This is a genomic window from Anabaena sp. WA102 (assembly GCF_001277295.1).
GTDB classification, from domain to species: domain Bacteria; phylum Cyanobacteriota; class Cyanobacteriia; order Cyanobacteriales; family Nostocaceae; genus Dolichospermum; species Dolichospermum heterosporum.
In genome coordinates this window covers 1,268,773-1,326,443 of sequence record NZ_CP011456.1, presented here as the reverse complement: position 1 = coordinate 1,326,443, position 57,671 = coordinate 1,268,773, and the positions used below count along the sequence as shown (strand labels likewise).

Annotated in this window: 52 protein-coding genes, 1 tRNA gene and 2 pseudogenes (2 of these 55 only partly in view); 33 read left to right on the top strand and 22 right to left on the bottom strand. The window is 39.3% G+C overall.

Features of this window, described 5'->3' with window-relative positions:
* Both AA650_RS05590 and cobQ read left to right on the top strand, forming a co-directional pair.
* Positions 1-222, top strand: the 3' portion of a protein-coding gene (locus tag AA650_RS05590) for an Npun_F0494 family protein (protein ID WP_053538297.1). 183 nt of this gene lie to the left of the window's left edge; 222 of the gene's 405 nt are visible here — the last part of the coding sequence; its start codon lies off the left edge, out of view; its stop codon occupies positions 220-222.
* A 185-nt stretch (positions 223-407) separates the two neighbouring features.
* Positions 408-1,880, top strand: coding sequence for a cobyric acid synthase CobQ (gene cobQ / locus AA650_RS05585; protein ID WP_053538296.1), 1,473 nt, complete (start codon positions 408-410; stop codon positions 1,878-1,880).
* Between the two features lie 847 nt (positions 1,881-2,727).
* Here the strand turns inward: cobQ and ftsH2 are convergent.
* Both ftsH2 and AA650_RS29055 read right to left on the bottom strand, forming a co-directional pair.
* Entirely contained in the window at positions 2,728-4,614 is a 1,887-nt protein-coding gene (ftsH2, locus tag AA650_RS05580; RefSeq protein WP_053538295.1) for an ATP-dependent zinc metalloprotease FtsH2, read from the bottom strand.
* A gap of 168 nt (positions 4,615-4,782) precedes the next feature.
* On the bottom strand, positions 4,783-4,914 hold the full coding sequence (locus tag AA650_RS29055) for a hypothetical protein (RefSeq protein WP_257720894.1): 132 nt from the start codon (positions 4,912-4,914) through the stop codon (positions 4,783-4,785).
* A 167-nt stretch (positions 4,915-5,081) separates the two neighbouring features.
* Between AA650_RS29055 and AA650_RS05575 the strand changes: the two genes are divergently transcribed.
* Both AA650_RS05575 and AA650_RS29275 read left to right on the top strand, forming a co-directional pair.
* Positions 5,082-5,333 carry a type II toxin-antitoxin system HicB family antitoxin gene (locus AA650_RS05575; protein WP_053541199.1) on the top strand — a complete coding sequence of 84 codons (252 nt, stop codon included), beginning with the start codon at positions 5,082-5,084 and terminating at the stop codon, positions 5,331-5,333.
* Positions 5,334-5,378: 45 nt separating this feature from the next.
* Positions 5,379-5,477: a hypothetical protein gene (locus AA650_RS29275; protein WP_335337447.1), complete on the top strand. Its 99-nt coding sequence runs from the start codon at positions 5,379-5,381 to the stop codon at positions 5,475-5,477.
* 701 nt (positions 5,478-6,178) lie between these two features.
* Here the strand turns inward: AA650_RS29275 and AA650_RS05570 are convergent.
* The 6 genes from AA650_RS05570 to AA650_RS05540 all read right to left on the bottom strand — a co-directional run bounded on the left by AA650_RS05570 (position 6,179) and on the right by AA650_RS05540 (position 13,451).
* Positions 6,179-6,661, bottom strand: a complete 483-nt coding sequence (locus tag AA650_RS05570) for a hypothetical protein (protein ID WP_027401894.1) — start codon at positions 6,659-6,661, stop codon at positions 6,179-6,181.
* Positions 6,662-6,791: 130 nt separating this feature from the next.
* The gene (gene gltX, locus AA650_RS05565) at positions 6,792-8,234 is read right to left on the bottom strand and encodes a glutamate--tRNA ligase (protein ID WP_053538294.1); all 1,443 of its coding nucleotides are present in this window, start codon (positions 8,232-8,234) and stop codon (positions 6,792-6,794) included.
* A 211-nt stretch (positions 8,235-8,445) separates the two neighbouring features.
* Positions 8,446-8,519 (bottom strand) — tRNA-Asp (locus AA650_RS05560).
* A gap of 686 nt (positions 8,520-9,205) precedes the next feature.
* Positions 9,206-10,678 carry a serine/threonine protein kinase gene (locus AA650_RS05550; RefSeq protein WP_053538292.1) on the bottom strand — a complete coding sequence of 491 codons (1,473 nt, stop codon included), beginning with the start codon at positions 10,676-10,678 and terminating at the stop codon, positions 9,206-9,208.
* Positions 10,679-10,765: 87 nt separating this feature from the next.
* On the bottom strand, positions 10,766-11,947 hold the full coding sequence (locus tag AA650_RS05545) for an esterase-like activity of phytase family protein (RefSeq protein WP_053538291.1): 1,182 nt from the start codon (positions 11,945-11,947) through the stop codon (positions 10,766-10,768).
* A gap of 61 nt (positions 11,948-12,008) precedes the next feature.
* Positions 12,009-13,451, bottom strand: a complete 1,443-nt coding sequence (locus tag AA650_RS05540) for a TM0106 family RecB-like putative nuclease (protein WP_053538290.1) — start codon at positions 13,449-13,451, stop codon at positions 12,009-12,011.
* Positions 13,452-14,072: 621 nt separating this feature from the next.
* Here AA650_RS05540 and acsF point away from each other — a divergent pair.
* Positions 14,073-15,149, top strand: a complete 1,077-nt coding sequence (gene acsF, locus AA650_RS05535; protein WP_053538289.1) for a magnesium-protoporphyrin IX monomethyl ester (oxidative) cyclase — start codon at positions 14,073-14,075, stop codon at positions 15,147-15,149.
* A 173-nt stretch (positions 15,150-15,322) separates the two neighbouring features.
* Positions 15,323-16,708 carry a hypothetical protein gene (locus tag AA650_RS05530; RefSeq protein WP_053538288.1) on the top strand — a complete coding sequence of 462 codons (1,386 nt, stop codon included), beginning with the start codon at positions 15,323-15,325 and terminating at the stop codon, positions 16,706-16,708.
* A 53-nt stretch (positions 16,709-16,761) separates the two neighbouring features.
* On the opposite strand, the gene AA650_RS05525 is transcribed toward AA650_RS05530, so the two are convergent.
* Positions 16,762-17,340: a TIGR04376 family protein gene (locus tag AA650_RS05525; RefSeq protein WP_053538287.1), complete on the bottom strand. Its 579-nt coding sequence runs from the start codon at positions 17,338-17,340 to the stop codon at positions 16,762-16,764.
* Positions 17,341-17,587: 247 nt separating this feature from the next.
* A complete protein-coding gene (locus tag AA650_RS05520) occupies positions 17,588-18,424 on the bottom strand; it encodes a D-alanyl-D-alanine carboxypeptidase family protein (RefSeq protein WP_053538286.1) in 837 nt (278 codons plus the stop codon).
* Between the two features lie 110 nt (positions 18,425-18,534).
* On the opposite strand from AA650_RS05520, the gene AA650_RS05515 reads away from it, so the two are divergent.
* The gene (locus AA650_RS05515) at positions 18,535-19,368 is read left to right on the top strand and encodes a carbohydrate ABC transporter permease (protein WP_053538285.1); all 834 of its coding nucleotides are present in this window, start codon (positions 18,535-18,537) and stop codon (positions 19,366-19,368) included.
* A 397-nt stretch (positions 19,369-19,765) separates the two neighbouring features.
* A complete protein-coding gene (locus AA650_RS05505) occupies positions 19,766-21,094 on the top strand; it encodes a lipid-A-disaccharide synthase-related protein (RefSeq protein WP_053538284.1) in 1,329 nt (442 codons plus the stop codon).
* 254 nt (positions 21,095-21,348) lie between these two features.
* On the opposite strand, the gene AA650_RS05500 is transcribed toward AA650_RS05505, so the two are convergent.
* Positions 21,349-22,071: a response regulator gene (locus AA650_RS05500; protein WP_027401882.1), complete on the bottom strand. Its 723-nt coding sequence runs from the start codon at positions 22,069-22,071 to the stop codon at positions 21,349-21,351.
* Positions 22,072-22,732: 661 nt separating this feature from the next.
* On the opposite strand from AA650_RS05500, the gene AA650_RS27630 reads away from it, so the two are divergent.
* Genes AA650_RS27630 through AA650_RS05490 form a run of 3 tightly spaced genes read left to right on the top strand, consistent with a single transcriptional unit; the run spans position 22,733 to position 25,319 of the window.
* Positions 22,733-22,909 (top strand): hypothetical protein, encoded by a 177-nt coding sequence (locus tag AA650_RS27630; protein ID WP_199924389.1) that lies wholly within the window; start codon positions 22,733-22,735, stop codon positions 22,907-22,909.
* Positions 22,872-24,179, top strand: coding sequence for an ATP-binding response regulator (locus AA650_RS05495; protein WP_053538283.1), 1,308 nt, complete (start codon positions 22,872-22,874; stop codon positions 24,177-24,179). The genes AA650_RS27630 and AA650_RS05495 overlap by 38 nt, the downstream gene beginning before the upstream one ends.
* An 18-nt stretch (positions 24,180-24,197) precedes the next feature.
* Complete coding sequence (locus tag AA650_RS05490) at positions 24,198-25,319, top strand: hybrid sensor histidine kinase/response regulator (RefSeq protein WP_053538282.1); 1,122 nt, start codon at positions 24,198-24,200, stop codon at positions 25,317-25,319.
* Between the two features lie 3 nt (positions 25,320-25,322).
* Here AA650_RS05490 and AA650_RS05485 read toward each other — a convergent pair whose 3' ends face one another.
* Together AA650_RS05485 and AA650_RS05480 are read right to left on the bottom strand one after the other, a co-directional pair.
* Positions 25,323-25,790 carry a response regulator gene (locus AA650_RS05485; protein ID WP_053538281.1) on the bottom strand — a complete coding sequence of 156 codons (468 nt, stop codon included), beginning with the start codon at positions 25,788-25,790 and terminating at the stop codon, positions 25,323-25,325.
* 956 nt (positions 25,791-26,746) lie between these two features.
* Complete coding sequence (locus tag AA650_RS05480) at positions 26,747-27,172, bottom strand: hypothetical protein (RefSeq protein ID WP_199924388.1); 426 nt, start codon at positions 27,170-27,172, stop codon at positions 26,747-26,749.
* A 241-nt stretch (positions 27,173-27,413) separates the two neighbouring features.
* Between AA650_RS05480 and fbp the strand changes: the two genes are divergently transcribed.
* From fbp to opcA, 3 genes are all read left to right on the top strand, one after another.
* The gene (gene fbp / locus AA650_RS05475; RefSeq protein WP_053538279.1) at positions 27,414-28,451 is read left to right on the top strand and encodes a class 1 fructose-bisphosphatase; all 1,038 of its coding nucleotides are present in this window, start codon (positions 27,414-27,416) and stop codon (positions 28,449-28,451) included.
* 321 nt (positions 28,452-28,772) lie between these two features.
* Complete coding sequence (zwf, locus tag AA650_RS05470) at positions 28,773-30,302, top strand: glucose-6-phosphate dehydrogenase (protein WP_053538278.1); 1,530 nt, start codon at positions 28,773-28,775, stop codon at positions 30,300-30,302.
* Positions 30,303-30,404: 102 nt separating this feature from the next.
* Complete coding sequence (opcA, locus tag AA650_RS05465; RefSeq protein ID WP_053538277.1) at positions 30,405-31,778, top strand: glucose-6-phosphate dehydrogenase assembly protein OpcA; 1,374 nt, start codon at positions 30,405-30,407, stop codon at positions 31,776-31,778.
* A gap of 132 nt (positions 31,779-31,910) precedes the next feature.
* On the opposite strand, the gene AA650_RS05460 is transcribed toward opcA, so the two are convergent.
* A complete protein-coding gene (locus tag AA650_RS05460; RefSeq protein ID WP_027401875.1) occupies positions 31,911-32,285 on the bottom strand; it encodes a hypothetical protein in 375 nt (124 codons plus the stop codon).
* Positions 32,286-32,937: 652 nt separating this feature from the next.
* Between AA650_RS05460 and AA650_RS05455 the strand changes: the two genes are divergently transcribed.
* The 7 genes and pseudogenes from AA650_RS05455 (at position 32,938) to AA650_RS05425 (ending at position 38,130) form a co-directional block, all read left to right on the top strand.
* On the top strand, positions 32,938-34,155 hold the full coding sequence (locus AA650_RS05455) for a type IV pilus twitching motility protein PilT (protein WP_053538276.1): 1,218 nt from the start codon (positions 32,938-32,940) through the stop codon (positions 34,153-34,155).
* Between the two features lie 48 nt (positions 34,156-34,203).
* Positions 34,204-34,974 carry a circadian clock KaiB family protein gene (locus tag AA650_RS05450; RefSeq protein ID WP_053541198.1) on the top strand — a complete coding sequence of 257 codons (771 nt, stop codon included), beginning with the start codon at positions 34,204-34,206 and terminating at the stop codon, positions 34,972-34,974.
* A 72-nt stretch (positions 34,975-35,046) separates the two neighbouring features.
* Complete coding sequence (locus tag AA650_RS05445) at positions 35,047-35,265, top strand: type II toxin-antitoxin system HicB family antitoxin (RefSeq protein WP_039199611.1); 219 nt, start codon at positions 35,047-35,049, stop codon at positions 35,263-35,265.
* A gap of 2 nt (positions 35,266-35,267) precedes the next feature.
* Positions 35,268-35,456: a type II toxin-antitoxin system HicA family toxin gene (locus tag AA650_RS05440; RefSeq protein WP_053538275.1), complete on the top strand. Its 189-nt coding sequence runs from the start codon at positions 35,268-35,270 to the stop codon at positions 35,454-35,456.
* Positions 35,457-35,636: 180 nt separating this feature from the next.
* Positions 35,637-36,389 carry an MBL fold metallo-hydrolase gene (locus AA650_RS05435; protein WP_053538274.1) on the top strand — a complete coding sequence of 251 codons (753 nt, stop codon included), beginning with the start codon at positions 35,637-35,639 and terminating at the stop codon, positions 36,387-36,389.
* A 99-nt stretch (positions 36,390-36,488) separates the two neighbouring features.
* Positions 36,489-37,801 (top strand): annotated as a pseudogene (locus AA650_RS05430) (ABC transporter substrate-binding protein).
* Between the two features lie 32 nt (positions 37,802-37,833).
* Positions 37,834-38,130 (top strand): hypothetical protein, encoded by a 297-nt coding sequence (locus AA650_RS05425; protein WP_053538273.1) that lies wholly within the window; start codon positions 37,834-37,836, stop codon positions 38,128-38,130.
* 33 nt (positions 38,131-38,163) lie between these two features.
* Here AA650_RS05425 and AA650_RS05420 read toward each other — a convergent pair whose 3' ends face one another.
* Entirely contained in the window at positions 38,164-38,892 is a 729-nt protein-coding gene (locus AA650_RS05420) for a hypothetical protein (protein ID WP_053538272.1), read from the bottom strand.
* 315 nt (positions 38,893-39,207) lie between these two features.
* Positions 39,208-40,794 carry a helix-turn-helix domain-containing protein gene (locus AA650_RS05415; RefSeq protein WP_053538271.1) on the bottom strand — a complete coding sequence of 529 codons (1,587 nt, stop codon included), beginning with the start codon at positions 40,792-40,794 and terminating at the stop codon, positions 39,208-39,210.
* 901 nt (positions 40,795-41,695) lie between these two features.
* Here AA650_RS05415 and fdxB point away from each other — a divergent pair.
* The 4 genes from fdxB (at position 41,696) to AA650_RS05395 (ending at position 45,906) form a co-directional block, all read left to right on the top strand.
* The gene (fdxB, locus tag AA650_RS05410; RefSeq protein ID WP_039200275.1) at positions 41,696-41,989 is read left to right on the top strand and encodes a ferredoxin III, nif-specific; all 294 of its coding nucleotides are present in this window, start codon (positions 41,696-41,698) and stop codon (positions 41,987-41,989) included.
* 570 nt (positions 41,990-42,559) lie between these two features.
* The gene (gene coxB, locus AA650_RS05405; protein ID WP_053541197.1) at positions 42,560-43,495 is read left to right on the top strand and encodes a cytochrome c oxidase subunit II; all 936 of its coding nucleotides are present in this window, start codon (positions 42,560-42,562) and stop codon (positions 43,493-43,495) included.
* A 49-nt stretch (positions 43,496-43,544) separates the two neighbouring features.
* Positions 43,545-45,209: a cytochrome c oxidase subunit I gene (gene ctaD / locus AA650_RS05400; RefSeq protein WP_053538270.1), complete on the top strand. Its 1,665-nt coding sequence runs from the start codon at positions 43,545-43,547 to the stop codon at positions 45,207-45,209.
* A gap of 100 nt (positions 45,210-45,309) precedes the next feature.
* Positions 45,310-45,906, top strand: coding sequence for a cytochrome c oxidase subunit 3 (locus tag AA650_RS05395; RefSeq protein WP_015078454.1), 597 nt, complete (start codon positions 45,310-45,312; stop codon positions 45,904-45,906).
* A 118-nt stretch (positions 45,907-46,024) separates the two neighbouring features.
* Here AA650_RS05395 and AA650_RS05390 read toward each other — a convergent pair whose 3' ends face one another.
* Positions 46,025-46,591 (bottom strand): Uma2 family endonuclease, encoded by a 567-nt coding sequence (locus AA650_RS05390; RefSeq protein WP_053538269.1) that lies wholly within the window; start codon positions 46,589-46,591, stop codon positions 46,025-46,027.
* A 343-nt stretch (positions 46,592-46,934) separates the two neighbouring features.
* On the opposite strand from AA650_RS05390, the gene AA650_RS27625 reads away from it, so the two are divergent.
* Both AA650_RS27625 and AA650_RS05385 read left to right on the top strand, forming a co-directional pair.
* On the top strand, positions 46,935-47,084 hold the full coding sequence (locus AA650_RS27625; RefSeq protein WP_168637211.1) for a DUF4276 family protein: 150 nt from the start codon (positions 46,935-46,937) through the stop codon (positions 47,082-47,084).
* 11 nt (positions 47,085-47,095) lie between these two features.
* The gene (locus AA650_RS05385; protein WP_053538268.1) at positions 47,096-47,467 is read left to right on the top strand and encodes a hypothetical protein; all 372 of its coding nucleotides are present in this window, start codon (positions 47,096-47,098) and stop codon (positions 47,465-47,467) included.
* Positions 47,468-47,825: 358 nt separating this feature from the next.
* Here the strand turns inward: AA650_RS05385 and AA650_RS05380 are convergent, their stop codons facing one another.
* The 3 genes from AA650_RS05380 to AA650_RS05370 all read right to left on the bottom strand — a co-directional run bounded on the left by AA650_RS05380 (position 47,826) and on the right by AA650_RS05370 (position 52,758).
* Positions 47,826-49,514 carry an IS1634 family transposase gene (locus AA650_RS05380; RefSeq protein WP_081424154.1) on the bottom strand — a complete coding sequence of 563 codons (1,689 nt, stop codon included), beginning with the start codon at positions 49,512-49,514 and terminating at the stop codon, positions 47,826-47,828.
* A gap of 662 nt (positions 49,515-50,176) precedes the next feature.
* Complete coding sequence (locus AA650_RS05375) at positions 50,177-51,475, bottom strand: amino acid permease (protein ID WP_053538267.1); 1,299 nt, start codon at positions 51,473-51,475, stop codon at positions 50,177-50,179.
* Positions 51,476-51,555: 80 nt separating this feature from the next.
* Positions 51,556-52,758 carry an AAA family ATPase gene (locus AA650_RS05370; RefSeq protein ID WP_053538266.1) on the bottom strand — a complete coding sequence of 401 codons (1,203 nt, stop codon included), beginning with the start codon at positions 52,756-52,758 and terminating at the stop codon, positions 51,556-51,558.
* Positions 52,759-53,496: 738 nt separating this feature from the next.
* Here AA650_RS05370 and cruG point away from each other — a divergent pair.
* From cruG to AA650_RS05340, 6 genes and pseudogenes are all read left to right on the top strand, one after another.
* Positions 53,497-54,666, top strand: coding sequence for a 2'-O-glycosyltransferase CruG (gene cruG, locus AA650_RS05365; protein ID WP_442853952.1), 1,170 nt, complete (start codon positions 53,497-53,499; stop codon positions 54,664-54,666).
* A gap of 776 nt (positions 54,667-55,442) precedes the next feature.
* The gene (locus AA650_RS05355; protein ID WP_053538263.1) at positions 55,443-55,700 is read left to right on the top strand and encodes a hypothetical protein; all 258 of its coding nucleotides are present in this window, start codon (positions 55,443-55,445) and stop codon (positions 55,698-55,700) included.
* Between the two features lie 9 nt (positions 55,701-55,709).
* Entirely contained in the window at positions 55,710-55,946 is a 237-nt protein-coding gene (locus tag AA650_RS29270; protein ID WP_325064637.1) for an HNH endonuclease, read from the top strand.
* Positions 55,947-55,949: 3 nt separating this feature from the next.
* Positions 55,950-56,153, top strand: coding sequence for a hypothetical protein (locus AA650_RS29265; RefSeq protein ID WP_325064638.1), 204 nt, complete (start codon positions 55,950-55,952; stop codon positions 56,151-56,153).
* A gap of 111 nt (positions 56,154-56,264) precedes the next feature.
* A pseudogene (locus AA650_RS05345) lies at positions 56,265-56,477 on the top strand (glycosyltransferase family 2 protein); the annotation flags it as partial.
* Positions 56,478-56,569: 92 nt separating this feature from the next.
* Positions 56,570-56,785, top strand: a complete 216-nt coding sequence (locus AA650_RS05340; RefSeq protein WP_027401856.1) for an NAD(P)H-quinone oxidoreductase subunit O — start codon at positions 56,570-56,572, stop codon at positions 56,783-56,785.
* Between the two features lie 104 nt (positions 56,786-56,889).
* Here AA650_RS05340 and AA650_RS05335 read toward each other — a convergent pair whose 3' ends face one another.
* Entirely contained in the window at positions 56,890-57,180 is a 291-nt protein-coding gene (locus AA650_RS05335) for a hypothetical protein (protein ID WP_053538261.1), read from the bottom strand.
* An 11-nt stretch (positions 57,181-57,191) separates the two neighbouring features.
* Positions 57,192-57,671, bottom strand: partial view of a hypothetical protein gene (locus tag AA650_RS05330; RefSeq protein ID WP_039204234.1) — the 3' portion only. 6 nt of this gene lie beyond the right edge of the window; only the last 480 of its 486 coding nucleotides appear in the window; the start codon falls outside the window, past its right edge; its stop codon occupies positions 57,192-57,194.

Sequence of the window (57,671 nt, the reverse complement as noted above, 5' to 3'; positions counted from 1 at the left end):
CAACCCTTGTCAGAATTGACCTGTGAAAATGCTTTAGCCTGGTTAATTGATGTAGGAGTATTGCGGCGAGAAGTTGATGGACAGGGCATTACAGACAGTTTTCGCCTAACTCCCTTGGGTCATCAATTGATTGTCAAGTTAAAAGATCAGAAATTTCGTAATCCTTCCCTGAGCGATCGCTACAATGATTTTATGACTCGTTGGTTACGTTTACCCTTTTGAAATACACCTCGTTCCTAGTCTCCGGCTAGGAATGCCAATGTTGAGGCTCTGCCTCATGTGTCTCTCATGTTAATAGTCACAAAACCGCCCTGACCCTTCCTCCTCTAAGAAAGAAACATAGAAAAAAATAACAATTTATTTACAGATGCACTACTGAATCTCAACATACTAAAATATAGTTAAAAATGAAATCAATCATGGTAGTGGGAACAACATCCCACGCAGGGAAATCACTCATAACCACAGCTATTTGTCGGATTCTTTCCCGGCGCGGGTTGCGAGTATCTCCCTTTAAAGGTCAAAATATGGCTTTAAACGCCTATGTTACCGCCAGTGGTGGCGAAATAGGCTATGCTCAAGCAGTGCAAGCTTGGGCAGCGGGAATAGCCCCCCTAGTAGAAATGAACCCAATTTTACTAAAACCTCAAGGGGATATGACATCCCAAATTATCCTCAAAGGTAAAGCCATAGGTAAAGTCAGCGCCACAGATTATTACGAACAATATTTTGAGATTGGTTGGCAAACCATCAAAGAATGTCTACAATACCTATCTACAGAGTTTGATGCCCTCGTTTGTGAAGGTGCTGGTAGTCCCGCCGAAATTAATCTCAAACACAAAGACCTCACGAATATGCGGGTGGCAAAACACTTGAATGCACCCACACTTTTAGTAGTTGATATTGATAGAGGCGGAGCATTTGCTCATGTTATTGGCACATTAGAACTATTAGATCCAGACGAACGCGCCTTAATTAAAGGAGTTGTCATTAACAAATTTCGAGGACAGCGCTCAATTCTCGAACCCGGAATTAAATGGTTAGAAGAACGCACAGGGATACCTGTTGTCGGCGTGATTCCCTATTTAGAACAGGTTTTCCCAGCGGAAGACTCCCTAGATTTACTAGAACGCAAACCCGCAAAAGCTAATTCTGAACTAAATATTGCGGTGATTCGTTTACCCAGAATTGCCAATTTCACAGATTTTGACCCCTTGGAATCAGAACCATCAGTCACAGTCAAATATTTACATCCTAAGCAAAGTTTAGGACATCCAGATGCAGTAATTATCCCAGGAACAAAAACCACCATTGCCGATTTAATTACCTTGCAAAAAAGCGGTATGGCGGAAGCAATTCAAAACTATGCAGCTTCTGGTGGCACGGTTTTAGGCATTTGTGGCGGGTTTCAAATGTTGGGACAATCTATAGCTGATCCAGAAGGCATGGAAGGGCAAGTTGGTAAATATCCAGGGTTAAGTTTATTACCCATGAAAACAGTAATTACTGGACAAAAAACTGCCCGTCAGCGTCAAGTTACCTCCAATTATCCCCAAGCGGGTTTACCTGTGACTGGGTTTGAAATTCACCAAGGGCGCTCGCGCATAGAAAACCCAGCAGATCAAAAATCCTGTCAGCCTCTATTTGATGATGCTAATTTAGGGTTAGTAGATAGTTGTCAATCAGTTTGGGGAACTTATCTACATGGAATTTTCGATAATGGTCCTTGGCGACGGGCTTGGGTAAATCGTCTCCGGCAACAACGGGGTTTGAAATCTTTACCCACAGGTGTAGCTAACTACAAAGAACAGCGGGAGCAAATGTTAGATTCTTTAGCTACTCAAATTGAAGAGCATTTAGACTTAACACCGTTTATATAGATTAAGATGTTTTTCATTTCATCGAATTTGAGTTAAATCAATAAAAAGTTAAATTACCCCCCTTCTATTTTTATAAATGGGGGGTAATTTTTGATTCGTACTTAATTAAGTTTGGCAACGGGGGATTTAAAACCCTAAACTTTGTTAAAGTCTCAGTTACATATATGTCACATACGTGACTCTAAGGATGTGTCATAAAAAGATTATTTATAACTGAAAGATCACGGTTGTGTTTATAAATAACACATCCTAGCATTATATACATATTTAACCTGTTTGGATAAGAATTTGTAAAGGTTTAGCATTGCTCAACAGTGTCAAATACCTTCAAGCCAGGGAATTAATTCCCTGTCTAATAGCTCAAGTCGGTTGAAACCGACTATTTTGGCAGTATTTATTCTATAAATAGGATAATTTTTGATTTTGATTTAATCACAGTGCGTTTCAACGCACTTTAGCTATTAGACCGGAACTTCAGTTCCGGGCGGGTGTGAAAGCTAACTAGACTTCAGCCAGGGAATAAATTCCCTGTTTAAAAGCTAAACTCGGTTAAAACCGACTACTTTGGCATAAATAGGATAATTTTTGATTTTGAGTTAACTAGAGTGCGTTTTAACGCACTTTAGCTTTGAGACCGGAACTTCAGTTCCGGGCGGGAATGTTGCAGCCAAACAAATAAGCTATCCCTAAGTTGACACGAAAAAAAGAGATTTATGGTATTGACAAACAATTTTAGAAATGTTATCATGCAGTAGACGAGGAAGAACTATCTTGCAATTATCCAATTATAAAACTACAAGATCCCCGACTTCTTCAAGAAGTCGGGGATTTGATTCCAAATTAAACCTTACAGCATGGGAACAAACTGAGACTTATCAGGGACTTCCGCGTACTCAGCCACAATTTGCCGAAGTTCGTCACCATTAATGGTTTCTTTCTCAATCAACAAATCAACCAAACGGTCGGCGAGACTACGATGATCACGCATGATCTTCTTAGCGTTGGTATAGCATTCTTCCACAATCATTCTGACTTGACCATCAATGCGACAAGCGATCGCTTCAGAATACTCAGAACGGGTTGTCCAGTCACGACCGAGGAACACTTCACCCTGTTGGCTTTCCAAAGATAAAGGACCTAAATCAGACATCCCAAATCGAGTTACCATTTGTCGTGCCATTCCTGACAACTGCTGTAGATCTCCACCCGCACCGGTGGTGACTTCCGCTGATCCAAAAACTACCTCTTCAGCAGCCCGACCACCCAAAGCCCCGGTAATTCTGGCTTTTAGCTGAGAACGGCTAATTAGACCTTGTTCCTCATTAGGTGTAAACCAAGTTAAACCCTGAGCTTGTCCTCTGGGAATCAGAGTCACTTTTTGCACGGGGTCATGGTCTTTGAGTAAAGTTCCGACCAAAGCATGGCCGATTTCATGGTAAGCAATCAGACGCTTACTCTTGCTGTCTATCAAGGGAGTACCTTCCATACCAGCAACTACCCGATCAACAGCATCATCAATTTCTAGTAAAGTGATGCCTTCTTTGCGTCTTCTCGCTGTGAGAATCGCCGCTTCGTTGAGGAGGTTAGCTAAATCTGCACCGGTAAATCCAGGAGTCCGCCGAGCGATCGCTTCTAAAGATACGCTAGAGTCTAACTTCTTATTTCTAGCATGAACTTGTAATACTTCCAAACGACCTTTAATGTCTGGTGCATCTACAGTTACTTGTCTATCAAAACGACCAGGACGCAACAAAGCAGCATCTAGGACATCAGGACGGTTAGTAGCAGCAATAATAATAATGCCAGTATTGCCTTCAAACCCATCCATTTCTGTTAATAATTGGTTGAGGGTTTGTTCCCGTTCATCATTCCCACCACCAATACCTGCACCCCGTTGACGACCCACAGCGTCAATTTCATCAATAAAGATGATACAGGGAGCATTATCTTTGGCTTTTTTAAACAAGTCACGGACACGGGAAGCACCCACACCCACAAACATTTCCACAAATTCCGAACCGGAGATAGAGAAGAAAGGTACACCAGCTTCACCAGCGATCGCTTTTGCCAGTAAAGTTTTACCAGTTCCTGGAGGTCCAACCAATAGTACACCCTTGGGAATGCGAGCGCCCACAGCAGTAAATTTCTCAGGTTGTTTGAGGAAAGTAACAACTTCTTGTAATTCTTCCTTCGCTTCTTCAATTCCCGCTACATCGTCAAACTTCACCCCTGTTTTCGCTTCCATTTGGAAACGAGCGCGGGATTTACCGAAATTCATCGCTTGTCCAGGACCACCGGGAAGATTATTAGAGCGCCGGAACAAAAAGAACAAGCCAGTAATCAATAAAACTGGGAAAACTAAATTACCCAAAAGTCCCCAGATTGCCCCATCATTTCGCATCGGATGAGCATCAAAACTAACTTGCTTCTCCCGCAGCTTTTGGATTAATTCCGGGGCATTCACTGGCAAATCTACCCGCCAGCGTTGGGTGCGGTTTTCGATGTCTTGGTCATTAGCTTCAATAATTGCTGTTCTACCACCATCGTATAGGTCTACATTGGTGACACGATCTGCATCCAAATATTCCAAAAAGCGCCCATAGGTCATGCGGGTACTGGCAGCGTTTTTACCTGTCTCCGCAGGAGCGCCTGCAAAAGCGCCTTGCCAGAAGAAAAAGCCGATTACCAAAGCCAACACTGACCAGAGTGCTACGACTCTCCAAGAGAATTTCATCTTTAATTTGCCTCTAGATACTAATATGACTGCTTTTGTAACGGATGTTCATAAATCCATTTTGTAATTTGAGCCATAAAACGTCGGTTTGCTTATGGCCGATTCATGAAGTTTGTCTAGAATCTTAATTAAATTTAACCTAATTCTCATACTAATACCAATTAAAAATTAAAAATTAAAAGTTAAATATTCCCAAAATCTGACACAGTAAGGATTTGGGGCTAATTTATATTTTGCTATCCCTAATACTAATTTTATGCCGGACTGCACAGGATCACCAAATTCATTTATATTATTCATGTTTCAAAGCTCAATACAACGGAGGGGTTACGGAAAATGAACCACGGAGAAACGAAGAAGCGAAGGTAAGAGTTTTAGAGAGATTTTTCGTGCTGGGTGATAGTGTCATCGCTGATCTTGTAACTAATCATCGTTTAAAATCTAGTAGACTTCTTGTGAAAATTGTTATGAAAGCAGAGTTAACAGCCATCATTGAGAGAGCAACGGAAGGAGGATACTGGGCAATTTGTCCAGAAATTTCTGGTGCTAATGGTCAAGGTGAAACCATTGAGGAAGCGAAAGAAAACTTGAAACTTGCTATTCAATTGATTATTGAAGATCCTATGGCAGATATCCGCAGGGGAATCACAGAAGATGCGATAGAAGAGACTATATTTAATTCCATGAAACGTAAAGAATTAGAAAAAAAGTTAAGATAAGCAGGTTGTTACCTAAAACGAGAAGGTGGTTCTCATTCTTTATGGATTAATCCTCAAACAGGTGTCATTGAGGCTTTACCAAGACATATAGAAATTAAGGAATTTTTAGCCCAGAAAATTCTTAAAAACTTAAATGCCGAATAAGTAGGTGAACACAATAAAACCAATCTGTGTGAAGAAAAGTAAAATCGCCCAAAACCTCTTCACTCTGTTCAACCTTCTTCCATGATTGGATTAGGTTGGTTAGCTTATGTACGGATTGATTACACCTTGATTTTTTGGATCAACAACAATTTTTACCAAATGCCATCAGAAAGTTTAAGGGGAAGAATTTCGGTTCTATCTGCCATAATTAATTTTTCCGGTTAATTTTTGTGTAACGGGTTTTCTTGTCACAAGGTGGACTGAGCATAACACGCAAGACATAAACGCATGATATCATGGCTGTGCGCCCCCTCAAATCCCATAGGCGATCGCCCTCATGATTAGTATAATCCCCCACTCACAACAAACTCAACTGCTTTCCCACATTACCTTGAGGTTCAATAACCGAAAGTAACTCATTTCGTTTTTTAGCGATTAACTCCAAATAATACTGAACCCCACTCGTTACGTATCCTTGCGGAAGCGAACCCCATATTTAAGCATAATGCTGGGATACAGACTGGAAACATCAATTTTGGCAATGTGTTTGTGAAAACCTGATACTGAAATTACCAATTTTTAACGCCAACCTACTTAGACATCTCCGAAAAATATTGTAGAGCCGAGAATCCCTACCCAAGTCACGTCTCTACAAGGGTTTCAAGTCACACACATTTAATTCTCACAAGATGTCTAATGATTTACTTGCCTTCCGTAATTTTCAATGTATAAGGTAGGGATTCATCTTCCTTGTAAGAACCAATCCAAATTTGATAAGTACCCGGTAGCCATTCCCCAACAATACCGGGGTTTTTACCGTTAAAGTCATCATTGCACCAAGTTCCACCAGGTCCTTTAATAATCATGGTGGTGTCCGCCGGACTTTCGACTACTAATTTCAGATAGTCAAATTTACTGGTAAGTTTCAAGGTATGGTCTGGTACTTCATCCATAAATCCTTGACAAGGGCCAGTTGGTGGTGTTTCTGCTTTTCCTGCTATTTTGCTTCCTTGTACTGAACCACCACTCATTCCCCTTACTGTCAAGGGGTCTGGAGAAAATGGATGTTGAATAGTCACATCTCCAAAAATCGGCGCGGCTGTTTGAGCATGAGCCACTGGAATAAATCCGGCTGTAACCCAGAGTACAACTATGATTCCTGTAGGAAAAGCTGTTTTTGACATTGCAATTATAGAAGAGTGCTAAATACCTTTGAAGACATGAATTTACGGTCTCAAGTTCCTTTAGATAAAAGACTTGAGTACCGCCGGGAGAATTTAAAATTCCAGAAAATTCTGACCCAATACCCGGAAATTAATTATTGCTAATTGCTTGATTTAAGCGGGATTTATCTAAACCAATCTGATTAAGTAGTAACCAAGACTGAATTAAATCTGGTCCATGTACATCCCCAGTTAATGCGGCTCTGAGCGATCGCATCACTAAGCCTTTTTTCACCTTTTCTGATTTCACAACCTGCTTAATAATATCCTGGGCGACATCAGCAGTTAACTCTGGTTGACTTTCTAAAGCTGCAATAATTACTTGTAGCACAGTCTTCACCCCTGCTTGCTGTAATTGTTGACTGCCTTCCTCAGTCAATTCTACCCCCTCAGTAAAAAATACCTTGGTCATGTCCACAGCATCCACCAACCGAGTCAAACTAGCAGCAATTAACCCCACTAGCTGCTCTAACCAAGTCCGTTCTCTCCCACCATTAAATTGAAACCCAGCTTTTGACCAGAAGGGAATAACTAAATCTGTCAGCTTATCAACTGGCATATTATGGAGATATTGGCTATTTAACCAATCCAACTTATCCCAGTCAAATTTAGCACCAGCTTTATTTACCCGCTCAAAGCCAAAATCCTTAGCTGCTGATTCTAAATCGAATATTTCTTGAGTAGAATCCGCTGGCGACCAGCCCAGCAAAGTCATATAATTAACTAAACCTTCCGCAGTAAAGCCCATTTCCTGAAAGTCACAAATGGAAGTTACTCCATCCCGCTTCGATAATTTGCGCCCTTCTTGATTCAAAATCAAAGGTGTATGAGCAAATTCGGGAATCTTCGCCCCCAAAGCTTCATACAACAAAATCTGTTTAGCAGTATTGGCGATATGGTCTTCACCACGAATGACATGAGTAATCTGCATATCAATGTCATCCACAACCACCACAAAATTATATAGTGGTTGACCAGTACCATCACTAGCAGCGCGAGCAATCACCATATCACCACCCAAATCGCTACCCCGCCAACTCATTTTCCCCCGGACTAAATCATTCCAGACAATTTCTCGGCTATCATCTATTTGGAAACGAATCACGGAAGAACGCCCTTGAGCTTCAAACTCAGCCCGTTGTTCTGGGGTGAGGTGACGGTGACGGTTATCATAGCGGGGTGCTTCCCCTCTGGCTTTTTGCCCTTCTCTCAAAGCATCTAATTCCTCAGATGTGGTGTAGCAGCGGTAAGCTAATCCTTGGTCTAGTAATTTTTGCACCGCTTCCTTGTAAAGATGTAGGCGTTGAGATTGAAAAAATGGACCTTCATCCCAATTCAATCCTAGCCAGCGTAGTCCATCCAGAATATTATCTGTGTATTCTGGACGCGATCGCTCTAAATCAGTATCTTCGATTCTTAAAATAAACTTGCCATCATGGTGACGAGCAAACAAATAATTAAATACAGCCGTTCTCGCTGTACCAATATGTAGATTTCCGGTAGGACTCGGAGCTATGCGAACTCTGACAGTCACAGTTAATTCTCTCTTTTACAAATCATGATTACACATACTGAAATTAGAGCCTATGGGTTTCCCTTATCAACTCTTTATCTCATATTCAGTATTTTAGAGACTTCCAAGAAATAAATTATCCTAAGAAACGAACCACAGAGGCACAGAGTACACAGAGAGAGAATTTCTGCATCAGTTTTGGGACATTTTTTTATTTGGAAGTCTCTTAGAACGGGACTGACGGGGCTCGAACCCGCAACTTCCGCCGTGACAGGGCGGTGCTCTAACCAATTGAACTACAGTCCCTTGCGTTTTGCTTAACTTGCACTCTCACTATTATGCCCAGTCTTTTTATATTTGTCAAGTAGTTTGAGAAAAGATTTTTTTTAGAGGCAATTAGAGAATTCCACAAAAAGAAATGCCCAATGTCATTCTGTTCACGCAGCGTGTCAGAGGCATTACAAAACGAAGTGTAGTGAAGAATCTCTTGAGATGCTTCGTTTCCCTATGGCTAACGCCACGCTCCGCGAACGCTACACTCAGCATGGCAAAACAGGATCATTTATTTTGTGGCTTACTCTAAGGGACTTCCAATTAAAAAAATATCCAAAAATTTCTTGTGGTGCGGGCATCTTGCCCGCTAATCATCAAGGACGGGCAGGATGCCCATCCCACAAAATTGGGTAATTTATTTTTTGGTGTTCCCTAAGAGACTTCCCATTAAAAAAATATCCCAAAATTTCTTGTGGTGGGGGCTGAAAAGCCCGCTAATAATACAAAGTTCAAAGGCTCTCCCCGTTGCGGGGAGAGGTTTACCAGAGGGGTTTCATATTTGGTTAAACTATGAACCGTTTTCAGTATATTTATACGTAATGGGACAGAATTAATTACACAATTGATTTTTCTGTTCCCAGTTAAGAGTTAAGAGTTCCCTCTCTCAACGAGTGAATTTAATTTTGTCCGACTACTTACAGTGCCTAAATTCTACAAGTTCATGATTTTAACTGCTTTAGTATCTCTAATTTTATATATTCATATTGCTGCTTTAACAAGCTTTTGCTAGTTCCGAATTCCGTAGAAGCTTTCATGCTCTGACTTTGTTGCACCCAATTCTTCAGATTTTGTGTTTGTAAGGGAGAAATACTAATACTGAACATATTAGTACAGCAATGTGAAGGTTCTAAGGTAAAGAAAAGTAAGGAATAGGACTCATTTTCCGCCAATGACCACACCAATTTGAGATTTTGGGAATTTTGCATATCTAAGTAACATGGTAGCCACTTAGGGGTAAGGTCATGGTCGTAAAGTAGTGTTATCCATAACAACATCGGATGGGGATGTGTAATAAAAATAAATCGAGTGTAGCGTGTAGTATAGGCATAATTTTGAATTTCTAATTCTGGTAACATTATCCATAAAGAAGCTGTAGATACTTTTTTTTCACTAATGAGTTGAGGAAAAACAATTTTTTGAGTTGGCTTATTTTGAGGCCAAGTAAATTGTTGATCAAGTATGATTTTGGTTTGAGATAATTCAGAATTTCCCAAACCTGAATTTAAAGATGCTTGCTCCAAGGATTGTTCTATTTTATCCAGACCCTGGAGAATTTCCGTCATATTTTGGGGACGTTGACCTGGCTTTTTAGCTAAACAACTAATAATTAAATCATCGAGTTGCTGTGGAACTTGGAGACTGGGTTTTATATCTGATATATGTTTTGGTGATTCAAATAAATGTACTTGATACCAAGCCCCAAATCCTTCCGCTGCTGGTTGCCAAGGTTTTTGCCCTGTCAACATTTCAAACATGACTACACCTAAACTATAAATATCAGAACGACTATCTATATCTCCACCGTCTAATTGTTCAGGAGAACAGTATGCTAAAGTTCCATAACATTTTTCATTGGTGATCATTGATTCTGTACTATTAAGAAATTTGGCGATGCCAAAATCCAATATTTTAACTAATTTACCTAAGATGGGATCTGGAGTAACAATAATATTAGCTGGTTTAATATCTCTATGAACTAATGGCTGAATTTTTCCATCAATATTGACACCTTGATGAGCGCACTTTAAGCCTAAACAAATTTGCCGAGTTAGATTGAGAAACATGGGGATAGACAGAGGAATTAATTCCTTCAAACTTTGTCCAGATAAATATTCCATGACATAATATGGGTTGCCATTAGTAGTTACACCATAATCATAAGCATGAACAATATGAACACTTTTTTGGCTTAAAGCCGCACTGAGAAGAGCTTCACGGTTAAAGCTTTCCTGTCTTTGAGTATCAATAACAGTTTGAGATAAAAACTTAATGGCTACTGGTGTTCCTCCCAGCAGCATATCTTCTGCTAGAAATACCTCACCCATGCCACCTCTTTCAATTAATGTTTTAATTTGATAACGGTTGGCTACCAACTCCTGATTTTGTGGAGGCAGGTATGGACTATTATTCACGTTAATAACCTCTACAGTCACTGAGAAGCCCACACTCACCCGTTCGCGCAAGCGTGCCGCAAGGCATAGGGGAGTGTGTGGAGTATGTCACAAGTTAGGTATTCTAAAGCGGCGTAATAATTTGGTTAGTGGAGACTCAATTTTCAGCTTAAAGGCTAAAATTTGGGTTTGTTGTAGTCCATTAAAATTATTATCGCTGATTAAAATTAGTGATGGTTGCCCGTCGGGGAGTTTTGCACCTAAGGTTAATCCCTCAATATTATCTAATGATACATCTAAAGTTCGTAAATCTAAGAGGAGTTTTTTTGCTGCTGGCTGGATTTTATCAGGGTCAATTTCGGTAATGTTGTCTAAGCTATGGATGTCTGTGGCCTTATTTAGGGAAACCTGAAACAGAGAAACTGTAAATCCCAAACCTGTGAAACTTCTTTCTATACTGAGAAAGTTTCCTGCATTATCGATCGCTACTAAATCAGGTAAGCCACTGGCAAATTTACCTGTAGGATTAAACAAGGGTGTCACTGGTTGTGTTTGGTAGAGAAATTCCTGTTCTGGCTGTTTGGTTAAGAGGTTATATTGCAAAATGCGGCAAGATGTGCCAACACCTGATTGGGCTGCTGTACCATCTTGAATTAAGGCGTTTTCAGTGGCTGTAAATAGAAGTTTTTGATTCGGTGTAATGGTGAGACTTTCAAAGGCTAAGTTGTTGCGAATGCCTTTTTGCTTTTGAGAATCTGGCAGAAATTTATCCAGTATGGGTAAGGTATTAATTATTTTTCCAGAAGCTAGTGCAAACTCTTTAATAAAGGGATTGATGAGTCTGTCTACATCACCTTCTGAGGAAACAAATATGGTATCTTTATTAGTGAGGGCAACTCCTTCTGTATCAGTAGTATTGAGGAGGAATGGTTGATTATTATTATCTAATAAGTTCGTTACACCTACGGGAACAACTCCATTATTATTTAGTTTACCTTTACTCAGATCAATTGTTAAAGTATAAAAACGAGGTGGTGCTTCTTGCCCTCTGTCATCAGATATTGCGTAGTACAAGTTATTTTTGGCATCATAAGTAATTCCCGATAAACCGCCAACTTCGGTTTTTTGGAAAGTTAAACCTGTGGGTAAGGTAGCTTGACCAATAAATTCTATGCTGTTGATGATGAAAGAAGCGGAAGCGAAATTATTAACCAGAAAACTAATCAGAATTAGTGAAGTTGCCAAGATAAGAATCAGGAATGGTTTCCGAAATTTTGGAAGATGCAACATAGAATAATAGTAGGGGCGCAGGGCCTGCGCCCAGTTAGAAATTAGGAAGAAGAAAGAAGTTTTATGTACTTGTGAAAAAACTGACTAGCCAATCTTTGACAGTACGGGTGGCGCGACAGTCATCTTCGTTGTAGTCTTGGATGATTGTTAATAAAGTGCGATCGCCTGTTTCTAACCACTTATCATACCAGTAAATACATTTAGCACCATTGGCTTCTTGTTCACGCCATTCAAACCCCAGCCAACGGGCAATAGTTTTTAACGCATAACTATCTATTGGTAAAGCCACACTTTGAATTAATTGTTCATAAATATCAACAAACCGATTCAGGAGAGGATGAATTTGAGCATGAGGTGTGCGGTACAGTTTTCCCAGGCGTTTGACTGTATCCACTTCATAAGCACAAAAATGATAAATTGGTGCTTGGGGATATTGATTCACTAAATTTAAAAATTGTTGCCAAATTAGAGGTTCTTGTTCTGGTTGTTCCGCCAAAAAAGCATAAAACTGTTCAGTATTAGCAACTCTATCCACAACTAAAACACCTAAAAGATAATTTAAATTTAAATCTGGCTGGGCTTCAATATCAAAATAAAGTTCAATCGGGGCTGTAAAAGTCAGATATTCTAAAGAAAAGGAATCAGCCAGAATCAAGGGTTGTTTGGTGAATACAGATTGGGCTTGGACAACTAATTTAGCTGCCACATTACCATCAAATCCTGTTAAGTTTTCTAAGGTGCTAGGATGGGTCTGTGCCAGTGCTTCTAAAGTAGTGATGTCCAAATTTTGCAGTTGAGTGTAGCGAATCGGTGTTACACCTGGCAACAGAGACAGATGTTCTTGAGATCTCGCTTTCGCATAACAATAATTATACCAGGGACAAAGATTACATTTCTGCCGAGAAATAAAAATTTCCGGTGCTTCCACCGACTCAATAACTTGAATATATTCCTCTAAAATATCCAGCATTTGTGGTGTCCATTTGTCCAAATCCACCACATAAGTTTTATCTTTATCTCGCAATATCAGCCCAGCCTGACTCAGAATCACATCCTGAACCATAGCTAAAACTTGGGCGTGAAAAGCAATAACTACCTGATATTCTTGCTTAGGACGCTTACCCAATTCAATATTAACCGGGACATAGTTCCAATTTCCAAAACGGGATTTCCCTGGCTGTTTCACAAGCAAATCTGGGCGACTCAGCAAAGTATATTTTTCATAATAGGTAGTTAATATTACACCACGACGAATATAACTCACTCCTTGCTGCATCAGTGCTAGAGTTGATGCTGCTCCTGCTTGCCAATCACTCGCAACATAATCCGGTTCGGAATAACTTAACTTTCTGACTATCCGCTGATGATGAAGGCTTTTGTCCTTCTGCACCTTCAGCATTAACTCATTGGGAATCTCTCGCTGAAGATAATCACCATGAACATCTAAAAAAGGTCGTCGCTGACAGCGTTGAAATTGTAGTAAAAGTTGAGCATTGATTAACATCCTTTTAAGCTAACAATAATTCAGAAATTACAGGACAGTTAAGAATTGCATTGTTCAGCCAAATAGTGTAAGTAGGTTGGCGTTGAAAATTGTCGTTATAGCAAGGCAATAGGCAATAGGCAAGAGTAAAGAAGTTTTCAGCGATTTTACGTTTCTTTACACAGTTTGGTTTTATTGCGTTCACCTACTTAGTTCTGGTTTTTCATGAGTGATTATCACCAACACATTATGTCCCACCGGAGTAACCAGCACAGAAGGTTCGACATTTTAGTATAAAACATCACTGTTGGCGATATTTTTCAACACCATATTACCAGCCCAATTAATAATGTCTTGTATTTTCCCAGCTTACATGATTTTCCTCGGTTTTGGCTAATTTAACCTTCCGCGCCTCAAAGGCGGCATTAAAACCATCATCCTTATTGCCATAGAAATAAAGTGTAAATCGTTTTTTGTGGATTTTTGCAACTCTTAATCATTTATCTGCTCATTTCTGGGCTAGATATTGCTACACTGAATTTCATACAAAATCATAATTGTTGTCCCTTGCACCTTGTGAGAGCATAAGGATCAGCTTTCTGGTGTCATCAAGAAAAGAAAGATAAAAGAGCAAATCAAAACATGGTAGACTCCCTCAAAAAACCAAGCTCTGACGAAATTCGTTCTGGAGTTAAGTCCCCGGCGAAAGAAACCCTTTTAACACCAAGGTTTTACACAACCGATTTCGATGAAATGGCGCAGATGGATCTTTCCGTCAATGAAGAGGAATTAGAAGCTATTATTGCAGAATTCCGCATTGACTACAACCGCCATCACTTTGTTCGGGATGCTCAGTTTGAAAAATCTTGGGACTCTATTGACGGAGAAACTCGCAAATTGTTCGTTGAATTTCTCGAACGTTCTTGCACAGCAGAATTTTCCGGCTTCTTGCTATACAAAGAACTCGGCCGTCGCCTAAAGGATAAAAGCCCCCTTTTAGCTGAAGGCTTTAACCTGATGTCACGGGATGAAGCCCGTCATGCTGGGTTCTTGAACAAAGCTATGTCAGACTTTAATCTTTCTTTAGATTTAGGATTTTTGACTAAGAGCCGTAGTTATACGTTCTTTAAGCCCAAATTCATATTCTACGCGACCTATCTTTCTGAAAAGATTGGTTATTGGCGTTATATCACCATTTATCGTCATTTAGAAGCCCATCCTGAAGATCAAATTTATCCAATTTTCAACTTTTTTGAGAACTGGTGTCAGGATGAAAACCGTCACGGTGATTTCTTTGATGCGGTTATGAGAGCGCAGCCACAAATGTTGAATGACTGGAGAGCTAAACTATGGAGTCGCTTCTTCCTGTTGTCAGTGTTTGCAACTATGTATCTCAATGATATTCAACGCAAAGATTTCTATGCTTCCTTGGGCTTGGATGCGCGTGATTATGATATTCATGTAATCAAGAAGACTAATGAAACCGCTGGTAGAGTCTTCCCAGTTATTTTGGATGTTGAAAACCCAGCGTTTTATCAGCGTTTAGATGTTTGCGTCAAGAATAACGAAAAATTGGCAGCAATTTCTAGCTCTAATACTCCTAAATTCCTGCAATTCTTCCAAAAATTCCCAATCTATTTGTCTCATGGTTGGCAGTTATTACAATTATATCTGATGAAGCCTATTGATGCGGCTTCTGCTCACGGACAAGCTCGTTAATTTGAGTTTATTTTTTGAGGAGGTGGTTTTGTCTTGGACAAAACCACCTTTTTTTATCATTGATTTTTGAAAGTAGGTGCAAACCCCCCGTTGTTGCCCAAGAATCAGGGTAGGCACGGGGGCGCTACCCCTACATCAAATCCAAATCTTTTATATAATAAGTTTTACTTATCATGCACAAAAATTTTAGATATCAATTACCGTTTCTGCTGACATTTTGTTTATTTACTAATTTATTACCTGCGGTGGGTGCGGTTGTCTGTCCAACGGATGTTAAAGAATTAAAAGTAGCTGGGTATTATGATAGGGATGGTAGTAACGGACGTAGCGGTAGAGATGGACGCAGTGGGACAAGCCAGATAATAAACGCTGATGGTTCGGCGGTTAATCTTGACTTATCTGGAAAAGATGGTGAAGATGGCGAGGATGGTGAACCGGGTTTTCGTCCTAGTTGTCGGAATTATCAGGAAGAAGGACGAGATAATGTTAATGCCCCCAATGGTGGTGATGGTGGTAGCGGTGGTTCTGGTGGCAATGGTGGTCAGGGTGGCGATCTGACGGTCTATTATACGAATTTGGCAGATTTAAGGAAAATTGCCGTTCGGGCTGTTGGTGGCGAAGGTGGACGGGGTGGAAGAGGTGCTAGAGGTGCGGTGGGTTGTTCCTGTCGTCAACGACGTTGGGAGAGGGAAAGTTGTACAGGAAGATCTGGTACTCTCAATCGTCAATGTACTCAAAAGGTTTATCGGTGTTACGATGGACGCGATGGCAGTGATGGTAGAGATGGGCGTGATGGTAAACCGGGCAGGTTAGGAATTTTAAGTATAGTTAATGGCAAAGAAGTTTTAGCAGATGATAAACCAACTGCGGAAATTGCGGTTTCTCAATTGGCAAATCAACAATTTAATCTTTCTAAAAATAAGTGGCAAATTCGTCAAGGGGCAAAGTCTTTACTTGCCATTGGTTCTGTAATTGCTGATGAATATCGAGAGTTTGAACGGCGGTTAGATGGAACTTTTAAATTAGTTTGGTCAGAAAAACAGGATATTAATAATTTTGCCAATCAATCTGTAAAACTCTCTTTAAATTATAATCAAGAAATAGATATTGCTTTTCCTGAAAATCTCTGGGTTGATGGTACTGCTAAAACTACGGGAGGTTTGACGGAGTACACTGTAAATCATGCTATTTTTCAGGAAGATGTGATTAGGTTAGCTGTGGCTGAATTTGCTAATTCGGGACAAAATCTCAGTTTCAGAATAGTTGATTTAGCTGGTAAATCTGATGTGATTAATACTCGGTTTAAAGTGAAATATCGAGCGCGAGATAATTTTGATGATGCTTTTAATCCTCAAATTTTATATGAAGGGGAAGTTCCTGCTGAGTTAGTAAGTCGTAGTTATAATAATTTTACTCTGGCTTTAGGTAAGTTAAAAATTCCTAGTCAAGCTTTAAATCCAGGTGTAAAGGTTGATGTTGAAGTTGTGGCAATTCGTTCTTTAGGTGGACGTTCTATACAGCAAAAAATTAGTTGGCAAGGGGTAATTCGTAAGCGATGATAAGATTTAGATCCCCGACTTCTTAGAGAAGTCGGGGATCTTGTTATCCATAATTATTTTCCCATGTTGCGTTTGAGTTTTTCTAATTCATCTTGGGTTTCCCAACGGCGAAATGTATTTTCTAGGTCATCAAAATTACTATTATAATTAGTAGCTGTATTCCAGCCATGAGTTTCAGTTTCTAATCTTTGTTGGGTTTGTGCTTTGGTTCTTGCTGTTTGTAATTCGGCTGCTTTGATTTGTACTTCTTGACGACGTTGTTGAATTTTGCGAAGTAGTTCTTGGGATTGACTAATACGTTCTTTTATACCTTGCATTTGTCCCCACATCTGATTTCCTTCTCGCAGTAGTGCTGCTTCTCGTTCTTGGGCTGGGGTGGCTAAGTCTTGTCTACCTGCGGCTTGGGCTTTTTCAATACGGATATGCCATTTTTGAATTTCTTGGGCTGTGGAGAGGATTTCATCTTGCGATCGCTTCTCTTGCAATTGTAACTCGGCAATTAATTTTAATGTATCTTCTTCTTGTTCCCGCAGTTGTTCTAATAGTGCTTCTAACTCTAAATGAGGGTTATTTCGCAAGAATTCTTCTAAACGACTTTCTAAAAACCGACTTAAATCATCAAATAAACTCACTGTTAATACTCCAAAGATTAGATATATGTTTATTTATAACAGGGAACGGGGGGTGGGGGGGTAGGGGAGTAGGGGAGTAGGGGGAGTGGGGGGAGTAGGGGGAGTGGGGGAGGTAGGGGGAGTAGGGGAAGTAGGGGAGAAATTTCATTCTTCATTCTTCATTCTTCATTCTTCTGATAGCGTAGCGTGGCGTTAGCCATACTTCTGAATGGGCGCAGGCCCTGCGCCCCTACCTCCTGAACTCCTGTTAAATGGGTGTTACCCAATATTTGATTCCTTGGACAATTTTTTGTTGTAATCCAAATTTGGGTAAATCATCTTCACTCCAGCCTAAATAAGTCCAATGGGGAAGATCACTAACTACAGTTTGAAACCAGCCATTTTCATTTAAGGCCTGTCTTTGGGCTGATGTTGATACTTGTAAATCAATTGCTAATCCCCACAGATGTTGTGATGTGCCAGGGGGGGCAACTAATCCGAGAATTTTTGTTTCTTTTCCGGCTTTTACTTGTGTTAATGTTTCGCTATTTGCGTATTTGTTCCAAAATCTTAAATTGGTGGCAAAATTGCGAAGACAATCTCCAGCGTAACCTGATTTTAAAGGAATGGTTGCTAAACTTTTGGCTTGATTTAAAGCGGTGGCGGCTGTTTTTTGTAAATAACATTCTTGTGTGTCATTTACTAAAGCTATATTAATTGCATCCTGAAAAGATTGGGTTGCTGATTCGTTATCTAAAATCACTTTTTGTGGTAGGTTAATTCCTGGCTTTTGATTAATAAATACTGTCCCATAAGTACGCAGTAAAGTATATTCAAAAGTATCAATTTGGGGAATTGTGGGGATTTTTTTGGCGATTACTGCTAAGAAACGCTGTTGATCATCTAATTGCTGATTGGGAATAAATTGTGTATTTACAGATGTTGTTGGGCTATGACAAGGTATGTCGGAGTTAGTTATACAGTCTGCCGTGATTTGAGGGGTTTGTGTTGGCTGACTTTGGGAAATTTTGTGGATAGAGACTAAGCTAACACTAACAAAAATAATTATAGTCACAAATGCTGCTATTTTCAGAACTAGTTTCATGAAAATATTACTTATTTTGAAAATTTCGATTTCATCATATCGCAAAATCCAGTCATTTTTTTGTATTATTAGGTTAATTACTTTCGTGTTTAATCATTTTTATCAAGATAATGAATTTTAAAAACTCTCGCATTCAAACCTTAGTTATTTATGGAATACTAGGAGCGATCGCCCTGGTGATGCTATTTCCATTATTATGGCTGATCAGTACAGCCTTAAAATCACCAACGGAAAATATCTGGCAGTCACCACCCCAATTATTACCCAATCAACCAACATTAGAAAACTTCTCCAGAGTTTGGCAATCTCTACCTTTTGGAACTTATTTATACAATAGTATATTAGTATCAGTATTAACAGTTGGTTTAAATTTGTTATTTTGTTCCTTAGCGGCTTACCCCTTGGCTAGACTATCATTTGTGGGCAGAAATGGGATTTTTATTGCCATTGTGTCCACAATTATGATTCCCTTCCAAATTGTCATGATTCCTTTATATATTTTAACAGTGCAACTAGGATTGCGAAATAGTTACTTAGGGATAATTTTTCCGAGTTTAGCATCTGCTTTTGGTATATTTTTACTCCGACAAGCTTTGATAAGTGTGCCAAAAGAAATTGAGGAAGCGGCTCGCTTAGATGGCAGTTCTGAGTTAGGATTATGGTGGTGCGTAATGCTACCTGCCATTCGCCCAGCCTTAATTACTTTGGCTATCTTTGTCTTTATTGGTGCTTGGAGTGACTTCTTGTGGCCTTTAATTGTCATTCAGGATGAAAGTTTATATACTCTACCATTGGGGGTAGCTAAGTTAGCTGGAACATTTTCCTTAGATTGGCGGTTAGTGGCTGCTGGTTCAGTAATTTCTATTACTCCAGTGTTAGTATTATTTTTGTTTTTACAAAAATACATCGTCCCTACTGATACGGGGAGTGGAGTCAAGGGTTAAAAATGCAGATAAAAAAATGGCGTTGCTGATTAAGGGTATGAATTTTAGTCTCACGCAAAGGCGAGGCAGCGCGGTCTTGGGGGTTTCCCCCATGAGCGACTGCCGTAGCAAAGACGCAAAGGTAAGATTTTTAAAGGTTCAATTTGGAAATTTCATACCTCGATTCAGCAACGCCAAAAAAATCATCAAGCTTCTGAACCCCGGATATGGCAATCCTGGGAATATGCAAAAGCTATTTTCAATAATTCTAAGTAGGTGAACACAATAAAACCAAACTGTGTAAAGAAATGTAAAATCGCCCAAACCCTCTTCACTCTTGCCTCTTGCCTTTTGCCTTGCCATAACGACAATTTTCAACACCAACCTACTTACCTCCTGACTCCTAGCATTTAGAAAAATGATCAATTCTCCATTACAGTTATTAGTTTTAAGCAATGGTCATGGGGAAGATATGATTGCTGTGCGGATTATTCAGGCTTTACAACAATTATCTTCTCCACCGGATATTTTTGCTTTACCAATAGTGGGTGAAGGACGTGCTTATCAAAAAATAGATATTCCTCCGATTGGTAAAGTGCGAACTATGCCTTCTGGTGGTTTTATTTATATGGATAGCCGTGAATTAATGCGTGATGTTGGCGGGGGGTTGGTGCAGTTGACTCTTAATCAAATTCAATCTATCCGCCGTTGGGTAAGTTCACAAACTAAGTTAGGTAATCAAAAGGCTGTTCTCGCTGTGGGGGATATTGTTCCTTTGCTGTTTGCAGCGATGAGTGGTGCTGATTATGCTTTTGTGGGGACGGCTAAATCAGAATATTATGTGCGTGACGCAATGGGATTGTTACCGAGGAAATCAAAGTCCGCATGGTGGGAAAATTTTTCTGGTTCGATTTACCATCCTTGGGAAAGGTGGTTGATGAGTCGTGGTCGTTGTCGGGCGGTGTTTCCTAGAGATTCTCTGACTACGGAAATTCTCAAAAAATGGTCAATTCCCGCTGTAGATGTGGGGAATCCCATGATGGATGGGTTACAGACAAGTTTGACTGCACAACAGTTCTATCGTCCTGATGCTGAACTCGAAGAGGTGATTCGTCCTTTTGTTGTGACTCTTTTGCCCGGTTCTCGTGCGCCGGAAGCTTACAATAATTGGGAAATCATCATGATTGCTGTATCAGCACTGATGGCTAGTTTACGACGACCAGATTCTTTATTTGGGGCTGCGGGGACGATGATTTTTTTAGGGGCGATCGCTCCTGGTCTAGATTGTGGTATTTTATCACAAAGTTTACAGATCCAAGGTTGGCGACGGTGTGATCAATCTCCTTTACCAATTTCTGACCCCGACAGTTTGACTTTTCAACAAAAAAATTCTTACTTCATCTTGACCCAACAAGCCTATAATGATTGCTTGTATTTAGGTGATGTGGCGATCGCTATGGCTGGAACAGCAACGGAACAATTCATTGGTTTGGGAAAACCTGCGATCGCTATCCCTGGTAATGGTCCTCAATATAACCCCGGTTTTGCAGAAGCCCAAAGTCGGCTTTTAGGCATATCCCTCACCCTCGTTAACCAACCATCACAAGTTCTCCCAGCCATCCAATCTCTCCTCAAAAATCCTGACATCCTCCATGCGATCGCTGGAAACGGCATTCAACGCATGGGACGTGCAGGTGCAGCACAACGGATTGCAGAATGTTTACAAGAAAGGGTAATTGGTCATTAGTCAGTGGTCAGTGGTCAGTGGTCATTGGTCATTGGTCATTGGTCATTGGTCATTGGTCAGTGGTCATTGGTAATTTTCTTCTTCCTTCTTCCTTCTTCCTCCTAAACTCCTGATAGCGCAGCGTGGCGTTAGCCATACTCCTGATAGCGCAGCGTGGCGTTAGCCATATTCCTGAATTCCTGATAGCGCAGCGTGGCGTTAGCCATACTCCTGACTGGGCGCAGGCCCTGCGCCCCTACCTCATGACTCCTTTCCTAAACCACCAAACCGGAACGTAAAGCCCGAACTGCTGCTTGGGTACGATCATCAGCACAGAGTTTATTTAAAATATTGCGAACATGAGTTTTGACCGTACCTACAGTAATATATAACTTCTCGGCGATTTGTCCATTGCTGCAACCAGCCACAATCAATGCCAGAATTTCCAGTTCCCGTTGGGTGAGGGGGTAAGTTTCTAAAACTTGTTCATATTCTGTTTCTAGGGCTTCAATTTTGACAGTTTTCGGCTTATCAAATGATTGATGATCACCGGGGACACCTTGGCGCATTTTCCGTAATACTATATTAGCGATCGCCGGATCAATCCAAGAGTTACCATGAAACGTTGCTTGTACAGCCTCAATAAATTTATTAACACTTGTATCCTTCATATAATAAGAATCTGCGCCGGCGGCAAAGGCTGCCAAAACCACATTTTCTGAATTATTCATCGTCAAAATCAATATTTTGGTCTGCGATTGTCCTGTTTCCGCCTGATAACGTCTAAACTTGCGCGTCAGTTCAATCCCATCCATATCGGGTAAACCGATATCTATCACAGCCACATCCGGTTTAGTTGTTTCTAGCAGTTTTAGTCCCAGATTCGCACTAGCCGCCTCACCTACCACCTTAAAACCGCCATGCAACTGCAATTCAGTTTTCAGTCCCATGCGCGTTAAATCATGATCTTCAATTAATAGAATGCTAATGTCACTCATTATTTATTACACCCGTGATAATCAGATGACTTCTGAAGGAAGTATTACCAATAGCAAAAAGTAGGAGAAAAAGCTGATTTTTAAGAATTGTATCTAATTTATCCACCCCTCAGCATATATGATCTGTGAAACAATGAACATCTATCAATAGGAATAGTAAATAATTGATTTTTGAATTTTCATAGCTGTAAAAATCTAGCTAAAGATATATAGATATTTCCCGCAAAACAAATGAAATTATTGAGACAAATCAGAAAAATTACAGTTATGGTACTATTACGAAATTTACAATGGATTCAACACAGCAGTTAGCGAATATGCGAGTATTACTATTATCACACTATGCTATCAGACACCAAAAAAAACTTCTAACCCTGATATCTACGTTAAAAACGTAAGTAGGTGAACACAATAAAACCAAACTGTGTAAAGAAATGTAAAATCGCCTAAACCCTCTTCACTCTTGCCTTTTGCCTTGCCATAACGACAATTTTCAACGCCAACCTACTTATTTATATGTGTGACGCAAATAATTTTTCACCTGACAATTATTACCAATATTTAGATAAAAACACTTAAGCCAATGGTACATAATGTTTCCATGCAACTCTCACTAATGGGTGAGGACAGTTAATGAATTACTAATTTACAATGTTTTTAAGTGGATAAAGTATTTCTTTTACCTGGAAATAAATCTGCTCATTCACCAGAAAATCGTGTTCATTATTTGTATAATCTAGAAACTGTAAAAATAGAAATGCTGAATATAAATCTGTATTTGACAGCCAGAAGAAAAACCGATGGAAGAGAATCTGAAAATCTTAGTTGTAGACGATGATCAGACTAATGGCTCAATAGTAAGTCTAGCTCTGACCCAAACAGCTATTAGCATGGAAATTGATGAAGTTAAAGATGGGAATCATGCCTTTTTTGCCCTCATCAATAATCACTATGATTGCGTATTTTTTAACTATCACTTACCAAATCAAGATAGTTTCACATTAATCCATAAATTACAATCTTCAGGGATTAAAGTTCCGCTAGTAATTCTCATAGATTCAGACAATGAACAAATAGCCAGAGAGTTGCTAAAATTAGGTGCTAGTGAGTATTTTCTTAAGTCTAGATTATCACCAGAAACCATAGCTCAAATCTTACGCAGTACCATCCGTATACATCATGCTGAAATGCGGCTAGATTTAGCAAACCAAGAGCTTAAAGAAAGTCGTGAACAGCTAGTTTTACAGCAAAAAGAATTAACAGCACAACAGCAACATATTAAATACCAAAACTTTAAACTCTTAGAAATATCTAGCTTCAAATCACTATTTTTAGCCACCATATCCCATGAACTAAGAACTCCCATGAATGCAATTATTGGGTTTTCACAAATTCTCTTACGTCCCAAATTTGGTCAGTTGACAAATCAACAACTAGACATGGTAGAGAAAATTCTCAATAATGGCAAAGATTTACTGCTAAAAATTAATGAAATTCTGGATTTTTCTCAACTAGAATCCGGGAAATTAGAACTAAAGCCAGAAATATTGGATTTATCAAAAGTTGTGAGTCATGCGGTTACAAAAATTCGTCCCTTAGCTGAAGCCAAAAATTTATCTTTGCTAGTTAAAATAGACCTAGAAAATACATTAGTATTTAATGATGCAGTACGGTTACAACAAATTGTCATCAATTTACTTTCCAATGCTGTAAAGTTTACTGAGGCTGGGACTATTTGGGTAGAAATCCAAGAAACAACTCAAAATCAAGTTATAATAACCGTGAAGGATACAGGGATTGGTATTGCTTCTCAAGATTTTCAAAAAATTTTTGCAGCATTTCACCAAATTGATCAAGGTATTGGTCGTAAATATTCAGGTACAGGGTTAGGTTTAGCTATTATTGATTCACTGGTAGACATCATGGGAGGAAAAATAGATATCGAAAGTCAGTTAGGGGTAGGTTCAATATTTAAAATAAAATTACCACGAAAAATAAATTTAGCACCAGATTTAGGGAGTGTAGTTTTTAGTCCTCATCAAAATCCTTTTCATTCTGTATATTCTCCTCATAAGGCTGCAATCAATTATCCCCACTTAAAATTGTAGATTACCAAGAACTTAAATATGTCTAACTTGAAAGAATTCCGAATTTTGTGCGTTGATGATGTCCCAGATAATCTGACTTTAATGCGGACAATCTTAGAAAGCGAAGGCTATGAAATTGATTCAGCAATGGATGGTAAAATAGCCTTAGAAAAAGTCATTAAGTCACCACCGGATTTGATTATCTTAGATGTGATGATGCCAGAAATAAATGGTTATGAAGTTACACAACGGATTCGGAATAATCCTGAAATCAACTATATTCCGATTTTACTACTGACAGCCCGTATTGAAGCTAGCGTAGTTGAAGGTTTAGATATCGGTGCTGATGATTTTCTTCGCAAACCCTTTGAGATTGAAGAATTATTAGCCAGAGTGCGATCGCTCTTAAGATTAAAGCACAGTATTGACGAACAACGCAAAATGACCCTCCAGCGAGAAGACTTTGTTTCTCGTCTTACCCATGATTTACGTACTCCCCTAGTAGCTGCTAATCGAGTGCTGAATTTATTTCTGCAAGAAGTCTTTGGACAAATTCCTTCAGAAATGAAACAACCCATTAGTATCATGATTCGCAGCAATCAAAATCTCCTGGAAATGGTAAATACATTACTAGAAGTTTACCGCTTTGAAGCTGGACAAAAAAATCTCTACTTTGAATCATGCAACTTAACCGCAATTGCTACTGAGGTCATAAGTGAATTAAATACCTTAGCACTGGAGAAAAACTTAACTTTGAAATTAGATACCCACGAATTAAGTCCAACAGGCAATAATGGCGGCATAGTTAAAGGCGATCGCTTAGAATTAAGACGAGTATTCCATAACTTAATTGGTAATGCCATCAAATTCACGGATACAGGCAGTATAGAAATCCGCATTTTTGAAACCTTATCCCCAGCTAATCATTGCAGTAGTACCATCATCATCGAAGTTCAAGACACAGGTTATGGCATTGCACCAGAAGATCAAGAAACTATTTTTGAGCGCTTTCGTCAGGGTAAAAATAAAAGATCAGGTAGTGGTTTAGGACTACATCTTTGCAGCCGCATTATTGAAGCACACGGAGGTGAAATAGAACTTTCATCAGAAATCGGTAAAGGCAGCATATTCACAGTCAAACTTCCTAAAATTGCCGCATGATTATTAATGAATCTGTTGCACTTCTAAAACCGAGCATAGCTCAAATTTCCTCCCTAGAAATCGGTAGATAATTGCAGCCAACTCCTCAATCATATAAGGTTTAACGATGTAATCATCAAAACCAGCTTCAAGCATCCGTTTGTTATATTCAGCATCAGTTAAAACCGTCATAGCCACCACAGGAATATGACAAGTTAACGATTCTTGCTTAAGATACCGAATAAAATCTAGTCCATTCATCCCGGGTAAAAAAATATTCAATAAGATTAAATCAGGTTGATGTTCTTTAGCCATAAATACTGTTGTTGAACTTTCTTTTTGACAAATAGACTGACAACCAAGTAACTCAAGGGTATAACTCATCAGCAGTAGACTATCGTCATGATTTTCTACCACTAAAATCAAAGGCTGTTGATGTTGTTGATGTTGTTGCCGTTTCTCATCACTCATGAATGAATGCGCTAGATACATCTCGTCTCCAGGTCGTTAATGGGGAGTAGTCGTCTTTTTAGGCATAATTAGGCTTACTCGTAAATCCTTATTGGTTATTTATCTCAACCAATGCCAACAGGAAATAAAAATCCAGCTTTAATACCTTTAGCAGATATATTTTGATTATATGCAAAATCGTCAATAAATTTATTTAGAAAAATCAATAAATTCATAACCTCTCATTTCTATCAGAACTGAAGATTATTGTTACCCTGATTATCAGTATTTTAACTAATAACTACTAAATAAACTTGAGACTTAGACAAAGAAAAAATCATCATTCATAGATAGAAAATATTCAACATAATTCTTGCTTTTGACTCCTATTCCTAACTATAGGACTCCGGTTTGATTAAAATTTAAAGGTATGTGAAGAAAAGTAAAATCACTCAAAACTCTCTTCCTGTTCCCTGTTCCCTGTTCCCTTGCCCCAAGGACAATTTTTAACGCCCACCTACTTAGTGAGACAGAATTAATTACACAATGTCATTGCGTAAGCGCTGCGTGGCGTTAGCCATATGGAACGAAGTGAAATGAAGCAATTACAAGGGTTGTGATTGCTTCCCTTCCCTCGCAATGACTGTAAATATTTTTGTCCAATTACTTATAGGGTTTTACGACAATTGCATCTTTGGAAGAACATAATCAAGATGATAATGCTCCCGAAAAATTTCATCTTTAGTTAGTTAGTTAGCTTTAGCTTACTTTTGCTATTAGCCTCAGAATTCATTCTGAGGCGGACTCAGGATAAATTACAATAGAACCCACCTGGGAATGAATTCCCAGTCTAATAACGAAAGCCGGCTCAAGCCGGCTCAAAGATATTTATTGTGTTTTGTCTATAAAATCAAACTAAGCCTCAACTGATACCATGCGTTTTTTAGCAAGATGGTTTCTGCGGAGTTTAGCAGCGCCAAAACAAAAACCTAATGTTGCTATTCCCACGGCCGAGTTAGGCTCAAAGGGAACAGGTGTTGCAACGGCCGTGAATGTTGTTGTAGAGTTGTTATAATCGGCAGGCCAAGTATAGCCACCAACGTATATTCTGTCAGAAGAACCTTTATTCCCAGGTGTTCCCAACCATAATTGACCAAGGATTGGATAACCGTTGCTGTAATCCCTAGTCCAGTGTTATTACCTTCAACCAAACCACTTAATGTTCCTGTAACGAACCCGTTAGTACCTCCAAAAGTATCCTGAAACTGAAAATTGAAATTAATAGCATGAGCAGGAGCAGCACCTAACAAAATAGAAGTTGCAAATCCTGTTACAGCAAGGGTTTTAGCGATTATGGGGGGGGTGAAAATCTTTATCTTCACCATGACTATCAAATCCTCATATTTGCCTGACTCCATGATCATATACTAAGTGCGTAGTGAAAACAAGCACTAAAACAACTATTTCTTATCTAGGAAAAATACTGAAAAACCCAGATCCCCGACTTCTTCAAGAAGTCGGGGATCTTAAAATCAAAATTTCAATTCTTTAGTTTATCTAAAATCACGTCTAAGTTATGAAATTCCCTTTCTAAGATAGAAGCAGCGATGGAAAATCGCCATAAATAACCACGACCTCATAGCCAACTGCTAGGGAAAAACTAATATGACTCAAGAATCAGAATCTTTGGATTTGTCCACAGATAAAGCTTTAGATCGTGATTGTACAACATTATCCCGCCACATCCTCCAACAACTACAGAGTTTTGGACCCGATGCCCAGGATTTAAGTGCGCTCATGAACCGCATCGCCTTAGCGGGTAAATTAGTTGCCCGTCGCTTGAGTCGCGCTGGTTTAATGGAAGGAGTTCTCGGCTTCACTGGAGAAGTCAACATCCAAGGAGAATCCGTCAAAAAAATGGATGTTTACGCCAACGAAGTATTTATTTCTGTCTTCAAGCAAAGCGGTTTAGTTTGTCGTCTCGCTTCCGAAGAGATGGAAAAACCCTACTATATCCCGGAAAATTGCCCGATTGGTCGTTATACTCTTCTTTATGACCCCATTGATGGCTCATCCAACACAGATAACAATCTCAGTTTAGGTTCTATCTTTGCCATTCGTCAACAGGAAGGAGCAGATATTGATGGTGAAGCTAAAGACCTACTCGCAAATGGACGCAAGCAATTAGCGGCAGGATATATTCTATATGGACCAAGTACCATGCTTGTGTATACCATAGGTACAGGAGTACATTCCTTCATTCTTGATCCTAGCCTGGGTGAGTTTATTCTCTGTCAAGAAAATATCAAAATGCCAGATCATGCCGCCACTTATAGCGTTAATGACGGCAACTTCTGGCAATGGGATGAATCTTTTAGAGAATATATCCGTTATGTTCATCGCACAGAAGGTTATAGTTCCCGTTACAGTGGGGCAATGGTGAGCGATATTCACAGAATTTTATTACAGGGTGGAGTATTTCTTTACCCAGGAACACTACAAAAACCAGAAGGTAAATTACGTTTACTCTATGAAACCGCCCCTTTAGCATTTTTAATTGAACAAGCTGGAGGCGTAGCAACCACAGGAACAATGGATATTTTAGATGTCGTTCCCACCAAACTGCATCAACGCACCCCATTAATTATTGGTAGTAAAGAAAACGTAGCCAAAGTCATGTCTTTTATTAAAACAGATAACTAGACAAAGCTCTAATTAATTAAAAAATCAAACCTCATGTTCTAGACTGAACAAATAAAAGAAAAATAGTCGGTTTTAACCGACTTTAGCTATCAGACAGGGAATTTATTCCCTGGATTCTGGATTCTAAATTCTGGATTCTGAATTCTAATTATGTACCCTATATACCTGCAATAAGCTATCCGTGTCTTTTCTGTGTCATTCATGAACTCTTTAAAAGGCAAAGTCAAGCTATTGTCACCTGTAGGGGGAATTGGGGCAATTGGCAAAGATCACAAACCTCAACCCCCGGTCCAAAATCCCAAATCTAAAATCTAAAATCCTATGGTCAGTTTGTTAGAAAATCCATTGCGTGCCGGTCTACAACAGCAAGGGATGCCCGAACCACAAATAATTGTCATCTTTGGCGCGTCTGGAGACTTAACTTGGCGGAAACTAGTCCCAGCATTATACAAATTGCGGAGAGAAAGACGGATTCCCGCAGAAACCACCATTGTGGGCGTAGCCCGTCGGGAATGGAGTCATGAATACTTCCGTGAGCAGATGCAAAAAGGCATGGAAGAAGCTCACGCTAGTGTAGAACTAGGTGAACTCTGGCAAGACTTTTCCCAAGGTTTATTTTACTGCCCGGGGAACATAGACGACCCAGCCGGCTACCAAAAACTCAAAACCCTATTGGCTGAACTAGACGAAAAACGGGGAACACGCGGAAACCGGATGTTCTACCTTTCCGTCGCGCCCAACTTCTTCCCCGAAGCTATCAAACAACTAGGACTAGGGGGAATGCTAGACGACCCCGAAAAACATCGTTTAGTCATCGAAAAACCCTTTGGACGCGATTTAGCCTCCGCCCAAAACCTCAACCAAGTAGTCCAAAAGTTTTGTAAAGAAAACCAAGTTTATCGCATTGACCACTACTTAGGTAAAGAAACAGTCCAAAACTTGCTGGTTTTCCGCTTTGCTAATGCCATTTTTGAACCTTTGTGGAATCGGCAATTTGTTGACCACGTACAAATCACTGTAGCTGAAACCGTAGGTGTGGAAGACCGGGCTGGCTATTATGAAACCGCCGGCGCACTCCGGGATATGTTACAAAACCACCTAATGCAGCTTTACTGTTTAACGGCAATGGAAGCACCCAACGCTATGGATGCTGATAGTATCCGTACAGAAAAAGTCAAGGTGCTACGAGCTACCCGTTTGGCTGATGTTCATGATTTATCAAAATCAGCTATTCGTGGTCAGTACAGCGCTGGCTGGATGAAAGGACAACAGGTGGAAGGGTATCGAAATGAACCAGGAGTTAATCCTGAATCCACCACTCCCACCTATGTGGCGATGAAGTTTTTAGTAGATAATTGGCGTTGGAAAGGTGTTCCTTTCTACCTGAGAACTGGCAAGCGGATGCCCAAAAAAGTTAGTGAAATTGCCATTCACTTCCGCGAAGTTCCCTCCAGAATGTTCCCCTCCGCATCCCAGCAAGCTAACCCCAACGTTTTGACCATGCGGATACAACCCAATGAAGGGATTTCCCTCCGGTTTGATGTAAAAATGCCCGGTGGTGATTTCCGCACCCGTTCCGTAGATATGGATTTCAGCTATGGTTCTTTTGGAATTACAGCTACTTCTGATGCTTATGATCGTCTCTTCCTTGATTGTATGATGGGCGACCAAACTTTATTTACACGGGCGGACGAAGTAGAAGCGGCTTGGCAAGTGGTTACACCTGCTTTATCTGTATGGGATTTACCCGCAGATCCTGCCACTGTCCCTCAGTATGAAGCCGGTACTTGGGAACCAGAAGAGGCAGAATTATTAATTAACCAAGACGGTCGCCGCTGGCGCAGACTTTAAGTCATTGGTCATTAGTCATTGGTCATTGGTAAAACAACTGACAACTGACAACTGACAACGAACAACTGACAACGAACAACGAACAACTGACAACTGACAAATATGATTTCCCAAGCACCAACAATTTATTCTTTGCAAGCCCCCAAGGATGTTTCCCTCACCGAAATTGAAGCAGAACTTACTAAAGTTTGGCAAAGTTACGGTATTCAGGGAGAAGACGGTGGTTTACCCGCTGCTACCCGCGCTACAACATTTACTTTGGTGGTTTACGAACCTGAAGAAACCCAGTATTTATTAACTGCAACAGGTTTTTACAAGGGTCCTATTGATGGCATTCTCGGACCTCAAACTAAAACAGCATTGCAGGAATTACAAAAAAAGCACCATCTCTCAGAAACTGGTAGTGCAACACCAGAAACTCTCACTGCTTTGCGGCAAGAATATTTCCAAAAGCAGCACACCGGACCAAATGGAGATAGTCATGGTGCCGCTATGGGCTATACTTTCAGTCCTACGAGTCCCACCATTGCGGACGAAATTGCCATCCGTAACCCCTGCCGGATCATTGCTTTATGTCCTGTGGCTGGGGATGATGAAGGGGTAAAGGCTCAAGTTTCTGCCTATTGCCCAATTCAAAAGCAGTCTTCTAGCACTCTTGTTTGCTGTGAATATATTACACTCACTGGTACTGCTTCGGCATTAGAACGCATTGGGGGCATGATTCCCGCTTTATTAATCGGTGGTTTACCTAAGTTCCTCTGGTGGAAAGCTACACCGGATGCGGCTAACCCTTTGTTTAAACGATTAGCCGCAGTTTGCAATAATGTCATTGTTGATTCTTGCAACTTTAATACACCAGAAGATGATTTACTCAGCTTGCAAAAGTTAGTAGAATCTGGTGTACCTTTGGCTGATTTGAATTGGCGGCGGTTATCTGCGTGGCAGGAGTTGACAGCACAAGCTTATGATGCGCCTAATCGTCGGGCTGCTCTTAGAGAAATTGATCGTGTCAATATTGATTATGAAAAAGGCAATGCTGCTCAAGCCTTATTGTATTTGGGTTGGTTAGCTAATCGCTTAGAATGGCAACCAGTTGGCTATAAACAGGAAAACGGTGATTATGACATCACTTATGTGCAATTCCTGTCTCAAGACCAAAAACACATAGAAGTTGAGTTGGCAGGTGTTCCCATTGCTGATATTGGGGAAATTGTCGGCGATTTAATTGGTTTGCGGTTGAGTTCTACTAATATTCAAGCTAATTGTGGAACTGTGATTTGCTCGGAAACTGGCGGCTGTATGCGAATGGAAACTCATGGTGGCGCTCAGTCGTCTGGTTTGTTCCAACAGGTTACTTCTCTTTCGGAACAAAAGGCAGAGGCTTTGTTGAGTCAACAGGTGCAACGCTGGGGACGTGAGGCTTTATTTGAGGACAGTCTAATTGCAATTGGTAACACGATTAAGTTAGGAAAATAGTTAATGGTAATGGGTAATGGGTAATGGGTAATACTCTTGCCTGTTCCCTGTTCCCTGTTCCCTATTTTCAACATTAAAAAACCCGGCTAAACCGGGCAGATGTACTATTTGTCAAGTGTTAGCTAATGATAATTATTGGTTGATTTCACAAGTTAAAGGGCAAGCTGCATAAACAGTGGTTTGAGTTTTTTCAGCTTCGTCATGTAACCAATTTAACCATTTTATTTGCTTAGGATGAATACCTTTAGCTGTTAGCACTCCAGCAGCAATTAATACTGCCATGACATTAAACGTTACTAAGCCACCTGCCACAATTAACACGGCACTAGCAGGCATCACGGATTGTAAAACAATAGATAACAAGCAACCTACTGTAGCCATTAATACAACCAATGGAAAACCAACAACTAACAAGCACACTGCCAATGTAAATGTCCAGATTAAAAAGCTTCTCATCATTAACAAGGAGTGGGTCCGAACTAGATTAGAGCTTTGAGCCGAAACCATGACTTTTCCTCCTAATACACAGCAAGTTTAAATTTCAGTTTTTTATCACTCGAAAGCGAATTAACTGATTTTGTTTCAGTGAAATTTAGTATATAAAACCTTGGCTTCAAAATGAGCATTTCTTTACTAAAGTTTACAGTTGATTTTTTCTAGTTATGAATGAGAATTCACATATACCCACAGGTAGGGGAAAGAGTTCTGGTATATGCCTTGAGAGATATGGACTAACGGTAGATGAGAAGCAGATATTGATCCCCGCAATCTGATCGCTCAGATGCTTAACATTTCTTATGGAAAACGATATTATTTCTCATAATTTATCAGGAGGTGATAAAAAATAGGCTGTAGGTAATGGGTAATTCTGAAGTTTCCTCGCTTTCACTCCTCTCGCTACCCTTAATTACTTAATATTATTAGTTACTGATATATTACGTAAATCTTACGGAAGAGCAAGGATAATCAGTATGTGTTAAAAAATATGTATATTGGTAAATAACCTACTAAAAAGACTGCATAACAGAGGCAGAGGCAGGGACAGGGAGCAGGGAGCAGGGAGCAGGGAGCAGGGAGCAGGGGGAAAATATTTTCTACTGACAACTGACAACTGACAACTGACGAACAAGCAATTACTAATTAACAAAAGTGAAGATATATGACAGAATCACAAACATTTAGAATGCCGCCACCTTTACCAAAAGCAAAAGTACAGCCTCCGGTGGCAAATTTAGAAATGAACGCACCAGCGCCACCAATAATTACTACACCACCACCAATATTTTCCAATTCTAATGGGTTAACGAATGAACCTGTAGGACGTACCTTGGCGCAGCTTGTTCAGGAAGCCTTTGATGAGGGTTACTCTGATATTCACTTGGGAGTGGGTGAAATTCCCCGCTTCCGCAGCCGAGGGGAAATTCTGACGACAAGTTATCCCGAAGTTGATAAACCGACTTTTATGCGTTGGTTGCGGGAGATTCTCTCTGATTCTGAAATTCAAAGGTTTCAAGAACATTTAGAATTTGATGGTGCGACTCAGTACGATTTTGCCCGTGTGCGGATTAATGTGTTTGATTCCCTGCGTGGTTATGCAATGGTACTGCGGTTAATTCCTCTCAAAATTCTATCTATGGAGCAGTTGCGCCTACCACCAGTGTTTAGAGATATTTGTCATCATCACAAGGGTTTAGTTTTGGTGACAGGCCCTACTGGTTCGGGTAAGTCTACGACAATGGCAGCGATGGTTGATTATATCAATCGGGAGATGGCTAAACATATTATTACGATTGAGGACCCGGTGGAATTTGTCCACCAAAGCCGTAAGTCTTTGGTTAAACAGCGGGAGGTGGGAATGCACACTCGCAAGTTTGATAATGCTTTGAAAGCAGCTTTGCGGGAAGATCCAGATTTAATTCTGGTGGGGGAAATGCGGGATAAGGAAACGGTGAATACGGCACTGAAGGCGGCACAAACAGGTCACTTGGTGATGGGAACTCTGCACACAAATAGTGCGGTAAAAACTATTGAACGGATTCTCAATTTGTATTCGGGTGAAGAACAGGAAGCTATGCGAATAGCGGTTGCGGAATCTTTAGTAGCGGTGATTGCTCAAGGCTTGTGCCGAACTACAGATGGTAAACGGGCGGCTTTCCACGATATTCTCATTAATACTGAGGCTGTTAAGGAATGGGTGAAGGATGGCAAGTATGATGAGATTGCGGAGTTAATGAAACAAGCTGGTTTTGATGGCATGGTGACAATGAATCAGTCATTGCTCGATCTTTACCAAGAAGGTCGGATTACCGAGGAAACGGCACTAGAAATGTCGCCAACTCCTAACGAAATGGCTCAATTCCTCCGAGGTCGTGTTTAATTGGTAATGGGTAATGACCAATGACCAATGACCAATGACCAATCACTAATGACTAAGTTGAATGTAGACAAACTTTCTAAACCCCAGTTGTTCAAGGGTATTGCCTTGTTTACGCCTGGGGGGGATTTGATATATTGTATTGACCCTAGTAAGCAAGGACGATGGCATTTAAATTTATGTGCGGCTTTGCAGGAAATTCTCGATTTACCGGAGCCGCCACATTTTTTAGTGCCTTGCTATACTGCAACTATTGATCACTGGTTAAATCCTCGGACTCAACAAGTGCAAATTTTTGCCGAAGCTTATCCGGCGGTGATTAGGCATCAGGCTGTGTTGAATGCGATTTTTGGGACGGGGGATTTGGTATGGCAATCAGCACCTTGGCAGGATGGTTTGTGCGATCGCTTGGTATTATCAACTTATCGGTCGACATTTCCTCAGCTTTGGCGAGATCATGATTTAATTGTGCGTTTAGATTTGGCTGATTCTCCCTCGCAATACCAGCCACCAGTTGTCAATAGACAACCTGTGCTACAAAATATTCAAGGAGCGCCAGGCTTTGTTTTGCGTTTGTTTGTGGCTGGTCATAGTGCGACTACAGAAAAAATTTTACAGAACTTGCACGAATCCTTAGAGCGATCGCTAGGATATCCTTATACTCTCAAAGTTATTGATGTCCTCACAAATCCAGAACAGGCAGAAATTGATCAAGTTTCCGCTACTCCTACTTTAGTTAAGGTTTGGCCCCATCCAATTCGGCGGATGGTTGGTAATTTAGATAACATGGATAAATTATTACAAATGTTAGCAGGACAATAGACAACCGGTGACAAAGAATGTATAAACTCAAAAAAAAGTTATAATTTATAGAATACTCTTGATTAATGTCTTATGCTAACTACATACACCGCAAAATATACCAAAATAAATAGTGGATATATGGGACAATTGATTGAATGGCAAGAAGTCATTACTGAGGGAGAAACACTAGAAATGTGTAGAGCTATGCTACAAGATGCACTCAAAGAAATGATTCTTGCCTATCATCAACAAAATAAAGAAATTCCCACAGGAAACTCTTTACTGGAACAAATTCCTGTAGAAGTTTGATTATGTCAGTAAAACGAAAAGATTTAATTAAGTATTTGGAAGAAAATGGATTTTATTTATTGCGGGAAGGTGGCAATCATTCTATTTATACTAATGATATAAAAACTATTCCCGTCAAAAGGCATCGTGCAATTGATCATATTACTGCCAATGCAATTTGTAAACAAGCTGACCTATTACCCAAGTTTTAAACATTATAGTGTCAGTTTTTGTAGTTATCGAGAATGGAGTGTGATAGCGTTCGCGTTCGCGTAGCGTTCCGATAGCTTGCGTGGCGACGCAGGAGCCATAGGAATAGAGATAGCGCGACCTAGTAATCGCTATTTACGAAGTTTGATCTTTAATATTAAAAATAAGGAATTTCTGTGATTATGAACCTTACTTGGTTAGATAGTAATAGTTGGTTAATTGAAATTGGTGAACAACGAATACTTATTGACCCTTGGTTAATTGGTGATTTAACCTTTAATAACTTAGATTGGTTATTTAAAGGTTCTCGTTCTCAGGATCGGTCAATACCAGATAATATAAATTTAATTTTGCTTTCTCAAGGTTTAGAAGATCATGCACACCCACCCACCCTAAAGCAGCTTAACAAAAATATCCCAGTTGTCGCTTCCCCCAATGCTGCCAAAGTTGTCAAACAACTGGGTTATCAACAAATAATTAGCCTCAATCATGGCGAAACCTTTACCTTAAATCAGCAAGTAGAAATCAAAGCTTTTCCTGGTTCTCCCATTGGACCCACCCTATTAGAAAACGGCTATCTGCTCAAAGATTTAGTAAATAATTCCACACTTTATTATGAACCTCATGGCTATCATTCCCCTCAACTCAAAGAAATAGCACCCATTGACGTAGTAATCACTCCAATCATTGATTTGAGCTTACCCTTACTCGGTCCGATTATCAAAGGGATGAATAGCGCCCTAGAAGTAGCAAAATCCGTAAAACCTCAATTTATCCTCCCTACCGCAGCCGGAGGGGATATTTTGTTTGCAGGAATATTAGTAAAATTCTTGCAAGAAAAGGGAACTGTGGCAGAATTTCGCGCATTGCTAGGGAAAAACAATTTAACAACCCAGGTAATTGCCCCTAAACCCGGTGAAAAAGTTATGGTTTAATTGAAACCAATGATAGTTTGAGGATGTTATAATCTGCGATTTAAAGGCTTGATGTAAATATATCTACATCAAGTTTTCTGAATATCTGTGTGATTAACTATGGCAAAAATTCGTGTTTCCCTAGCCTTGAGTATAGCAACCTTAGCCAGTGGTTTCTTGTTAGCCGCTTGCGAAAATCCCAATCCCCCATCATCTACTGGAAGTAGTACCACTTCCCCAAGTGCTACCACTACAACCAGTGATACTAAAGGATTGAAAATTGGTAGTTTATTACCCACAACAGGTGACTTAGCTTCCATTGGACAACAAATGGTTGGTTCAGTTCCCTTATTAGTAGACACAGTTAACGCTTGTGGGGGTGTTAACGGTGAAAAAGTCACTTTAGTACAAGTAGACGACCAAACAGATCCTAAAGCCGGTGCTGCGGGAATGACCAAATTAGCAACCTTAGATAAGGTAGCTGGTGTAGTCGGTTCTTTTGCTAGTAGCGTTTCCACTGCGGCGGTTTCTGTTGCTGTACCCAATAAAGTCATGCTGATTTCTCCTGGTAGCACCAGCCCCGTATTTACCGACAAAGCTAAAAAAGGTGACTTTAAGGGCTTTTGGGCGCGAACTGCTCCCCCTGATACCTATCAAGCATTAGCTTTAGCTCAACTTGCTAAGAAAAAGGTTTTAAAAGAGTTTCCACAGTAGTTATTAACAATGACTATGGCGTGGGGTTTGAAAAAGCATTTGTAGATACTTTTGAAAAATTGGGCGGAACAGTAGTTAATAAAGATAAGCCTGTGCGCTATGATCCCAAATCCCAAACATTTGATACAGAAGCAACTGCGGCTTTTGCTGGGAAACCAGATGCGGTTTTAGGCGTATTATATGCGGAAACAGGGAGTTTATTTCTCAAAGCTGCTTATCAACAAGGTGTCACGAAAGGCGTACAAATTTTACTCACGGACGGCGTAAAATCTTCTACTTTCCCTGACCAAGTTGGCAAAGGTAGTGACGGCAAGTATATTTTATCGGGGGCTATTGGGACAGTTCCTGGTTCTAGTGGTCCAGGTTTGGAAAACTTTAATAAACTTTGGCAAGAGAAAAAAGGCGGTTCTCCTGGAGAATACGCACCTCAATCTTGGGACGCTGCGGCTTTGTTGGTATTAGCCGCTCAAGCTGCGAAGGAAAATACAGGGGTTGCTATTGCTGGTAAAATTCGGGAAGTATCCGCTGGTCAAGGTACACCAGTTAGCGATGTTTGTGAAGGATTGAAGCTACTTAAAGAAGGGAAACAAATTAATTATCAAGGCGCAAGCGGTGATGTAGATGTTGACGCTAATGGTGATGTCATTGGTACTTATGATGTCTGGACTGTGGGCGATGATGGCAAAATCAAGGTGATTGATAAGGTGAGTCCTAAGTAGGGGATGTAGGGGATGTAGGGGATGTAGGGGATGTGGGGGATGTGGGGGATGTGGGGGATGTGGGGGATGTAGGGGATGTGGGGGATGTGGGGGATGTGGGGGATGTGGGGGATGTGGGGGATGTGGGGGATGTGGGGGATGTGGGGGATGTGGGGGATGTGGGGGATGTGGGGGATGTGGGGGATGTGGGGGATGTGGGGGATGTGGGGGATGTGGGGGATGTAGGGGCAGGGGGAGAAATTTCCCTCTTCTTTCTTCTTTCTTCTTTCTTCTTTCTTCTTTCTTCTTTCTTCTTTCTTCTTTCTGAACTCCTGACTCCTGACTCCTGAGAAAGGGCGCAGGCCCTGCGCCCCTACTCGCTTCTAAAAACCAGTAAAGTTATAACCGACTCCTAATAAAATTCCCACATCAGTTTTATCAAAAAATCCAGCGTTGACGGCGGCTGTGGCGGTTAATCTGCTATTGAGAGGTACGTCTATACCACCAGTGACTAGCAAAGCAGCTTCAGTGTTAGACTTATCACCTGTTTTAATGGCTGCACCTAGTCCAATATAAGGAGCTATGGGTAAAGGTTCTGTAAATGGATCTGGTGATTTAAAAGCAAAGTCGTAAGTAATAGGAGCAAGAAATGTTGTATCTGTTCCTAATATTACTGATGGTCTAACTGATAGGGTTTTGGTCAGACCAATTTTACTGATAACAGTGAAATTACCATCACTCAAAGCTGAAAAGCTACCGGATGCACCAACGTTGAGACCAACACCAATATAGCTACTACCACCACGAGTGGCTCTACCTATGCCAATCGGACTTTGTGCTATTTGATTGGATGGTTCTGTTTTTTCGGTAGCTTGTGTAGAACCAGAATTGAGCATAACTGATGAAGTTTCTACAGTTCCTGGTACGGGTGTGATTGTCCGACTGGCTATTTCTTCTGTAGCAACGGTGGATATTGATGTTTGCTTGGTGGGAAGAACAATTGTTCCTGGTTCGACTGTCTGAGCATTTACGGAAAGTCCGCTACCTAAAACTACCAAAGCTGCAAGACTTGGTAAGGCTAAACAAGTTTTACGAAAAATAATATTACTCATGTTCACTCCTCAATAAATTAAGATTGATACCTATCTAAGTAGGTAAACAAAATAAAAATGAGGGGTATTGCGTTTTGTAAAATGGCTGAAACTCAATCAGAATATTGCATTGAGACAACTTTACATACCGTTACATACCTTTAAATTTTCCTGTTTACCTACTTAGATATCATCTCAAGTTAACAAATTTTGTTAATACTCACCATCTAACACCAAAAATCAAAATTCGGATCTTGATTTTGTTTAATTAACTAAGCTGCGTAAAAAATTTACATCAAAAGCCAAGAGAATTTTCCTCCTGACTCCTGCTGTACCTTATGAAATATCTAGCAATTGTCTCAAGAGCATTTGATCGTCTAGTTTAGCTTTTAAGCGCCCTTTTTCCACATCACGAATCCAGCTTTGGCTTTTTTCCATCAACTTGGCTAGTTCCCTTTGGGAGAGGTTCATTTTTTTTCGTCCTTCCATAACCTCTTCCCCTAGCAAATTACCTGTTTGTTGATGATTGCTTTTTGCTTTAGTGGAGCGACGTTGTTTTTTATCTGATTCTGAACGATTTTCCCAATCGGTCGGGAGTTCAAAAGATAAAATGCGTGCGTTCAGAAGTAAATTCCATTTACCACGTGGTCCGCTGTCTGTGAGGCGATTTTCACCACTACCATCATTAATCCAAAATTCTAACGCTTCCTCTGGATCTTCCGGTATATCTACTAATTTTGCCCACAGGGGCTGAATTTCCGGGGGATAGGTAACAGGATCAAATAATGGCTTGACTCCATAATGATTGAGAACTTCTAAATCATTTTCATAGGCTTTAAGTAGGCGTTTCCGTTCTTCCCTGTGTCTGGAAGCTTGGGTCACTTTTTCCTCACCATAAGCAACGCGCAGCAAGGTAGGAATAGTGATGCGTTGTTCTCTCCCCATTTTTGTTTTAAACAATAACCAAAGCATAAGTCTAACAGCACCTTCGTGTTGTTGCCACAGACTCATAACTGTGGTGAGTAAAGTTTTGGGAAGACTGCCATATTGATAAAATGTGGTTCGTTCTTTGCATCCTTGTCTGTTGAAGAAATGTTTAGTCCAAATCCCAGCTTTAATTGTAAATGTCAGTCCCACTAAATATTTACAACCTTGATCATCTTCTTGAAAATGGTGTTGGGTATCTGTCAAATTCCATAAATAACTATCTTTAATGGAAAAACTGGGAACTCTACCTTGTTGTGGCCAGTCAATAGAAACCATGAGAGAACAAGTCTGAGAGACGATATTTTTAATTAAACCGAGTTTGGCACTTTTGCTGAGGTCTTTACGTTTTTCTAAGCCCAAATACTGTTCAATTTGTCGTTCATCAATGGTAAATTCTTCTTCCCAAGGTTGATCTAAGGCTGTAATTTGAGCGGCGAAAATAAGATGAATACAAGCAGCCCGGATGTCTAAATAATCAATTGCTTGTGAATTATTAGCACGGTTGTTAACTGGAAATAGGTCTTGAAGATGAAAGGAAATTGTCCCTCGTCCTTGATTAACTGAGCGACTGTAATGTAAGTTACCTTCCTCATCTTTTTCCCATTGTAAAGATGTTCGTTGTGCTAGTAAATTACAAGCTTCCCAGATAACTATGGCTGAAGCGAAGGGGTTATTCTTACCATTAGAAAATAAATCTGGACTGGTAACATCTCGTGGTTCAATTTTACATCTTCCTTTTTTGGCGTGTACAGGAATAGGCGCATTTGTGGGACAGGCAATTACACATTGTGGTTGTGAATAATAGCCATCACAATTATTACAAAGGGCAGGATCAACCCAATATTCATCATCTTTGATTTTAATTGCACCCGTAGGACATAGGGGTCGGCAGTTGTCACATCCCACGCAACTGTGGTTAGGAATTATATGCGGCATAGTCCGTCTTCCTACTTTAATCGTTGAGATGTTTGGCTCAAGTCTCCCCTTAATGTGTCCTTTTGATTCATAACTCGCTACCAAATTACCTCTATAACAAGAAGATATGTTTCTCGCCTGATTAATTACTCATAGGGTGAATGAAGCCAGATTTTGTAGCTATTTATATTTTGCAAAGTTGGGCTTCATTGCTTCTTCATTAACTATACTTTTCATAAAGATTTCAATAAGATTGTTCAGTATGAGCTTGGCAGGATTTCTTAATATTTACCTGGATATTTACTGTCATAATGTTTATTTTGGGCTATATAAATTAGTCTGAATGTTTTTGAAGAACATCTTATAGCTGTAGGTTGGATTGTTCGCGTCAGCGTTACGGAGTAATGGAACAAAACTCAACAAGGTGGCGAAAATGTTGGGTTTCCTTTGTCAACCCAACCTACGTGATTTAGGATGTGAAGAAAATGGTTCAAAAATAGAGGAAATGATTTTTTTAAGTTTGTATTTACTAATACTGTTAGTAGAATATTTTTATCTAATTAGAAAATATTTGCAAATAGGAGGTTAATGAAGCTAATAATAATGGGTGCTAATTGATTATTATTCTTATTGAATGGGGTATTTTTAGACGCATTAATTGATATTTATTGAGAAAATAACTTTAAACACAATTCTGGAAACCTTTGATTAATCAGCTTTTTATCCAAGCACACTAGATAAATTTATCAATAAGTAATATCATTTAATAGTTTAAAATAAGCAAAAATAAATAATATTATTTAGCAGGTCATCAAAATTTGATAAAAAAGTTAACTTTTGTGATTGAAAAAATGAAATATCAGGCTAGTATGAAGATTAAAGGATTAACTAACATCTAGCTAAAATTGCTGAGGTTTTATTCATGGCTACATTAACAGGATTGACCTTTGGAGGTACTGCTTGGACTCCTAAATTTGCCCAAGAAATAGATAAAGAGAAATGTATCGGTTGTGGCAGATGTATGAAAGTTTGTGGTCATAAAGTTTTGGGCTTAATGCCTTTAAACGAAGAAGGTGAATTTGTAGAAGATGAAGATGAGGAAGAAGTAGAACGGAAAGTAATGGTTGTTACTAACCCAGAAAACTGTATTGGCTGTGAAGCTTGTTCTCGAATTTGTTCTAAAAATTGTTATAGTCATGTAACACTAGACAAATAACATCTTTGGTAATGTTTAACGATGTGATGTCCTGCAAAACATCGGTTATTTTGGTTAAGTCTATAGGCAAGGTAATTAGAGGGGAATCTTAATATTTACCGTAGTCGGTTAAAAGGTTTGCAGTAAACAGAAACGTAAATCGTAAGTTGCTATCATCTAAAAAAATCATACTTGCTAATATTTTTTCTGCTGCTATTTGATTTATGAAAATATCAACCTCTTAGATCCTCGATTTCTTCAAGAAGTCGGGGATTTTGTGGTTATCAATATGAAAAAATATGGAAGTTTACCGATTTTTGATTAGATACAAGTTAGAACAGTAATAGTGAAAATATCAAAGATAATTTTGTCCTCAGAAAATAATTCTGTGGCTACCAAAGTCTATCTTTACTGACCGAAAAATTTCAGATTTTAGATTGGGAATTTTCGGGACAGGTTCCCCGCCTCTTCAGGGCGGAATTAATCAAAAACCACCAATCTAAAATCCTCAAGCTCTACACTTGTCTGGTGGAGTCAATGCAAAATCTGTTGACTCTGGTTTTACTACTATTTACAAAGCAGGTAGCATTTATGCAAAAAGTTCCTGTTTCGCTGTGGACACTGTTAGCTGGGATGATCATAGCCCCTATCAGTATCTGGGTTGGTCAAAATCATCATTTATTACCGGAAGCAGCATCGCAACAAGCGCCTTTGGTGGATGGTTTTTTCAATATCATGTTAACAATTGCGGTTGCTCTTTTCTTAATTGTTGAAGGGACGATTCTGCTGTTTCTAGTTATCTATAGACGACGCAAAGGAGATAACTCTGATGGTACACCTGTAGAAGGTAACTTGAGTTTAGAAATTTTTTGGACGGCAATTCCTACGGTAATTGTGATTGCTTTAGGTATTTATAGTGTTGATATTTATAACCAAATGGGTGGTTTTGGTGTGGGTAGTCATCCTCACCATGAGTCAGCAGGCGCTATGAATGTTAGTCAAACAGCTAATATTGGGATTGGTGAAAATCCGCAAACCAAAAATAAACCGGCTGATTTGGTTGTAGATGTTAAGGGTATACAGTTTGCGTGGTTATTTAATTACCCTGTAAGTGGTATTTCTGCTGGAGAATTGCACGTTCCTGTTGGTGCTGATGTGCAATTGAATTTATCCGCAGATGATGTGATTCATTCTTTTTGGGTTCCCCAATTTCGTCTGAAACAAGATGCTATTCCTGGAGTTCCTACACAACTGCGATTTACAGCTACAAAAACTGGTACTTATCCGGTAGTTTGTGCAGAATTGTGTGGTGGTTATCACGGTTCAATGCGATCGCAAGTAATCGTCCATGAACAAGCAGATTATGATGCTTGGATGAGTGAAAACCAGATTGCCCAAAAGCAAGATATGAATCATGCTGTAGCAGTTAATTTGGAGAATTTATCTCCGTCAGAATTTCTTGACCCCTACATTCACAATTTGGAAGTAAGTCCAGCAGATCTTAAGTCATTAGTTATGAGTCATTAGTAATTATTAGCTAATAACTGAAAACTGACAAAAGACAACTAACAAAAATATGACACAAGTAAATTTTCCAGTTAATCCCCCACCTGATGAAAGCGAATCAACAACCCGGCTGATTACTCATAGTTCTCATCCCCCAGCCTGGAAAGTTCGAGATTATTTCACATTTAATACTGATCACAAAGTTATTGGGATTCAATACTTGGTGACAGCCTTTGCATTCTATCTAATTGGTGGGTTAATGGCGATCGCCCTTCGCGCCGAATTAGCCACACCGGACTCGGACTTTCTTGATCCAAATCTGTACAATGCCTTCATGACAAATCATGGCACAATCATGATTTTCTTGTGGATTGTTCCCAGTGCAATTGGTGGATTTGGTAACTATCTAGTCCCATTAATGATGGGTGCTAGAGATATGGCTTTTCCTAAATTAAATGCGATCGCCTTTTGGTTAAATCCCCCCGCCGGATTATTATTATTAGGTAGTTTTATCTTTGGTGGTTCTCAATCAGGTTGGACAGCTTACCCACCATTAAGTCTAGTTACCGCCAACAACGCCCAAACAATGTGGATTTTAGCGATTGTTTTGGTAGGAACTTCTTCAATTTTAGGTTCACTTAACTTTGTCATCACCATTTTGATGATGAAAGTTCCCAGCATGAAATGGGATCAAGTTCCCCTATTTTGTTGGGCAATTTTAGCAACTTCTATCCTTGCCCTTTTCTCTACTCCCGTATTAGCAGCTGGTTTAGTTTTGCTGTTATTTGATATTAACTTCGGCACATCCTTCTTCAAACCAGATGCAGGTGGTAACGTCGTTATTTACCAACATTTATTTTGGTTTTATTCCCATCCGGCGGTTTATTTAATGATTCTGCCGATTTTCGGGATTATGTCCGAAATTATTCCCACCCACGCCCGGAAACCGATATTTGGTTATAAAGCGATCGCCTTTTCCACAGTCGCCATTTGTGTCGTTGGTTTATTCGTTTGGGTTCACCATATGTTCACCAGTGGCACACCCGGTTGGATGCGGATGTTCTTCACCATTTCCACACTCATAGTTGCAGTCCCCACAGGTGTGAAAATCTTCGGTTGGGTAGCAACTCTCTGGGGAGGAAAAATCCGTTTCACCAGCGCCATGTTATTCGCCATTGGTTTACTTTCCATGTTCGTCATGGGCGGTTTAAGCGGCGTAACCATGGGAACAGCCCCCTTTGACGTTCACGTTCACGACACCTATTATGTAGTCGGTCATTTCCACTACGTCTTATTTGGTGGTTCAGTCTTTGGGATTTACGCAGGTATCTATCACTGGTTTCCCAAAATCACCGGCAGAATGATGAACGAAACCTGGGGACGAGTTCATTTTGTCCTCACCTTCATCGGCACAAACCTCACATTCCTACCCATGCACAAACTAGGGTTACAAGGAATGCCCCGCCGAGTTGCCATGTATGACCCCCAATTTACCAGCTTAAACCAGCTTTGCACCATTGGCGCAATCCTTTTGGGTATTTCTGTCATTCCCTTCGCCTTAAACGCCATTTTTAGTTGGAAAAACGGCGAACTCGCAGGTGATAACCCCTGGGAAAGTTTAACTTTGGAATGGACAACCTCTTCCCCACCCATTATTGAAAACTGGGAAGTTCTACCCGTTGTTACTCATGGACCTTATGACTATGGACATGATAAATCATCGCTAACAGATTAAAACGCAGAGGTACGCAGAGGTTTTTTGAGGATAATTCTTTCTATCTTTGCGCCTTTGCGCCTTTGCGTGAGACTAGAAAAAATTTACTAGGAATAATCATATGACTGCAATTACACCAATTGAACATCATAGCGACGGACATGAAGAACATCCAGATTTACGAGTGTGGGGATTAATCACATTTCTCGCTTCTGAATCATTAATGTTTGGTGGATTTTTTGCCACCTATTTGTTTTTTAAAGGGACAACCGCAGTTTGGCCACCAGCAGGAACAGAAGTAGAATTATTTATCCCAGCCATTAACACGATCATCCTCGTTTCTAGTAGTTTTGTCATTCACTTTGGTGATATGGCAATTAAAAGAAATAGTGTGGGTTGGATGCGGTTTTGGTATTTTATCACCGCAATTATGGGGGCTGTATTCCTAGCTGGTCAGGTTTATGAATACATGAATTTAGGTTATGGATTCACTACTAATGTTTTCTCTAATTGCTTTTATTTAATGACAGGCTTTCACGGTTTGCACGTCTTTATTGGATTGTTATTAATTTTGGGTGTATTATGGCGTTCTTTCCGTCGTGGTCATTATTCTGCCACTAAACATACGGGCATCGAAATGGCGGAAATTTATTGGCACTTTGTGGATATTATTTGGATCATTCTCTTCACATTGGTGTACCTGCTCAATATTTTGTAAATATAGGTAATGAGTAATTCTCAATGATGAATTACTCAAATCCTGAAAACCTTGATTTAGACATTTTCCTAATCCTGTAAATCCTTAAATCCTGGATATCCTGATTCACACATTTTCCTTATGCAAAAATTTGTGATCCTTTCAAGTTTAGACTATTAAATTGTGGAGATAAAACTAAATCATCACCGGAGAAAATCCCAATCTCATGATAAATTTTGTTAATTAACTCTAAAACCAATATGCTTTGGGTTTGGGGGTCAATAATCCAATATTCAGGAATACCACAATCTTGATATTGTAGACGTTTGGCAATAAAATCTCTATCTCTTTGTAATTCCCCAGGACTAACAACTTCAACAACCAATAAAGGTGGTAGCATTGATAGGCGAATAGTGTTCCGATTTGCTAATTGTTGAATATGCTCTTCTCGAATAATAGTCAGGTCAGGATAACGGTTTCTCGGTTCTCCTCTGACTTCCAACTCTAAACCATGTCCTCGCACTCTATCAATCCCTATTAACAATGCAAAGATTAAGAAAAGACGATTGGCAATTTGCACATTAATTCCTGATTCTGGTGGCATTTCTATTAACTCTCCATTAAATAATTCATAAAGTTTGTCCGTACCATCATCATAAGATAAATATTCTTCAAAGCTTTGAAATTGATGTTTAACTTGTAGCATCAGAGTTACTCCATCTATTGTCTTAGTTAGATTTTAACACTATTGATTTCCCTTTCCGTCTCTGCACGAAATTAAATGTAATTCACTCAGGACTTAAGCAACTGGCATATTGGTAGGGTGCGTCAGATATCAACAATTTATTTATTTGCAGGATTTATGCAGTCTGACGCACCCTACAACAGAGTTTTGGTGTGACACTTGCGTAAGTTCTATCACTTACTAGAAAATTGTAGACCTTCACATTAGCAATAGTCCCCATTTTGCTATAATCGTGATCACTTCAATGTAATCGGTTACAACATGATGATTACCACAGTTGAGGTAATGAGGAAAATATAGAATAGTGAAAAAATTAGCTATTTTTGTAGAGGGTAAAACAGAACAGATTTTTGTCGCAAAGTTGCTGAGAGAAATTGCTGGAAAATTTCAGATTTCCATAGAGATTAAATCTCGGCAAGGAATTAACTTTGATAAAGTAATAATGAAAATATAGTTCTTGCTGTTATGGAAGTGGAATCATGGTTTTTAGCAGAATATAATCACTTTCTCAAAATAGATCCAGGTTTGACTCCAGAGCAAATTCAATCAATTTTTGGATTTAATCCTCAAACTGATGATATGGAACAAAGACCTCATCCTGCTGATGATCTGAAACAGATTTATAACTATGCAGGAAAAGGTTATAACAAAAGCGAGAAACAAATCAATAGACTTGCATCTAATTTAGATTACGAGTTTCTATATATGTACCTTGCTAATAGCGTTCCTAGTTTGGGAGAATTTGTCCGATATATTGATAAATTGGCGTTGCTGATTAAGGGTATGAATTTTAGTCTCACGCAAAGGCGCAAAGACGCACTGAGGTTTGAGTTTTAAAGGTTCAATTTGGGAATTTCATCCCACATTCCGCACCCCAAACTGTTCCAGAGGGAAATTACGGAGATGAAAAATCAAAGTTAGCATAAAAACAGACATATACAGTGAAAAAAGGCATTTGAGAAACAGTAAATCACCAAAAATGGCATCAAAACCCATTCTCAATAAGGAGCAATAAGAATGAACACCACCTGGAGAGGTCAACATATAAATAAAAGAAGATATTCAAGGGAAAAATCATAAAATAGACTAATATTTACAGGATAAAAATGAAATTATAGACATAGTAAAATGGAGCTATAAATCAAAGAGATTAGCTCATCTTCACTCAGAAAAATTAAATTGATAGAGATAATAATTAGGTGACTAATTGATAGTAACGTAAACAATCATCTGGTAAAAGACGCAAGATAAAATCTCTGTCCTGATTCCAATTAGAAATATATTCTTCCTGATTGATTGTCACCAAATGAATACATTGAAAGCATTGAAAAATCCAGCGTAAAGTAGGGCGGTTAGTTGCTTTACCTAATTGATTTTTAATTGTTGATTTAGACTCTTTCAGAGCATTTCTAATTTGTCGTTGAGCCAAAGTATAAACCAATAGACATAAACCCATAATCATTCCCAAAGACTCTATTCTTTCAGGACTTTTGAGGAAAATACTGTCTGCAAAAAATAATGGGTCTTTAAGAAAACCAAACCCTCTTTCACATGACTGCTGGGCTTTATATTCACTGAGCATGGAATCATCGCTAAGTTCTTTTGAATCTAAAACATTCGTCGCAATAATAAAACGTCCCGCACTCAGCAATTCTGTATTAATTTTACTTTCATCCTGGGAGACTGTAGCTGATATTTGGTAACATATTTCTTGTGGAGAATCTTTTGTCTTAGATTTGATTTGAGTAACAATACTTACGTTAATTTGGTGATATTTGAATTGTTTTGATAATTTTGATAATGCTTTGATAGCATCTGCTTCACAAGCAAATTCTTCTTGTGATAATTTTTTCAAATCTTGCACAGCTTTTGATTCTGCTTTGATAATTTTTTGGGTGAGTTTACGCAGGTCTGATTCTCTTCTCTCTTGACTTTGTACCACTAGCCATCTTTGTTCTATTTCGGCATAATTTTCGGTTTTTGATGCTAATTTATATCCTGGTATTGTACTATCAATAAATTCTGATTCTGGTATTGTTGATATTAATGATTTTGCTGCTTTTATGGTTAATGGTACTCGACATAACCACTGTAAATCTGACATCATTTTTAGGTTTGATTCTGTATATAATGCTGAGTCAGCAACAATGAGACTATTAACTTCTAATTGTTTTTGATATTCTACTGCTATTTGACCAAAGCATGATGAATCTGTTTGGTTTCCTGATGCTAGTTTTAAAAATATTGGGATGTCTCCATCCCCTGAACATATCATTTCTATAATGAACTGTTTTAAGTCTGGTCTGTGGTCACGGGAATAACCGTAGGTAATTGTAATTTCTTTTGGTGATTTTACTGCTAATTCCTCTAATTCTTGGTTATCTCCTACTTTTTGATTCTCAAATATTACTTCTGGTAAGCTAGTGTTATACTGCCCATGCACGTGCATTGATGATGAGTCTAGGTGTGATGTTGATAGTGATACTCCAAATTTTTTGGCTGCTTTTACTGCGATGATAAAAAATATTGTATCCAATCCTTTTATAAATAGTTTATCCATGACTCTCCCCAGTTTATCGTCGTTGAGATATTCTGGTTTTACTCCTGCTCCTATTAGATGTTCACAGGCGATTGTTTCAAAATATTTGGGAAACATATATAACGGTTTGGATACAAATCCTAACCCGTTTATGATCATGGCTTTTACTACTTGACCTGCATTTACTTTTTCGTCTTTTTCGATTCCTATTAATTCATTTATTATTTCTACTATTCCTATTGAATCTATTATTCCTGCTACTATCCCTAGATGGTCTATGTTCTGAATTTCTATTTCTTGCGGTTTTAATTTCACAACAGTTGCCTCTAATATTTCTGTTGTCATCAATTATTTCTTATTTGGTTATCAATTCATTTTTTTCTTTTGTTACCAAGTTTCACTTTCTCACACCATGCCCTTTCTAATGCTACTTCTTCTCATTAAGTATCTTAATCTTTGAGTTGTCTTTAGTTATTATGTACTACTTGGCTGGCTTTTTTGATCTGTGAAAGTTTAGGGTGCGGAATGTGGGTTTCATACCTCAATTCAGCAACGCCGATAAATTCATGATTTCTTCATGAATATGATATATGAATAAATGTATTTATGTTAATAGTCTAAAAATATACAACAATATCTTCATATCACAAATTTTTATCTACCCAATGGAGGAATCAAGACGTACCCAATAAATATTAAATAATTAAACATTCCGATCACCTGACGAACTTTAACAGTATATCCCTTTGTTTGCACTATACAAACAAGGGATTTTTTTATGCAAATTCGTAAATGATACCAATTGTAGATGATAATCATCAATTTATATGTCTTAGGGGGGACTGGATTAAACCCGAATAAATATTAAATATTAAATAGCCCGATTACCCTACCGGACTTTAGCTCCAAATCCTCTCTTGTCATTATCCGATAAGAGAGGTTTTATTCACTTTTTATCAGCTTACTCAGAAATTTGCTAATTTTCATTAACCGAAAATTATTCATTTTTAGAATTGATATATTACCAAAATTTGTCTACATATTAAAAATAATGCCCCGACCATAATAAATATTAATGTTATTTTTCCCCCAGGAACTAGGGTTTGATAGTTACCATTAGCAAATTCTGGTGTTTGACTTTGTTTCCAACTCATTAATGCTGGCATAATTCCTCCGAGAATGGAAACACTAAATGCTCCCGTGTATTCTAAAGCATGAAAAAAGATATTAGGATTAAATGTTCCTAAACTCAGAGGTGGAAGCAACACTAAGGAATAAAGAGGTAAACGAGAAATTTCGCTTTTGGTAATGATGGAAATATCTTGAAAAAAGTCTGCTAAACCATAGGTAATACCTATAAATGATGTCACAATTGCAAATTCAGAAAAAATTGATAATAAGACAGCAAACCATTCTCCTAATTGACCAGTTCGCAGAATTTGCAGTGGATCAAATACGCTCTCATTTGCGAAATTATGGGATAAAATATCTGGAGTCATACAGCCTAAAATAACAGCATTCCAAGCTAAAAACATGAATAAGGGAATTAATGAACCAATAATCATAGATTGGCGAATTTTATTAATGTCTCCTTCTAATTGAGTTACAACCAGTGGAATAATACTGTGAAAGAACATTGCTACATATATAATAGCAATAGCATTACCAATAGATTGCCAATTTTGTACTAGAAGTTGAGAGTTTTGAAATTGCATTCCTCCTAATATTAATAAACCCAAAAAAGTAATTAATAAAATAATAATAAATATACCATTTATTCTTTCTATCAATCTATCTTTACCCCAATACATTAGGCTACCAAATACGAGAAAAAAACTGACTGTTCCTACCCACTGAGGTGAAATATGCTCTAATTCCCAAACTTTATCAACTGTGGTTGTTAAAATTTTGCCACCTTCAGTCATATATGCCACTAACAGGGCATAGTGGTTAAATACATAGGCAATTCCGGCAATTCTCGCTCCTGGTTTACCGAGAATCTTTTCTATGATTGCTAATAAACCTATATGAGAAATACCCTCAAATCTCATCACATTTAAAGTCAATTCTGCAATTAATAAACCGGAGGTTAAAGTATACAGCCATACAGTAATAAGTAGGATTGTGGATGGTATAATCCCCGATGGTAAAGTTACAGCAGGTAATCCAATAATCCCCGCCCCAATGGTAGTTCCGACAATTAAAGCTGTATTTCCTAAAACACTACCGGGTTGATGTTGAAATTTATGATTATCAAATTTTAGATGGGAAAATAATCGCGTTACTGTTTGTTCTTTTTTATTCATAAGTGCAGGTAATTAGTGTTATTGAGATTATTTATATCCCCGACTTCTTGAAGAAGTCGGGGATATTGTCTTGTGGTTAATTAAACAAATTTTTTGGTAAACTCACATATTAAGTCTACTCTACCTTTACGTAACATGGCTGGATCTAATCTTTCCGTGGTATTACAAGTCATTAGTATGACTAATTTCTGTTGCATTTGAATACCAGATTCGTCAATTATGCTTTGGTATAATGTCCCATCTAATAAGGCTAAAATATGCTCGGTTTTGTTGTTATATTGTGCTACTTCTGAAGCTCGATCTTGAGCTAAATTATCAGCTTCGTTGATGATAATACAAATCTTTTCTAAATATGTTGGCGGCACAAAGTTAGTGATGGCATCATGATCTAAAATGAAAATTACATATCCTAAAGGGACAAGAATTTCTTTAGCAACACTTTGTGTCCATGCTGTTTTCCCTGTACCTGGTGCGCCATGTACTACAACGGCTAATTGATTTTGATCTAAAATTGTTTGTTGAACTATGTCAGTAAAATCTTGAATATCTTGGGGAAATGTCGGTAATGAATACTGACTATGAACTTTCCCAACACGACTTTGATATCCACTCAGCATGACTGCTAGATCATAGGTGGCTTTATTAATTAATGGCTTGATATTTTTAGCCATTAAAGTATAATTTCTTCTGCCTCTTTCATAAGCTTCAATTTGTAACCAAATATCATGTTCTGACCAGTAGGCATAAACTGTATTAACCACATCTAGTCTTTCCCAGTTTACAAATTTTTCAACGGGGAAATAAAAGTCTCGTTCTGAGTAATATTGAGTGATAACATCAGGACGTTCTAATAGTTTCAAAACTCGTAAAACGGTTATTTCTTGGAGAAGATTCAGGACGTAATCAATAGGAATACTGTTGCGACTGACAAATTGGACTAGGGGTGTTTCTGTGGTTAAAAAGTCTTTATGGCGCTGTTCTGGGGTGAGCATATCTGGTGTAATATAATTCCAATATTTTTGGAATTCACCACGGGTGTAATCTGAAGCTAAATTTAAAATATTTGCCCACCAAGCATATTCTTTTCTCGCTAAAGCATCAGCATAATAACTGGCTAAATTAATACTTTTTTGGGTTAATTCTTGAGTGTCATGGAATAGAATTTTACCGAAGTATTCCCAATCAAAATCTCTGTGAAATGGTCGCCAACCACTAGATAACAAGTGTTGAAAGTTCTTATTGGTGTTATTACTTTCGTTGGTTCGGAAATAGTCAAAATCCATAGTCAAATTATTCTCTGTTGAAACAGGCAATGATGCACAACTTTTTAATCACACTTATAAAGTAGATGCCGAAAACCCTTGAAGATGCGTTCTCCTAAGTCGAACGCATCTGGGCTTCAGACAAGGGATGAAGGCTAGTACCGCAAGGCGGAAGTCAAAAGTCAAAAGTCAAAAGTCAAAATGAAGACAGCATAGGCTTTTGGAGGATTTAGAATGGTTGGTTTATTTACGCCGTTTTGTACTAGTTGCTTTCCTTTATCCTGCAATGACGTTAATTTGAAAATTTGAAATTATTTCAAATTTTAATCCATATTCGTGATACAATCAAACTGTCACTAAAGACATAAAAAGCTACCGGGGGACTCTCGGAAAGTTACGCTTGTCAGATATGATTTCGCCCGCCAGGGCAAACGAAATCAGGGCAAGAACCCAAATATTCAAGGAACCAATCCTGAAACTGGGATAACTGAGGGATATAGACTGAAACTCTCTATAGAATCTCCACGTCTTTAGACCGGAGAGTGTCAAGTAACATACTATAGCATTACACCAAAAGGTTTTGCTGCTTAATGCTGATGGCGTAGCCTGTCCTTAGAGGTTGTTGGAAAAGTATTAGATGAAACCGATAATCTCCAGAAACCTAATGCCTATTGCATATCGCTGGATAATTTAGGTCAATTTGCCTAAATTGCGAGAAGATTTAAAGTAGCTAGTTTATACAAAAAGTCAGGGTTGAAATTGCTAAATATTATTCCACTGCTATTGCTACTTGTCCAAGTACCGGCAACGGCGATTTTGCTTTCCCGGTTGCTGAAAGGTCCTAGACGTGATCCAGCTTTAACACCACAACAGCCAACACCGGAAATTTTAGGCAGTGTGAGCGTGGTTGTACCGACGTTAAATGAGGCGTTGCGGATTGGTCCGCTTTTGGCTGGTTTAACTCGCCAAAGTTATGAGGTTCGGGAAGTTATTGTGGTTGATAGTCGCTCTCAAGATGGTACTCCCGATTTGGTAAAAGCGGCAGCAGCGACTGACCCACGCTTTCGGGTGATGACGGATGATCCTTTACCTTCTGGGTGGGTGGGTCGTCCTTGGGCGTTGCATAATGGTTTTTTGTTCAGTTCTGAGGGGAGTGAGTGGTTTTTGGGTATGGATGCAGATATCCAACCTGATGCTGGTTTGGTGGCGAGTTTGGTGCAAACTGCGATCGCTAAAGGTTATGATTTGGTATCTTTATCACCGCAGTTTATTCTCAAGTATCCGGGGGAATGTTGGTTACAACCGGCTTTGTTAATGACGTTGTTGTATAGATTTGATCCGACGGGGATTTATACTGAACAACCGGAACGGGTGATGGCTAATGGTCAGTGTTTTTTGTGTCGTCGGTCTGTGTTAAAGGCTGTGGATGGTTACAGCAGCGCGAAGGGTTCTTTTTGTGATGATGTGACTTTGGCGCGGAATATTGCCGCGAAGGGCTTTAAGGTGGGCTTTTTGGATGGGGCTAAGGTGCTAAGGGTGAGGATGTATGAGGGGGCGTGGGAAACTTGGAACGAATGGGGGCGCAGCCTTGATTTGAAGGATGCTGCTTCTCCCGCTCAGATTTGGGGGGATTTATGGGTGTTGTCGGCGGTGCAGGGTTTACCTATTTTGATTTTACTGGGTTATTTGTCGCTGCCTTCTTTGGTGCTTTCACTGCCGGCGCTGCTGTTGTTAGGATTGAATATATTTTTGGTGGTGATTCGCTTTGCTTTATTATTAGCGATCGCTCCCTCCTATGATCGGAAAGATGCCACTGGTGGTTGGTTATTCTGGCTTTCTCCGTTGGCTGACCCTTTAGCGGTGCTACGCATCTTTTTATCTGCATTTCACACTCCTAAGCAATGGCGCGGGCGGAAATATGGGGATTAAGGCTATTTAGGGCGCTGACTGAGGGTATCGCTCTTTATTCCAGTTTGTCTTGTGGGGAGAGCGATCTTAATCATGAGAAAATATCTTGGTTCTTAGGGACTTCCAATTAAAAAAATACCCAAAAATTTCTTGTGGTGCGGGCATACTTCGACAAGCTCAGTACAAGTCTTGCCCGCTAATCATCAAGGACGGGCAGGATGCCCATCCCACAAAATTGGGTAATTTATTTTTTGGTGTTCCCTTAAAGAACACAGGCTATTTTGACACTCTCCGGTCTAAAGACGCGGAGATTCTATAGAGAGTTTCAGTCTATATCCCTCAGTTATCCCAGTTTCAGGCACTGCCTTAAATATTTGGGTTCTTGCCCTGATTTCGTTGGCCCTGGCGGGCGAAATCATATCTGACAAGCGTAACTTTCCGAGAGTCCCTCGGTAGCTTTTTATGTCTTTAGTGACAATATAGTTGTATCACGAATATGGATTAAAATCAATGCAGGATTTATCCTGCCTCTAGTACAAAACGGCGTAAATAAACCAACCATTCTAAATCCTCCAAAAGCCTATACTGTCTTCATTTTGACTTTTGACTTTTGACTTTTGACTTCCGCCTTGCGGTACTAGCCTTCATCCCTTGTCTAAAGCCCAAATGTGGCTTCCTGAGTCACCCACATTTTCAAGGGTTTTCGGCGTTCTTCCTTATAATTAGTGTATCTGTAAATTCTCTACATTTATTTGCTCTATGGATTTTAAATATCCTTAATAAAGGAGATAATCATCATGAAAACATCAATCACCATTAATCCAGCGTATGAAGAGATAATTAACTTTCTCGCTGCTGGCATAACATCTCAAAGTTTAGTTAAATTTCAAGTATCGGAAACAGTAAAAGAAAGAGTATCTGATTTAATTTTTCGGGAAAAAACTGATGGAATTTCTCCAGAGGAGAAATCAGAATTAGATCATTATTTGATTCTAGAACATTTATTAAGACTAGCAAAAGCTAGGGCTTATGATTTTATTAACGAGAAGGCTTAAAATTAAATTATGGAGCGTCCTTATTTAAATCTAGAACTTCGCCGTTTAGTTACAGAAAGAGCGGATAATTTATGTGAATATTGCCTGATTTCTGAACATGATACCATTTTAGGCTGTGCCATTGATCATATTATTAGTATCAAACATGGTGGCTCATCAAATATAGATAATCTGGCTTATTGTTGTGTCTATTGTAATCGTTTTAAAGGAAGTGATATCGGTTCAATTATTTTAGATAAAAAATAATTTGTGCGTTTTTATCATCCTCGTTGGGATAATTGGGGGGAACATTTTAAACTGAATAATTCTACTATTGAATCTCTCACAAATATAGGACAAGTGACGGCTAGAATTTTAGGATTTAATGATCAACCTCGTTTATTAGAACGTCAATTACTTATTGATAATAAAAAATATCCTTCTCTCTCAGCAATTAAAAGAATGAATGCTTAATGCAATGTCTTCCAAATTATGGGAAATGCGATAATTATGCAGATGGTAAAATGAGTCGCTGGATCACTAATTCTGGATTGTCTAAGGAGGATTTATGAGGATATTGCGGATTTGTTGTTAGGATTGAATATATTTTTGGTGGTAATTCGCTTTGCCTTATTATTAGCGATCGCTCCCTCCTATGATCGGAAAGATGCCACTGGTGGTTGGTTATTCTGGCTTTCTCTTTTGGCTGACCCTTTAGCGGGGCTACGCATCTTTTTATCTGCATTTCACACTCCTAAGCAATGGCGCGGGCGGAAATATGGGGATGATGTCGGCTAAAAAACAAAGTGATTAATAGAAAAATTCCCCTTGTGTCTGGGTACAAGCTAAAATTTTCAGTAAAAGCGTTTATTTTGGAACGAGGGGAACTTATGGCGATTAAAAAAGGAAATATGGTGCGGGCTATTCGGGAAAAGCTAGAAAATAGTCTAGAAGCACAGGCTAGTGATTCCCGTTTACCTAGTTACTTGTTTGAAACCCAAGGGGAAATTGTGGATATCAAGGGTGATTATGCTTTGGTCAAGTTTGGACAAGTACCAACGCCCAATATTTGGTTAAAGTTGTCACAGTTGGAAGAGTTTGCCTAATTTAGATGTCTGATAGAAATAGATATCTCCAAAAAAGTAGAGACGTTCCATGGAACGTCTCTACAAGGGTTCTGGAAAACGCAGATTTAATTTTCACCAGATAGTTAATTTTCCTCGTCGGCGGGGTCGCCATAGGGATCTTCACTGGCGGGACGAACATTGCCAAAGTTGCCTTGGTCGGCGGGGTCGCCGTATGGGTCTTCACTGGCGGGACGAACATTACCAAAGTTGCCTTGGTTGGCGGGGTCGCCATAGGGGTCTTCACTAGCGGGACGAACATCACCAAAATTTGCTTCGTTTAGATCATCACGAGGTGGACGGATTTCTTCTTGATCTCGTTTATCGCCTAACCCTACTAAAAAATCTTTCGCCTTTTGCAAAAAGTCGTTAACCATGATCTGTCTCCTTATTGTGTTGCTTCTGGTAGTTGAGTGAGATCCCGACCTGTGGTGCGTCCGTTATAGCCTTGGAATTCACTATACTTTTGCGCTTCTGATTCGGGAACACGAATACCATCTGGGGGAGGAGTTACCCAGTGAGCGCGGTTTTGCTCATCACGGTAATATACGCGCCCATTTTTGGAGAGATAATATTTGCCTTTTGCTCCTGTTCCTTGAGCGTTTTTTTGTTTGTTGTAGAGATAGTAAAGAGCGGCTGCTCCCCCTAAAAGTGCCACTTTCTGACCTGTGGATAATCCTTTTTTGGCTTCGGGTTGATTTACTAAAGAGCGATCGCTCATGTTTCTACCTGCTGTATCATCAACAGGTGGTGGTACTGATGCGTTTCGAGAACCACCGCCACAGCCTGTTAATAAAAGAACTGAGAGTAATGTAGACATCAGTATTGCTTGCACGCGTAAACCGAGTTTACGCTCTTTATATATAGT

What these genes read in the sequence shown, in the direction of transcription:
- cobQ (WP_053538296.1), top strand. Translation starts at nt 408, where the DNA reads ATGAAATCAATCATGGTAGTGGGAACAACATCCCACGCAGGGAAATCA.
- ftsH2 (WP_053538295.1), bottom strand. Translation starts at nt 4,614, where the DNA reads ATGAAATTCTCTTGGAGAGTCGTAGCACTCTGGTCAGTGTTGGCTTTG.
- AA650_RS29055 (WP_257720894.1), bottom strand. Translation starts at nt 4,914, where the DNA reads ATGAATAATATAAATGAATTTGGTGATCCTGTGCAGTCCGGCATAAAA.
- AA650_RS05575 (WP_053541199.1), top strand. Translation starts at nt 5,082, where the DNA reads ATGAAAGCAGAGTTAACAGCCATCATTGAGAGAGCAACGGAAGGAGGA.
- AA650_RS05570 (WP_027401894.1), bottom strand. Translation starts at nt 6,661, where the DNA reads ATGTCAAAAACAGCTTTTCCTACAGGAATCATAGTTGTACTCTGGGTT.
- AA650_RS05545 (WP_053538291.1), bottom strand. Translation starts at nt 11,947, where the DNA reads ATGTTGCATCTTCCAAAATTTCGGAAACCATTCCTGATTCTTATCTTG.
- AA650_RS05540 (WP_053538290.1), bottom strand. Translation starts at nt 13,451, where the DNA reads ATGTTAATCAATGCTCAACTTTTACTACAATTTCAACGCTGTCAGCGA.
- acsF (WP_053538289.1), top strand. Translation starts at nt 14,073, where the DNA reads ATGGTAGACTCCCTCAAAAAACCAAGCTCTGACGAAATTCGTTCTGGA.
- AA650_RS05530 (WP_053538288.1), top strand. Translation starts at nt 15,323, where the DNA reads ATGCACAAAAATTTTAGATATCAATTACCGTTTCTGCTGACATTTTGT.
- AA650_RS05520 (WP_053538286.1), bottom strand. Translation starts at nt 18,424, where the DNA reads ATGAAACTAGTTCTGAAAATAGCAGCATTTGTGACTATAATTATTTTT.
- AA650_RS05515 (WP_053538285.1), top strand. Translation starts at nt 18,535, where the DNA reads ATGAATTTTAAAAACTCTCGCATTCAAACCTTAGTTATTTATGGAATA.
- AA650_RS05505 (WP_053538284.1), top strand. Translation starts at nt 19,766, where the DNA reads ATGATCAATTCTCCATTACAGTTATTAGTTTTAAGCAATGGTCATGGG.
- AA650_RS05500 (WP_027401882.1), bottom strand. Translation starts at nt 22,071, where the DNA reads ATGAGTGACATTAGCATTCTATTAATTGAAGATCATGATTTAACGCGC.
- AA650_RS05495 (WP_053538283.1), top strand. Translation starts at nt 22,872, where the DNA reads ATGGAAGAGAATCTGAAAATCTTAGTTGTAGACGATGATCAGACTAAT.
- AA650_RS05490 (WP_053538282.1), top strand. Translation starts at nt 24,198, where the DNA reads ATGTCTAACTTGAAAGAATTCCGAATTTTGTGCGTTGATGATGTCCCA.
- AA650_RS05485 (WP_053538281.1), bottom strand. Translation starts at nt 25,790, where the DNA reads ATGTATCTAGCGCATTCATTCATGAGTGATGAGAAACGGCAACAACAT.
- AA650_RS05480 (WP_199924388.1), bottom strand. Translation starts at nt 27,172, where the DNA reads ATGATCATGGAGTCAGGCAAATATGAGGATTTGATAGTCATGGTGAAG.
- fbp (WP_053538279.1), top strand. Translation starts at nt 27,414, where the DNA reads ATGACTCAAGAATCAGAATCTTTGGATTTGTCCACAGATAAAGCTTTA.
- zwf (WP_053538278.1), top strand. Translation starts at nt 28,773, where the DNA reads ATGGTCAGTTTGTTAGAAAATCCATTGCGTGCCGGTCTACAACAGCAA.
- opcA (WP_053538277.1), top strand. Translation starts at nt 30,405, where the DNA reads ATGATTTCCCAAGCACCAACAATTTATTCTTTGCAAGCCCCCAAGGAT.
- AA650_RS05460 (WP_027401875.1), bottom strand. Translation starts at nt 32,285, where the DNA reads ATGGTTTCGGCTCAAAGCTCTAATCTAGTTCGGACCCACTCCTTGTTA.
- AA650_RS05455 (WP_053538276.1), top strand. Translation starts at nt 32,938, where the DNA reads ATGACAGAATCACAAACATTTAGAATGCCGCCACCTTTACCAAAAGCA.
- AA650_RS05450 (WP_053541198.1), top strand. Translation starts at nt 34,204, where the DNA reads ATGACTAAGTTGAATGTAGACAAACTTTCTAAACCCCAGTTGTTCAAG.
- AA650_RS05445 (WP_039199611.1), top strand. Translation starts at nt 35,047, where the DNA reads ATGCTAACTACATACACCGCAAAATATACCAAAATAAATAGTGGATAT.
- AA650_RS05440 (WP_053538275.1), top strand. Translation starts at nt 35,268, where the DNA reads ATGTCAGTAAAACGAAAAGATTTAATTAAGTATTTGGAAGAAAATGGA.
- AA650_RS05435 (WP_053538274.1), top strand. Translation starts at nt 35,637, where the DNA reads ATGAACCTTACTTGGTTAGATAGTAATAGTTGGTTAATTGAAATTGGT.
- AA650_RS05420 (WP_053538272.1), bottom strand. Translation starts at nt 38,892, where the DNA reads ATGAGTAATATTATTTTTCGTAAAACTTGTTTAGCCTTACCAAGTCTT.
- AA650_RS05415 (WP_053538271.1), bottom strand. Translation starts at nt 40,794, where the DNA reads ATGCCGCATATAATTCCTAACCACAGTTGCGTGGGATGTGACAACTGC.
- fdxB (WP_039200275.1), top strand. Translation starts at nt 41,696, where the DNA reads ATGGCTACATTAACAGGATTGACCTTTGGAGGTACTGCTTGGACTCCT.
- coxB (WP_053541197.1), top strand. Translation starts at nt 42,560, where the DNA reads ATGCAAAAAGTTCCTGTTTCGCTGTGGACACTGTTAGCTGGGATGATC.
- ctaD (WP_053538270.1), top strand. Translation starts at nt 43,545, where the DNA reads ATGACACAAGTAAATTTTCCAGTTAATCCCCCACCTGATGAAAGCGAA.
- AA650_RS05395 (WP_015078454.1), top strand. Translation starts at nt 45,310, where the DNA reads ATGACTGCAATTACACCAATTGAACATCATAGCGACGGACATGAAGAA.
- AA650_RS05390 (WP_053538269.1), bottom strand. Translation starts at nt 46,591, where the DNA reads ATGCTACAAGTTAAACATCAATTTCAAAGCTTTGAAGAATATTTATCT.
- AA650_RS05385 (WP_053538268.1), top strand. Translation starts at nt 47,096, where the DNA reads ATGGAAGTGGAATCATGGTTTTTAGCAGAATATAATCACTTTCTCAAA.
- AA650_RS05380 (WP_081424154.1), bottom strand. Translation starts at nt 49,514, where the DNA reads ATGACAACAGAAATATTAGAGGCAACTGTTGTGAAATTAAAACCGCAA.
- AA650_RS05375 (WP_053538267.1), bottom strand. Translation starts at nt 51,475, where the DNA reads ATGAATAAAAAAGAACAAACAGTAACGCGATTATTTTCCCATCTAAAA.
- AA650_RS05370 (WP_053538266.1), bottom strand. Translation starts at nt 52,758, where the DNA reads ATGGATTTTGACTATTTCCGAACCAACGAAAGTAATAACACCAATAAG.
- AA650_RS05355 (WP_053538263.1), top strand. Translation starts at nt 55,443, where the DNA reads ATGAAAACATCAATCACCATTAATCCAGCGTATGAAGAGATAATTAAC.
- AA650_RS29270 (WP_325064637.1), top strand. Translation starts at nt 55,710, where the DNA reads ATGGAGCGTCCTTATTTAAATCTAGAACTTCGCCGTTTAGTTACAGAA.
- AA650_RS05340 (WP_027401856.1), top strand. Translation starts at nt 56,570, where the DNA reads ATGGCGATTAAAAAAGGAAATATGGTGCGGGCTATTCGGGAAAAGCTA.
- AA650_RS05335 (WP_053538261.1), bottom strand. Translation starts at nt 57,180, where the DNA reads ATGGTTAACGACTTTTTGCAAAAGGCGAAAGATTTTTTAGTAGGGTTA.